The following is a 57,671-nucleotide window of genomic DNA, read 5'->3' as shown; positions in this document are numbered from 1 at the left end:
CCACCTGCTGCTGAAGCCTCAAAGTTTTGCGTCGGGTCAACGCCTTGCAAAATTGACTCTTGCAATGCAGCAATGTCAGAAGGAGCGCCCTCCGTGCTGGCACCACCTTGCGGTTGTCCCGGTTCTGCTAATTCGGAACCGGTGGGTACATTCTGCGCTGGTGTATCGTCATAGGGGGAAAGAACAAGCTTGGCATCATCCGCTATGGTCAATTTGGCACCGGGCTGGAGTATTTCCCCCTTTTGCAGGGGGCGACTGCTGCCATCAGCCAGCACAATCTCCACATTCCCTTCGATAGCTGAGACAACCACGGACTTGTCGATGATTTGGGTACGCATATCCATTGCTCCAACGTGACAGATCTTGATGTCTACACCGTAGAGGGAGATAACGTGCTTTTCCGTTGCAATAATCTATAGGTTTGACTGCCCTCAAACCGATATAGAGAATAAAATCGAAAGGTTATTTTTTCTTCATCAAAATCATAACGATACAAATGGAACCAAATAACACCCATATTAATTTGATAATAAAAAAATCAAAAAATATATTGTATTGATATAAAAAATGACCCCATTCGGGGCCATTTCTACAGTGCACATATCAATCAAGACAAGGGGAAAGCAGGATGCACAAATCCCTGATAACCATCGATATGCAACTTGGAAAGCAGTTCCACTTGATGTTGATCTTCGACGCGGGTTGCAATGGTGGTCACACCGGCATTGTGCGCAGCTCGGCACACTGCAGCCAAGAATGAGGTGTCAGCACCCGGCTCCATGACCTGACTGGTATAACCGTGATCCACCTTGACATAGGCAGGCGCTAACTCCTCCAGATAGCCCAGTGACTGGAAGTGACGGCCGTAGTGGTCAACCCCCCACTGGAAACCATGGACCTGCAATGCGCCTACCAAAGCGGCCACATGATCTTTGTGCTTCATAATGGCTGCCTCGGGTATCTCGAATAACAGCCGTTCTTTCAATTCGCCATGTTCGACCAGATAGTGCGTCAGCCAGGTCAAAAACTCATCCGAACAAAGCGAACCTGCCGTTATATTAATTGCCAGCACTAGATCCGCTTGTTTGTGCAGTAAGGGAACACATGCATCAAGTATTGCCTGATCAAAATCGCCCCCCAATTTGAACTGTTCGATGGCAGGCAAAAACTGACCGGCAAAATAGTCCGTGCCATCGCGAGAGATAGATGCAAACAACTCGGCATGCAACCTGGCCCCGTTATCAAATCGGCAAGCTGGCTGAGCCTTGAATCGCCAGAGGTGATGCGAAATAGCATCCTGAACCAAATCACGCCATGCCAAGCGCCCCATCAACCCCTGCTCGGCTCCCCCTTCCATGACAACAGCACCACGGCGTTCATTACGCGCCTTGCCGAGTGCATTATCCGCTTTAGTCAACAGGACTGAGAGATCATCATTACCATCACGGCCTGCAATACCAATGACGGAGAGAGGATTACCCTCCGCCATTGGGTTCACGACCAGATCAGCAATACGAGAATTGATAATTTCTGCCAACTCCTTAAGCTGACCCAAATCATCTGTCGGGCAGAGCAGAGCATATTCGGTCGCTGATATTCGCGCCACAGCTGCACCATCCCATCCCTTAAGCTGTTCGCGTAAGATTTGTGCTATAGATTTGACCATATTATCACGGGCAGCAAAACCTTCATCACGGTAGATATCATCGAGCATATCTACCGCAACCAACATGATGCCCCCTTGGCCAGATTCTGCAATCCAGGCATTAACCTGACCAACAAAATAGGCTCGATTACCCAAGCCAGAAACGGCATCCACATAAACTCGTTCACGCAGTTTCTCCGCCTCGTCGGCCTGCTCTTTGAATTGCACCGCCAACTTTCCGGATAAGATGTTGATCGCTTGTACAACCTGCTTCAATTCATAGGTCTTGGGCTCTGGAATGGTATGCCCAAAATGATGCAATTCAATCTCGACGGCCTGCTCACAAATCTGCTTGAGCGGTTTTAACAGGAAATTAAGTGCACGCATAAGCAAGATCGTGGTTACCAAAAATCCAATCACAAACCAGGTCGCCAGTTCGCTCATCCCTGCCCACAGTTCGTGATAGGCTTGTCCTGGGTGGCCCACCACCTTGAGCTTGCCAAGTTGCAGCCAGCCAGACGTCAGAATTGACTCATTGGATACTTCCGGAAACAAGCCAAGTTCAATAAACCAGTCAGGTACACCTTGAATACGGCTGCTGTTTTCTTCTTCAATCACATCTTTCGACGCAAGCAGGTCAAGACGAACCATACGGTAATAACCACCATCAAATATGGCCTTAATCACCGACTCAGCTCCCACCTTGTCGCCATTTTCAAGATAAGGAGTTAATGCCAGTCCCAGTGACGTAGCGGTGTTGATTACCGTTGTCTCCTGCTGTTGTGCCAGATAAGTTCGTGTCGAATTGAATTGCACCCAATACGTAGCTGCAAACAACAGTCCAAACAACAGCAACATGGTGGCCAATAACTGTCTATAAAGCGTCATAGGTTAATCATCCAAATTCACCACAGGCCTAGCCAATCGCCCCGATGTCATGCGATTGCGTAAATCATTCCATAATCCCAAGCGAGATGATTGGCCAGCCAGCTCCCCTTGGCCTCGCGCCTTCATCAACCACAAGTGACTACCGTTAAAACTATAGATAGGTACCAAATCTCGCCGTTGGGTAGCAGGTCGAATAGAGCCTATCAAATTATCCAAAATAACCGGAACAGAAGAGGGGGTCTCATAATATGCCACCACCATGTGGAACTGGTTGTAATCAAGGGCCTTGACATAAACCATCCGCATTTTTTCATCCGGGATCCCCAATTCCAGTAGTGTGGAATATTTGGCAATACTGAAATCTTCGCAATCTCCTCCGGCAGCTCCCAGAAACTCGAGCGGGGTTGCCCAGTAATCTTTCTTGCGCCACAACTTGATGTCATCAACAAAGCGCATTTGATTAAAAAAGTTGTTCACTCTTTCGAGCTTTTTCGTCTCGCTCAGTGCCTTTCCCTTCGTTTCCATCACCAGCATGCGCCAACTGGTTACACGCTTGCCAGCTCTGGCGCCATAGGTCTGCTCCGCCCGCTTGATCAAGTTGAGGTCTTCCTGTGGCAGAGGCTGGCTGGCACAGAGCAAAAGTGAGAAGGGTAACAGCAGGATCCATAAGGAGTGGCGCAGAGTACGTAGAGATCGGTATCTCCATTTATTGAGGAGATCATACCATCTGCCTCCGGTACCACGCTGGAGTGTCACGTCATATGCCTGCTGCATGATTGCTTCTGCACTCCTCAAAAACCGCGCAACCACCTGCTTTAGCCAAACATGGTGACTGCCAGCTGCAGTCACCATGTTGGCGTTCATCATCATCCCGGCGGGATCATTGGCAAACGGTTATTGCCTGGGCTGCCATTCAGCGGGTTGCTTGACGCTAAATGCGTTGAGCAGACTTCCAGTCGCATTGAGGATGCGATAGTCCGCCAGCAATGCATCATACTCAGCAGTGATATAACTGCGACGCGCTTCGAACAATTCGTTTTCGGTGTTCAATACATCCAGCAAGGTTCGCTGACCCAAGCCAAACTGCTTCTTGTATGCCTGAACGGTATCGTAGCTTGCATCCACATGCTCTTTAAGGAAGGTTTTCTGTTTGGCCAGCGACTCTTTCGCATTCCATGCCAAACGGGTTCCCTCTTCTACCTGACGAAATGCATTCAGATGAATGTCTTTCGCCTGAGAGTACAGTGCCGAAGTTGCATTGCTCTCGGCTACGTCAGAACCACCTCGGAACAGGTTGTAACGCATCCGCACCATAGCTGTCAGATCGTCATTGCGACCTTTAACGGCATCAATATCCTCATTCCAGTTTTGGTCCACTTCAAAAGTGACGTTAGGGTAGAAACCGGATTTGGCACCTTCATGCTGATACTTGGCCGCTTCAATATCTTGCAGGGATGAGAGCAGGGTCGGGTGAACTTCTGTCGCCGTTTTCAGGGCAGTATCGAGACTAGCCGGGACCAACTCGGCATTAGGTACCGGTTGAACGAGATCTTTTGGTACCTCGTTAACCACCCGAATAAACTCGCTTTCCGCATCACGGTAGTTGTTTTCAGCGGCGGCTTGGTTGGCGTAGGCCCTGGCAACACGACCATCAATCTGGGTCTGATCAGCAGTAGAACCAAGCCCTGAATCAGTCCGTTTCTGAATGTCGCTACGGATCTGTTCGTGGGTTTCCAGGTTCTGTTTGGAGAGTTCCAGGATCTCCTGCTGGCGCAGCATATTGAGGTAGACCTCAGCCACTCGCAGCGCGGTATTCTCTGCTTCGGAGATCATCGCCAGACGCTGGGCGTTGGCTTCAGCTTCAGTTCGGGAGACGTTGTTGCTGACATCAAAACCATCAAACAACATCTGCCGCAAACTGAGTCCAGCCTCTTTGCGAGTCATGGAGTCATCAATATTGCTGTTTGAACCAGCAGCCCGGGTAGAAGGGCTGTCAGTCTTTTCATAGCCTACGCCGCCACGCAGATCGATCGTAGGATAATAGCCACCCTTGGCGCCATCATGCTGATAGAGGCGTGCCTGGTAGAGATCAAACGCTTCCTTGATCTTGGGATGCGTAGCGAGTGTCTGTGCCACCGACTCTTCCAGAGTCTGGGCCTGACCCAAACTAGGGATCAGGGTGATGCCACTGACCAGCATGGCAACAATCGTTTTTTTCATGTTATCTCCAGTCATGTTTTGTTTTTAGATTGTTGGCTTATCGTTCTCTCAGTGCCGACTGCTTAGCCCGTAAAATCGGCTTAAGTAAATAGTCTAGGACACTTTTTTTACCAGTAATGATATCAGCACTGGCTAACATACCGGGGATGATGGGAAGTGCGTTAAGCTCATCGCCCAAGTAACTCTTCTCGGTACGCACCCGAACCAGATAAAAGGAGTTCCCCTCCTCATCCTGGATCGAGTCCGCACTTATCTGTTCAACCTTGCCATGCAATCCTCCATAGATTGTAAAGTCGTAGGCAGTGATCTTGACGATGGCATCCAGCCCCGGTCGCAGGAAGGCGATATCTTTCGGCGACACCTTGGCTTCAACCAACAAGGTGTCCTCCAGCGGCACTATCTCCATCAAATCCATGCCGGGCTGCACCACGCCGCCCAGGGTGTTGATCTTGAGTTTCTTGATGGTGCCCTTGAGCGGAGCAATCACGCTGGTCCGATCAACCCTATCTCGCAAGCCAACCTGCCCTTCTGACAACTGGCCAAGTCGCCCCTGCTTCTCATTCAGTTCCGTCTGGGAGTCAGCACGGAATTTCAGCGCTATGTCATTGCGCTTGGAAATAGTCTCACGCAACACCGAATTGAGTTTTGGTATCAGCAGACGGTTGCTCTCCAGCTCCCCCTGCATCTCGTTGACCTGCCGCTCCAGCTTAATTAGCTCCACTTGAGGCACCACACCCTCTTTTGCCAGTGGACGGCTAATATTGAGCTCTTGTCTGGCCAGATCCACACTGCGATTTACTGTGCGAATTTTGGCATTCAGTTCAATCAGTTCCTGCTCTTTCTGCTCGATCTGTTGACCAAGAATATAGAGCTGGTTCTTCAGGTTATTAAGGCGATCCCGTTGTACCGAGCGTTCACGGTTGGCATATTCGGGAAAGACGGTTTCATAGCCATCCGGGAACTGAATTGGCGCTTCTCCCACCACTACCTGTTCACGCCACCCCAGTGCGGGATCATTTTTAACCTCAACACTGGCCATTTCGGCCCGTAACCGTGCAATATCTCCTTTCAGAGTGACCAGCTCCTGCTCACGCTCTCGAAAATCGGAGCGGAAACGGGTGTCATCGATGCGCAGCAGCGGCTGTCCCTTCTCGACGACATCCCCCTCTTTGACGAAGATCTCTTTGACTATCCCCCCTTCCAGATTCTGGATCACCTGTAGTTGGCGGGATGGGATCACCTTGCCCTGACCCACGGTGACTTCATCCAGCTCGGCCCAGGCAGCCCAGACGATGGCACTCATGAAAAAGAGGAAACAGCACCATAACAGGATGCGGGCACCGGTTGGGGTAGTAAGCAACACAGCTGCCGCGCCGTCATCGACAAACTCCAGATGCTCGGGTGCCGGCAATACATCACCGGAAGGCGCATTTTTGCTGCGTTTTAACCAGTTCATGAGCCCCTTAACCATGGGACACCTCCTGCACGCGCACCTTGCCTTCCTTCAACTGCTGCAACACCATCTCTTTGGGACCATCTGCCACAATCTGTCCCTGCTCGATGACGATAACTCGCGAGGCCACATCCAGCATTGAGGTCTTGTGGGTGATGAGGATCAAGGTGGTTTCCGGGCCCAGTCTGGCGAGCTCCTGTTTGACCTGCATCTCGGACTGGTTGTCCATGTTGGAGGTAGGCTCATCCATCACCAGAATGGGGGGATCATTGAGCAGGGCGCGTGCCAGCAGGATCGACTGACGCTGGCCACCGGAAAGCTGACGGCCACCCTCACCTATCTGCCGATCCAATCCGTTGGGATCACGGTTGGTAAAATTGGTGACGCCCGCCCGCTTGGCAGCACGCAAGACTCTCACGTCATCCACCAGCGGATTACCCAGCATGATGTTGTCTCGCACCGAACCAAAAAAGAGAATGACATCTTGGGGAACACAACCGATATTGCGACGAATCACCGAGGGAGGCAACTGGTCTATTTCGAAACCATCGATCCGGACCGAACCGTCAGTCGGCCGATACAGCCCCATCAACAACTTCTCGAGGGTCGTTTTACCCGCCCCAATCCGGCCGATAATTGCCACCTTTTCACCCGGCTGAATACGCAAATTGATATGGTGCAGGGTGCTGGTTTCCATTCCTGGATATTTGAACGAAACATTTTCGAATTCAATTCGACCGGCAATCACCGGATGATGGATATATTGCTTGCCTTCCTCCTGCTCACCCGGGGTTTGCATGATTTTTTCCAGAATATCCAGTGCAGACTTGGCCTGGTTATAACGGGTCGACAACACTGAGAGTTGCACCATGGGCGCAATGGCACGGCTGGAGAGCATCACGGCAGCAATCATCCCCCCCATGGTGACTAAGCCTTCGGAGATCTGGTAAACACCGACAATCACCAGACCGACCGTCACCACCTGCTGGATATAACTGGCCAGTGACGACATGGAGTTGGTAATTCGCCGTGTTTGTACACCCCAGGTGGAAATATGGGAAACAGCCTGCTCCCAACGGTGCTGGAACAGACTCTCGGCGCCAAAAATTTTGACCGTTTCCAGCCCGGAAATACTTTCGATCAGGTTGGCATTTTTCTGAGAGGCCAGCCGGGAACCCTCTTCGATGGACTTTTTGAGCGGCTCTTGAATATAGAAGCTGTAGGCGATCAGGATCAGCATGGCGACGATGGGGACCACCACCATCACACCGGCAAACATCCAGATAATAAAAAGGAAGAAGACGGCAAAAGGCAGATCGATAAGAGTAGAAACCGTCGCGGAAGTGAAAAACTCCCGCACCGATTCAAATTCCTGCAGATGTTTGGCGAAAGCGCCGGTGGAAGCGGGACGAGACTCCATCCGCATGCCCATCACCTTGGCGAAAATCTTGGCGGACAGCAGCACATCAGACTTTTTGCCAGCGATATCGATAAAGTAACTGCGCAACTGCCGCATCACAAAATCGAAGGTAAAGACCACCATGGCCCCGACCGCCAGCACCCAGAGCGAATCAAATGCCAGATTGGGCACAATCTTGTCATAGACGTTCATGGTAAAGAGGGGGCTGGCGATGGCAAACAGGTTGATCAGAATGGAGGCGATCAGCACATCGCGATAGATTCCGCGAGATTCAAACAAAGTGCTCCAGAACCAGTGGCCATCACGGGTCTCCAGCACCTTGGGAGAGCGCTCGTCAAATTTGAACTGCTTCTTAACGTAAAAAAGACGCCCCAAATACTCATCACCCAGCTGGGCAGCAGTCAGCCATTGGGCGGCATCACCTGCCTGCGGGAAAATCACTTTCCCCTGGCTGCGATCTTCGTTCCACTCCAGCAAAATACAGGCGCCACCGTTACGCATCTGCAATACGCAGGGCAGCAGCAAGGGAGAGATCTGATCAAGCGGCTGGATCACTTCACGGGCAGATAGCCCGCCCCGCTCGGCAGCACGACAAAAGAGTGCTGTAGTCAGTCGTCCGGAGACCAGTGGCAACCCGGTCGTCAGGGCATCCTGGCTGTTGGGCACACCATAAAAGCGGGTCAAGAAGACCAGACACTCCAATAACTCATCGATACGACTTGTTTCTGCTTGCATAGCATCCCGTCACTGCATTAATAAGGTCGATACGAGAGGGGTATCACTCATATTTTCCTGCTATAGCGACTCTAAAAACGAGCCCCCTCCCACAGATGAGCCTGATCAGGGAATAAACCTATCCGGATACATCGTGACACTCACCACCAATTTTCCTTGCATGATGATTGGTAAAACCAGCCTGTGAGCATCATGCCGACGCCTCCCTCAGGTAAATGGAGGTGTTAATTGATAATGGCATTTATTGTGGCGCATCACTATATCAACCTGCAGGTACCAAAACTATAGTTTATGGTATGAACTTTTTATATAACCCTATGTTTTACGTGAAAATAATAATTACGAACTCAATTATAGGTCAGGAAGTATGAAGGGTCTTCCCAGTGCATGACCCTGAGGGCCACTCAAGGAGAGTGCTCGTGCAATGTCCGCCATCGCAGTCCAGCGATTCTCGCACCAGGCGGGAGCAAGCAGGGTTGGGCGGCGCGCGGAGGCCGAAATCCGGTGATACACCACCTCGGGCGGCGTGTGCTGGATCATGGCGACAGCGGCTTCCACATACTGCTCCAGCGTCAATACCTCAAGCCGCCCCGCCTGCCACGCCTTGCCGAGAGTACTGCCTTCAACCACATGAAGCGGATGCAGCTTGATCCCCTCCACGCCGGTCTCAACGATACGATGCAGGGTATCGAGGCTGTCCATCGGCACTTCGCCAGGCAGGCCGACGATCAGATGAGCACATACCTTGATGCCGCGCTGATGGGCACGTCTTACCGCATCCTCATAGGCGGCATAACCGTGGCCGCGGTTGATCCGCTGCAGGGTCTTGTCGTTGGCACTTTGCAGCCCGAGCTCCAGCCATACCTCGTAACCCCGGGCCTGATAGCCCGCCAACAGATCCAGCACCGCATCCGGCACGCAATCGGGGCGAGTGCCCACACAGAGCCCCACCATATCGCTCACCGACAGCGCCTCTTCATACATCCGCTGCAGATATTCGACCTCGGCATAGGTACTGGTATAGGCCTGAAAGTAGGCAAGATAGCGCTTGGCACGGGTGACTTCGTCCCGGCGAGCCAGCAGTTGTTGCACCACTGAGAGTTGTTGGGCCGACTCGTCGGCAAAAGAGGAAACGTTGCAGAAGGTGCAGCCACCACGGCCCAGGGTGCCGTCACGGTTCGGGCAGGTGAAGGCCCCGTGGATGGAGAGTTTGTGGATCTTCTGACCATGACGCTGCTTGAGATCCTGACCGAATGTATTGACGAGTTCGTGTAACTGCATGACACCTCCGCTAAAGGAGCGCCATTGTACGAGCTTGCGCAAAACAGGGGCTGAGCTGGATCAAGCTAGCGGAGAGGGTAAAACATATAAATACCCGACCAATTTTGAATAAATATAGAGAAAAAGCGCAAAAAAAGGATTTTTACAGTTCTTTGACGATTCAAACAGTAAACATCCATATGAAAATGAGACCTGATAACCCACTGTTGAACAATGAAAAATTCAAAGAGACCCGACAGCACACAATTGCAAGCATGGGATATTGAAAATGTGATCACTTCCGCTCTCGGTAGCATAGGGTTGGTAAAATTACTACATTCGCCCATCGTCGCCGAGCGCACCATTGAGCCCGTCAATGGCGATATATTTAACCAACAAAATAAAACAAAACAGAATAAACACTTCATAACTGCGAGCAAATCCCCCCAATCCGACATTTTGTTATGCGAATGTAACTATGAAGACAAACCTGACCTACGATTGACCTCGCCAGAAAATCCCATTAGTTTGGAGATTCGCCACGTCAGGCAGACGGAACCACAAGAGCCAATCGCAATTTATGCAGTCAGGTGATGACTGTGCGATACAAGGCCGAGCAAGGGAGAAATGCAATGTCACTATATGATCCAAAGCTGGAGAGGGATAACTGTGGCTTCGGCCTGTTGGCCCACATGGAAGGGGAAGCCAGCCACAAGCTTGTCCGTCTCGCGATGTCAGCATTGGCTCGCATGCAGCACCGCGGCGGGATCTCCGCCGATGGCAAGACCGGCGATGGTTGCGGTCTGCTGCTGCAAAAACCGGACAGCTTCTTCAGAGCTGTCGCCGAGGAGAAGGGATGGCACCTTGGCCGCAACTATGCGGTCGGCATGCTGTTTCTCAACCCTGACCCCGTATTGGCCCAGCAGACCCGCGACATCATAGACGAAGAGCTGGAAAAAGAGACCCTGAGTCTGGTCGGCTGGCGCAAGGTGCCCGTCGATACCAACGTACTGGGTACCATCGCCAAAGCCTCCCTGCCCAGCATTGAACAGGTCTTTGTCAACGCCCCGCCCGGCTGGGTCGACAAGGATCTCGAGCGCCGTCTCTATATCGTGCGTCGCCGCATCGAAAAGCGCGTCAACGACGACTACTTCTACGTGGTCAGCCTCTCCAACCTGGTCACCGTCTATAAAGGGCTGTGCATGCCGGTGGACTTGCCGCGCTTCTATCTGGATCTCGCCGACATCCGTATGCAGGCGGCCATCTGCGTCTTCCACCAGCGTTTCTCCACCAACACCAGCCCGCGCTGGCCGCTGGCCCAGCCGTTTCGCTATCTGGCCCACAACGGCGAGATCAACACCATCGCCGGCAACCGCCAGTGGGCCAAGGCGCGCAGCTACAAGTTTGCCACCCCGCTCATTCCCGATTTGCAGGAAGCGGCCCCCTTCGTCAACACCACGGGGTCGGATTCCTCCAGCCTCGACAACATGCTGGATCTCTTCCTCGCCGGTGGTATGGACCTGTTCCGTGCCATGCGCCTGTTGATCCCGCCTGCATGGCAAAAGCACCCGAACATGGATGACGACCTGCGCGCCTTCTACGACTTCAACTCCATGCACATGGAGCCGTGGGATGGCCCCGCCGGTATCGTCATGACCGACGGTCGCTACGCCACCTGCGCACTTGATCGCAACGGTCTGCGTCCGGCCCGCTACGTCATCACCAAGGACAAGTTCATCACCCTCGCCTCAGAAGTCGGTACCTGGGACTACACCCCGGACGAAGTGCTGGAGAAGGGCCGGGTGGGCCCGGGTGAGCTGTTCGTTGTGGATACCAGCAACGGCAAGGTGTGGACCAGCTTCGAGATCGATGACGATCTCAAAAACCGCCACACCTACAAGCAGTGGATGGACAAACATTGCCGCCGCTTGGTCCCCTTCGAGCAGATGGACGACAGCCAGACCGGTAGCCGCGAGTTCTCCGATGAGCAGCTGAAAACCTATCAGAAGCTGTTTGGCTACTCCTTCGAGGAGCTGGATCAGATCATCCGGGTTCTCGGTGAAAACGGTCAGGAAGCGGTGGGTTCCATGGGGGATGACACCCCGATGGCGGTGCTCTCCTCCGGCCAGCGTACCCTCTATGACTACTTCCGCCAGATGTTTGCCCAGGTGACCAACCCGCCCATCGATCCGCTGCGGGAAAACCACGTCATGTCGCTGGCCACCTGTATCGGTCGCGAGCAGAACGTCTTCAACGAGACCTTCGGCCACGCCCACCGGGTGCTGTTCCAGTCGCCGATCCTGCTCTACTCCGACTTCCACCAGCTGCTGGCACTGGAAGGTGAGTACTACCGTCATCAGGTGATCAGCCTCAACTTCAAGCCCGAAGAGGGACTGGAAGCAGCCATCGTGCGTATCTGCGAGGAGGCAAAAACTGCTGCCAAGAGTGGCACCGTGCTGCTGGTGCTGTCGGACCGCGACATCAGCGCCGACACCCTGCCGATCCCGGCCGCCATGGCGGTGGGTGCAGTGCAGCGCACCCTGGTGGACAACAACCTGCGCTGCGACGCCAACATTCTGGTGGAAACTGCAAGTTGCCGCGACCCGCACCACTTCTCGGTGCTGCTGGGCTTTGGCGCGACCGCCATCTACCCCTATCTGGCCTACGAAACCCTGGCCAAGCAGGTTGAAGAGGGGGTGCTCGCCATGCCCCTGCGCCAGGCCATGGTCAACTACCGCAACGGCATCAACAAGGGGCTCTACAAGGTGATGTCCAAGATGGGCATCAGCACCGTCGCCAGCTACCGCTGCTCCCAACTGTTTGAAGCGGTGGGTCTGGCCAAATCGGTGGTCGATACCTGCTTCCGCGGCGTATCGAGCCGTATTCAGGGTGCCGATTTTGCCGACATCCAGCAGGATCAGCACAATCTGGCCCGTCAGGCCTGGCTGGTGCGCAAGCCCCTCCCCCATGGCGGCCTGCTCAAGTTCGTTCACGGCGGCGAGTACCACACCTACAACCCGGATGTGGTGCAGACCCTGCAAACCGCGGTGCGCTCCGGCAACTATGCCGATTACAAGGAGTACGCCCGTCTGGTCAACGAACGCCCGGTCTCTACCTTGCGTGACCTGTTGGCCCTGAAGAAGGTCGACAATCCGGTCGCACTGGATCAGGTTGAGCCAGCCGACAAGCTGTTCCCCCGCTTCGACTCCGCGGCCATGTCCATCGGCGCCCTCGGCCCTGAGGCCCACGAGGCACTGGCTGTTGCCATGAACCGCCTCGGTGGTCAGAGCAACTCCGGCGAAGGTGGCGAAGATCCCAAGCGCTTCGGTACCGAGAAGAACTCCCGCATCAAGCAGGTGGCTTCCGGCCGCTTTGGCGTCACCCCCCACTACCTGATGAACGCCGATGTAGTGCAGATCAAGGTGGCTCAGGGGGCCAAGCCCGGCGAAGGGGGCCAGCTGCCCGGTGACAAGGTCACCGCCCAAATCGCCCAGCTGCGCTATTCCGTGCCCGGCGTGACCCTGATCTCACCGCCGCCGCACCACGATATCTACTCCATCGAGGATCTGGCCCAGCTCATCTTCGACATCAAGCAGATCAACCCAAGCTGTCTGGTGTCGGTGAAACTGGTCTCCGAACCCGGCGTTGGCACCATTGCCTGCGGCGTGGCCAAGGCCTATGCCGACTTCATCACCATCTCCGGTTATGACGGTGGCACTGGCGCGAGCCCCCTCACCTCGGTCAAATATGCCGGCTCCCCGTGGGAGCTGGGTCTGGCTGAAACCCAACAGGCGCTGGTCGCCAACGGTCTGCGCCACAAGGTACGACTGCAGGTGGATGGCGGTCTCAAAACCGGCCTCGACATCATCAAGGCGGCCATCCTCGGCGCCGAGAGCTTCGGTTTTGGCACCGGCCCCATGGTGGCACTCGGTTGCAAATACCTGCGTATTTGCCACCTGAACAACTGCGCCACCGGCGTTGCCACTCAGGATGAGAAGCTGCGTCGCGAGCACTTCACCGGCCTGCCGGAGATGGTGATGAACTACTTCAAGTTCATCGCCGAGGAGACCCGCGAGCTGATGGCTCAGCTCGGCGTCACCCAGCTGACCGACCTGATTGGCCGCACCGATCTGCTGGAAGCCCTGCCCGGCCTCACCGCCCGTCAGGCCAAGCTGGATCTCTCCGGCATTCTGGCCCGTCCGGTAGCACCGGCAGGCTCCAGCCTGTTCAGTCAGCAGCACAACCCCACCTTCGACAAGGGGCCGCTCAACCTCAAGATGGTGGAAGATCTGCTGGAAGCGGTGGAAACCTCAAGCGGCGGCGAGTTCCGCTACGACATTCGCAACACCGACCGCTCGGTGGGCGCGCGTCTCTCGGGCGAGATCGTCAAGCGGCACGGCAACCAGGGTATGGCGGCGGATCCGGTCAAGGTGCACTTCAACGGCACCGCAGGCCAGAGCTTCGGCGTCTGGAACGCTGGCGGCCTTGAGATGATCCTCACCGGTGACGCCAACGACTATGTGGGCAAGGGGATGACCGGCGGCAAGCTGGTGATCAAACCCCATGTCGGTGTGGCGTTCAAATCCCACGAAGCAGCCATCATCGGTAACACCTGCCTCTACGGCGCCACCGGCGGCAAACTCTACGCCGCAGGCACTGCTGGCGAGCGTTTCGCGGTGCGCAACTCAGGTGCGCTCGCGGTGGTCGAGGGGATTGGCGACAACGGCTGTGAATATATGACCGGCGGCATCGTCACCGTGCTCGGTCAGACCGGCGTCAACTTCGCGGCGGGCATGACCGGCGGCTTTGCCTACGTGCTCGACGAGTGCGGCAACTTCGCCAAGCGCACCAACCCCGAGCTGGTGGAACTGCTGGACGTGGCGGATCTCGCCATCCATCAGGAGCACCTGCGCGGCATCATCACGGCGCACCTCAATGAGACCGGCAGCTCGCGCGCCGAGGAGATCCTGGCCAACTTCGACTCCTATGTGCCCAAGTTCAGGCTGATCAAACCCAAGTCCAGCGACGTGAAATCGCTGCTGGGTCACACCAGCCGTTCCAGTGCAGAACTCAGAATCCAGGCGCAATAAGGAGGGAACCCTATGAGCCAGAACGTATTTCAGTTTATCGATGTCCAGCGGGTCGACCCGCCCAAGAAGCCGCTCAAGATCCGCAAAATCCAGTTTGTGGAGATCTACGAGTCCTTCAATCAGCCGCAGGTACAGATGCAGGCGGATCGCTGCCTCGAGTGCGGCAACCCCTACTGCGAGTGGAAGTGCCCGGTTCACAACTACATCCCCAACTGGCTGAAACTGGCCAAAGAGGGGCGCATTCTGGAGGCGGTGGAGCTCTCCCACCAGACCAACAGCCTGCCGGAAGTGTGCGGTCGGGTCTGCCCGCAGGATCGCCTCTGTGAGGGATCCTGCACCCTCAACGATCGCTTCGGCGCGGTGACCATCGGCAACATCGAAAAATACATCACCGACAAGGCGTTCGAGATGGGCTGGAAGCCCGATCTCTCGAACGTGGTCAAGACCGGCAAGCGGGTCGCCGTCATCGGCGCCGGCCCTGCTGGCCTTGCCTGTGCCGATGTGCTGGCACGCAATGGCGTCACCCCGGTGGTGTTTGACAAATATCCGGAGATCGGCGGCCTGCTCACCTTCGGCATCCCCTCCTTCAAGCTGGAAAAAGAGGTGATGCAGCGTCGCCGCGAGATCTTCCAGGGGATGGGCGTGGAGTTTCGTCTCGAGACCGAAGTTGGCAAGGATATCACCTTCGCCGATCTGCTCGGCGAGTTCGACGCGGTCTTCCTCGGGGTCGGTACCTACAAGTACATGAAGGGCGGCTTTGCCAACGAAGAGGCGCCGGGCGTCTATGACGCCCTGCCCTACCTCATCGCCAACGCCAACCGCTTGCTGGGGTTCGAGAAGGCACAAGCCGACTATATCGACTTCGCCGGCAAGCAGGTGGTAGTGCTGGGCGGTGGCGATACCGCCATGGACTGCGTGCGTACCGCCATCCGTCAGGGGGCTGACAAGGTGATCTGCGCCTATCGCCGCGACGAGGAGAACATGCCGGGCTCCAAGCGGGAGGTGAAAAACGCCCGCGAAGAGGGGGTTGAATTCATGTTCAACCTGCAGCCGGTGGCGGTCGAGCTGGATGCCAACGGTCGCACCGTCGGCATCAAGGTGGTGAGCACCGAGCTGGGTGAACCCGATGCCAATGGCCGCCGCAATCCGGTGGTTATCGAAGGCTCCGAGCAGGTGCTGGCTGCCGATGCGGTGGTGATGGCATTTGGCTTCCAACCCAACCCCCAACCCTGGATGGCGGAGTTCGGCATCGAGCTCGACAACCGGGATCGCATCAAGGCGCGCGAGCAGGCGGAATATGCCTTCCAGACCAGCAACCCCAAGGTGTTCGCCGGTGGCGACGCGGTACGCGGCTCCGATCTGGTGGTGACCGCCATCTACGAAGGGCGCAAAGCGGCCGAAGGGATCATGGACTATCTGGCGGTCTGATCTGACCGGCCACAGCCGTGATGTCCCCTAACAGTCAGCCCTGCCAATGCGGGGCTGATTTTCTATGCGCGCTCACCAACCGCTCATACGCTCCTGGCAGCCGTGAAGATAACTAGATGCAGTGCCTTGCGATGGCTCCTACACTGGGCAACTGCCACGGGAAAAACTCCAACCATTTGAGGCAGAATTTGTGACGTCTATCTGTTACACTTCGCGCCCGCCATTTTCCGGCTCACTCTCTGACTTGATGTCAGGCGCAGCCGTCGGTGGTTACAACCTCCGTCTCGCTCATGCCGAGCTAACCAAGCCAAACACAGCCCAGCTGGAACACAGGAACCCATTATGAGATTTGAATCGTTCGATTTTGCCCCCGAGATTTTGCGTGCTGTCTCAGATTGCGGTTATCAGGAGATGACCCCTGTGCAGCAACAGGCGATCCCGGCCATTCGCCGTGGCCGCGATGTGCTGGCCAGCGCCCAGACCGGTACCGGCAAGACCGCCGCCTTCGCCCTGCCCATCTTGCAACGTCTGGTAGACAATCCGGCTCCGGTCCAGCCTTCCAACGCCCGTGTGCTGATCCTGACCCCGACCCGCGAGCTGGCGGCTCAGGTGGCGAGCAACATCAATGACTTCGCCAAGTATCTCGATATCACCACCATCACCATCGTCGGCGGTGGCAAGCAGGACGTGCAGGCCAAGAAGCTCAAAGCGGGCGCTCACATCATTGTGGCCACCCCGGGCCGTCTACTGGAGCACCTCACCGCCTGCAACCTCAGCCTCTCCGGCGTCGAGTGTCTGGTGATGGATGAAGCGGATCGCATCCTCGACATGGGCTTCAGTGCCGATGTGCAAAAGATCCTGCAAGCGGTCAACAAGACCCGTCAGAACCTGCTCTTCTCCGCCACCTTCTCCGACGCGGTGAAGAAGCTGGCCAACCTGATGCTGGATCGCCCGCAGATCGTCAGCGTCAACAAGCAGAACTCCACTGCCGACACCGTCAGCCACACCGTCTATCCGGTCGAGCAGAAGCGCAAGCGCGAGCTGCTCTCAGAGCTGATTGGCAAACAGAACTGGCAGCAGGTGCTGGTGTTCGCCAGTACCCGCGAGAGCTGTGATGTGCTGGTCGAGGAGCTGAACCTCGACGGCATCAAGTCCGCCGTGGTCCATGGCGAGAAGGCCCAGGGCAACCGTCGCCGCGCCCTGCGCGAATTCATGGAAGGCAAGGTACGGGTACTGGTCGCCACCGAAGTGGCCGCCCGTGGTCTGGATATCCCGGATCTGGAGTACGTGGTCAACTATGATCTGCCGTTCCTGGCGGAAGATTACGTGCACCGTATCGGCCGTACCGGTCGTGCCGGCAAGCGCGGCATGGCCATCTCCTTCGTCAGCCGTGAAGAGGAGCGTACCCTGCTGGAGATCGAGGCCCTGATCGGCCAGAAGATCCGCCGCATCATGGTGCCGGGCTATGAGGTGAGCAGCCGTGACGAGTTGATCAAGCATTTGCAGGAGCGTCGCCGCTTCGGCAAGCGGCCGCAGCGTGAAGATAACGCCGTAGCCCAGGTGATGGCCGAAGCCAAGCTGCAGGGTCAGCGCCTCAAGCGTCTGGCCGCCGCCAAGAAGCCCCGTCAGCCGAAATAAGGCGGGCAGTTGCTCTATTGAACCGCAAAGGCGCCACTGGCGCCTTTGCCATCTCTGTCATCGGTGTTGACCCCTGGTGGTCAACTGAAGGATTGCTTATGACCTCTCCGACCTACAATCAGGCCCTGCTCGAGATGGCCACCCAGAGCCTGGCCGAACTGGCCCGCACCGCCGAACAAAAGGCGGGCAAGCGCACTCCAGCCCAAGAGAGCCACTTTCTCTGCACCTGGATGGCCGACTCCCTCAAGGAGAAGCGCTTCTCCCGTCTGGTGATGGAAGATTTGAAAGCTTGGGTGCAGCTTGGCCGCACCCTGGGCGCGGGTGCCGATCTCAAGGGATTGCTTGCGCGCATCGCCTTCCAATACCAGTGCGCCATGACCAACCCGCAACAACTGGGGGCCAAGCTGGCTGCCCTGCTGGAGGAGCTCTCAGCGGCAGGCTGGCTGGTGCTGACCGAGAGCGAGGTGGACGCCAAGCTGCGCCTGCAATCGGGCGGTCAGGCGAGTCTGGTGGTAAGCCATAGCGAATATGAAGGCCATATCGAGGACGGTGAGCTTGTCAAACCCCTCACCCTCTATGTGCGCGGTGACGAGAAGGTGCTGGCCGAGGCGGCCTTCAAGCACGGCCTGCTGCTGAGCCAGGGCAACAAGAAAGCCACCCTGGTCAAACACCACAAGGCCTACCGGCTGATGCCGGACAACGCCCAACCGGCGCTGGCACTGCTGAGCGAGGCTCGCCAGAGCGCCTGATCTCGCCTGTTTTCAGCAATAAAAACGGCAGACCCTCATTTAAAGCAGGGCCTGCCGTTTTTTATTGTTCGATCTTTGGTGATGAGGTCTGGTAGTCGTTTAGCGGATCTTGATGCCAATCTGGCCCGCATCACACCACTCGAACATCACCTCTTCGCTCTTGCCGCAGCAACTGCCACCACAGACCCGACTCTCGCGCTTGATGACCCGCCCCTTGCGCATCCAGACGCCGAGCATGGCCTCCACCGCATCTTCCGAGGTGTGGAAGTGGCGAGCCAGATCACGCCGGCTCACCTTCTGCTGCGCGGCGAGGTAATCCCCCAGCTCGCGCAGGATCATAAGGTCACCACCTTGCGGGCGACGATGTCACCGTGACGGCGACCGGCCCACCAGAGCAGTACCAGAGAGAGGCCATAGCTGACGATCCAGAACAGGCTCTGCTCCGGATGAGCGGCGAAGGTGGCCACCTGATAGAAGAGGGTCGCGCACATAAAGGCCATATAGTTGCACCAGGCCGCGGTAAAGAGGGCCCACTGGCGACCGGTTTCCCGCACCAGGGCACCCATGGCGGCGGCGCAAGGCATGTAGAGCAGCACGAACAAGAGGTAGGCAAAGGCACCAGCCGCCCCATCGAAGTGGGTCTGCATGTTGCCGTAGGTGGAGACATCCACCTCCTGCGCCTCGGCGGCAGCTTTCTGGTCGTCGAGGTTGCCAACATCAAGCCCCATAGGGTCGCTCGGGTTGATCTCCGCCAGATTGGCTGCCACGGCATCGATCGCCTCATGGAAGCTGGCCACCAGCGAGAACTCGCTCGCCTCCTCTTCATCTGCGCCACCACCGGCGTAGAGGCTGTTGAGGGTACCGACCACCGCCTCTTTGGCGAAGATACCGGTGACGATACCGACCGTAGCCTGCCAGTTGTCATCGCGCACACCGATGGGGTGCAGCACCGGGGTCACCGCCTGGCTGATCTTGCTCAGGACCGAGCTCTCCTGCTCCTGATGGCCAAAGCTGCCATCGGTACCCAGGGAGTTAAGCACGCTCAGCACGGCAACCACCAGCACGATGGTTTTACCGGCGCCAAAGACGAAGGATTTGAGCTTCTGCCAGGTCTTGATGGCAACGTTGACAGGACGCGGCCACTCGTAATCCGGCATCTCCATCACCATGGAGTCGCTCTTGCCCGGCAGCAGGGTATTGCGCAGCAGCAGGCCAGTGAGCACCGCCACCAGAATACCGATGAGGTAGAGACCGAACACCAGGTTCTGGCCTGATTCAGGGAAGAAGGCCACCGCAAACAGGGCGTAAACCGGCAGACGGGCACCGCACGACATGAAGGGGGCCATGGCCGAGGTCATCAGCCGCTCCCGCTCGGAGTTGAGGGTACGGGTCGCCATCACCGAGGGGACGGTACAGCCAAAGCCCATCAGCATCGGCACGAACGCCTTGCCCGGCAGGCCGAGGCGGCGCATCAGGGCATCTACCACGAAGGCGGCGCGGGCCAGATAGCCGGAGCTCTCCAGTACCGCGAGGAACAGATAGAGGCAACCAATCACCGGAATAAAGGTGGCCACGGTCTGCAAACCAACCCCGAAGCCGTCAGCCAGAATGGCGCCCAACCATTCGGGGGCATTGATCAGCCCCAGCAGGTGGTGCACCCCATCGACAAACAGGGCGCCGCCCATGATGTCGAAGAAGTCGATAAAGGCGCTGCCCACCTTGATGGCGAACATGAACATCAGGTACATGACAAACAGGAAGAAGGGGATGCCAATCCAGCGATTGAGCAGCACCCGATCCAGCCACTCACTCTGGGCCTCGGTGAGCTTGCCCTTCTGCTGGCGAGCCTGTTGTACCCACTGGTGGATATGTCCGTAGCGGATATCTGCCAGTTGCAGGTCGATATCCTGCCCTTGATGAGCGCGAGCTACCACATTGGCGGCGGCCGCCTGCTGACCGGGCAGCAGAGTCTCCTGCATCACCGCATCCTCTTCCAGCAGGCGCAGGGCGCGGCCACGGGTAGTGAGGTGATGCGGGGCGAGCAGGGTCTCCAGCTCCGCCAGATCGGTTTCAAGCTCTTGGCCGTAATCGAGTTGCAAGGCTGCTTGCGGCTGACCGATAAACTGCCGGATCTGCTGCTTGAAGGCGGCAACCTGCTTGCTGTTGTGGGCAGAGAGGGCCACTACAGGGCAACCGAGGGATTTGCCGAGCTTGCTATCGTCGATGACGATGCGGCGCTTTTGCAGGATATCCAGCTTGTTGAGCACCACCACCATGGGCAGGCCCAGTTCGCGCAGTTGCAGCGTGAGGTATAGGGAGCGCTCCAGATTGGCGGCGTCGATGACGTTGAGCAGCAGGTCGGGTTGTTGGCCCTGGGCAAAGCGGCTGGCGATCTGCTCGTCCAGACTGCCATCCTGACCCGCCAGGCTATAGATGCCGGGCAGATCCATCAGCTTGAAGTGATGCTCACCCGCGCTGAACTCACCCATCTTCTTGTCGACGGTGACGCCACTCCAGTTGCCTACCTGCTGGCGGGCGCCGGTCAGGGCGTTGAACAGGGAGGTCTTACCGCTATTGGGGTTACCTACCGTTACCAGGGAATAATTCATACCAGCTCTACCTCTATTTTCTTCTGAACCCGCCGCGTGCGAGTGGCAAGCTGCTTTGCAGGTTCGACTTCTTGTCTCTGAACCGCTCCCGGTGACTTTCTTGACCGAAGCGGTAGCCGAACAGGGGGTTATACCGGCTCGACTTCTATTTGCTGGGCCAGACTCTTTTGCATGGAGAGACAGATCCCCTGGCACTGGATCTGGAGCGGGTCCCCCAGGGGGGCGGAGCGCAGATAAATGACTTCAGTCTGGGGCAACAGGCCCATCACCATCAGTTTGCGGCGCAGCGGCCGGGCGAGCTGATTCATATTCTTGATGCGAGCACTCTGTCCCGGTGACAACTGCGTGAGTACCATGACTGACTCCTGAAGTTAAACAATAATAATTCTCTTTTACTTGGGGCATTATAAGCTGTGTCTTCAACTTTTATTTGAGTAAAATCAAACTCCGCTTAGCTAACCCATAAAGTAATGCCATGAATCACGACAACAACAGCCGCCTCGTTTACAGCACAGATGGCGGCATGATCAAGGAGCAGAGCGCTCCCCAATCCGCCTCCCCCTTCCCCACTGACGGCACCGTGCGCATTCGCCGCGAGACCAAAGGGCGCAAGGGCGCCGGGGTGATCACCATTCATGGCGTACCCGCCGATCAGCAAAAATCCCTGGCCACCCTGCTCAAGAAAAAGTGCGGCACCGGAGGCGGTATCAAGGAGGGAGTGATCGAGATCCAGGGGGATAAACGGGACCTGATCAAAACCGAGCTGGAGAAAGCCGGTTTCAGCGTCAAGCTGGTGGGTGGCTGATCCCCTTGTCACTCATGCGGTTTTTCCCTAGAATGCCCGCTCCCATCGAGGGGGAGTAGTCTCGCACGCCGGTGCCATCCATTTCATGAATACCGGTTTGCGACCCTGATCAACATACTTGGTGCCAAATCACCATGGTCAGGGTGATCCATGCCAGCCATGGATTTGACAAGACCTTTGACGGGCCAGTGCCAATACCGGGGACGGATGGCGCAGGCTTGTCTTTGGTTTATAACAATTCCGTCCCCCGGTCATTTTTATGGAAGCCTTGTTAACCTCAACCCTCAGCGTCGCTATTGCCGAGATCGGCGATAAAACCCAGCTGTTGGCGTTGCTGCTCATCTGCCGTTTTCGCAAGCCCTGGCCCATCATCGCCGGCATGCTGGCGGCTACCTTGCTCAACCATGCGGGCGCTGCCTGGATTGGTGAGTTCATCAGCCGCTGGCTCGATCCCAAGATAATGACCTGGCTGGTCGCCATCGCCTTTATCGCCATGGCTATCTGGATTTTGGTGCCGGACAAGGTGGATGACGAGGAGAGCTCGCTGGATAAATACGGCCCCTTTATGGCCACCTTCGTGCTCTTCTTCATCGCCGAGATTGGCGACAAGACCCAGATCGCCACCGTGCTGCTGGCCGCCAAATATGATTCGCTGGTACAGGTCATTACCGGCACCACCCTCGGCATGATGCTGGCCAACGTGCCGGTGGTGCTGATCGGCAAGCTGGGGGCAGACAAGCTGCCGCTCAAGGGGATCCGCATCGCCTGCGCCATCCTCTTCGTCGGCCTCGGGGTGAGCACTCTGATCTTTGCCTGATCGCCTTTTCCGCTGCTCAAGCCCTCCCCTGTGGAGGGCTTTTTTGTTTGCTGCTGTGTCTATTGCGTAATCCGCTGTCGCACCACCAGCCGTAGAGCTAAGGGGCAGTGCACGGTTGCGGGTGCCTCATGCCATAATGGGGCAAACCTCGTGGAGTCCCCCCATGCACAACATATCAAGAGAGACGCTTCTCGAATGGGTCAAACAGGGACGGCTGGCGCCAGAGAAGCTGGCGGACGCCCTGACCCTCGCCGATCTTCCCCCCCATCCGGCGCGCTGGCAGTGGCTGTTTGACCGGCTGCTGCTCTGGCTCGGCGCCCTCTGTATCGGGGCAGGCCTTATTTTCTTCGTCGCCTTCAACTGGCAAGAGCTGGGCCGGGTCTCCCGCCTCGCCCTGCTGGAGGCGCCGCTGCTCGCCATGCTGCTTCTGCTGTGGCGCAAACCGCTGGGGGATACCCCCCGTCAGGCGCTGCTGCTCGCCATCGCCCTCAATATCGGCGCCCTGCTGGCGCTGGTGGGTCAGACCTACCAGACCGGTGCCGATCCCTGGCAGCTGTTCGCCACCTGGGCGCTGATGCTGGTGCCACTGCCGGCATTTGGCCAAAGCCCGCTGCTCTGGACCTTGAGCTGGCTGCTCGGCCAGCTGGCGCTGGTGCTCTACTGGCGGCTCGGCCTGTTCACGTTCTTCTTTACCTTCGATGAAGAGGGATTGGGCTGGTGCCTGACCCTGCTCAACGCCGCCCTCTGGGGTCTGCTTCTGCTGGCACCTGCCAGCTGGCGCCTGATGCCAAGCTGGCTGGCGGGTCTGGCCGCAGGTCTGGGGGCTACCCTGCTCACCCTGCTGGCGCTGTTTGATGCCGCCTCCCCGCTGGTGTGGCCGCTCTGGCTTGGCTGGCTCGCTGCGGCCTATGCCCTTTGGCATCACAGATTTATCGCCGGACTCGCCATGGGGTGCCTCAGTCTGATTGCCGTCATCCTCGCGGCGCTGGGCAAGTGGATGGAGCCCGACATCAACGGCTTCTTGCTGCTGAGCCTGATTGCCATCGGCCTTTCTGTCACCGCCGCCCGCTGGCTGCAACAACAACGGAGGTCTCATGAGTGATCTGACCCTTTGGCAAGCACTGCAACAGGCCAATCTGGTAGAAGGGGAGATGCCCCGCAACAACCAGCCACACTGGTCGAGCCGCTTTCTGCTCGGGCTGGTGGGCTGGATTGCCGCCCTGTTCCTGCTCTTTTTCCTGTTTCTCACCTTCGAGCAGCTGACCCGCGAGGCCAACAGCGCCCTGCTGCTGGGGGCCGTGCTGCTGGCGGGGGCCTACGCCCTCAATCGCAGCCAACGCGGCGATCTCTGGGATCAGTTCGTGCTGGCCCTCACCCTGGCGGCCGATGCCTGGCTGCTCTATGGCCTGCTCGATCAGCTTGATCTTCATCACGCCCTGCTCTGGTTTGGGTTGTGCCTGCTCTCCCTTGCCATCGCCATGCTGTTCGATCACTGGCTGGTGCGGCTGTTTCACAGCGTGGCGGCGGCCCTGCTGCTCACCCTTGGCCTCGCCTGCCTCGGGCTGCAACTGCTGGCGCTGCCGCTGGTGATGGCGGCCATCACCTTCTGCTGGCTGCGGGCAGATAGGGATCCAGAGCGCCACCAGCTCTACCACTCCATCACGCTGGGGCTGGCCCTCTCCCTGCTGGTGCTGGGCCGTCTGCACCATCCGCTGTGGGATGGCGGCAGCAGCGTGCTGGACGAACTGGGGCTGTCCCGCCTGCCGCTCTGGCTCAATCCCCTGCTCTGCGCCGCCCTGCTGCTGGCGGTGATGGTGAAGCTCAAGCTCCCTCTGCTGTTTGGCCTGCCGCTGGTGCTGATCAGCGCCGTTATCCCCGGCATGGGGGCGGGCGCACTGGTGCTGATCCTCGGGTTTTATGCCGGCAGTCTGGGGCTGATGACCCTCTCGGCCCTGCTGCTGCTCGGCTATGGCTCGCTCTATTACTACGATCTTGGGCTCACCCTGATGACCAAATCCTGGCTGCTGCTGGGCTCCGGCATCCTGCTGCTGGTGGCCCGCCAGCTGCTCACCACCTTCGCGGCAAGGAGCGACTCATGAAACCCGTCACCCGACAACTCTCCCTGTTGCTGAGCGGCCTCGCCATTCTGGCAGGCATCAATGCCACCGTCTGGCGCTATGAGCACGCCATGAGCAGCGGCGAAGTGGTGCTGCTGCGGCTCGCCCCGGTCGATCCCCGCTCTCTGATGCAGGGGGATTACATGCGGCTGAACTACGAGATTGCCCGCGAGCTGACCAGCCGCGACGCCCGTACTACTCAAAACAAGGGCAGCAATACCCTGGTGATCCGCCTCGATGCCCATCAGGTGGCCAGTCTGGTGGCCGATGGCAAACCGGATCGACTCGCCAGCGATGAGCGGCTATTGCAGGTGCACCAGAGCGAGCGGCAGTGGCAGATCGGCCCCGATGCCTACTTCTTTGAAGAGGGAACGGGGGGGCAGTACGAAGCGGCCCGCTACGGCGAGTTCCGGCTGCAAGCGGATGGCAAGACCCTGCTGGTGGGGCTGCGGGATGAGGCCTACCAGCCCATCGGGCAGATCCGCGCCCGCTGGTAACGGCAGTGAGTGGCTATTTACTCTGTTCATGGTCACACTCAAGGGAAGGTTGATCGCTAAGGATGTTCCCTATGAGGATATGGCTGATCTGTCATCTGTTGCTGCTCTGCTGGGCCTCGACGGCCCGGGCTGATCTGGGCAAGCTCGAGTACCTCACCGAAGAGTACCCCCCCTACAACTTCAGCGATCCGCAAGGCCAGCCCACCGGCCTTGCGGTCGATCTGCTGCAGATGATCTGGCAACACAGCGGCGTGACGCCCCAGCCGGTGCGCATCCTGCCCTGGGCGCGAGGTTATTACTTGCTAACTCAGAAGCCCAACGTGGTGCTCTTCTCCACCGCCCGCACCCAGGCGCGGGAGGATCTCTTCAAGTGGGTCTGCCCCATCGGCTACTCGGAGTACATACTGCTGGGCCGCAAAGCGCAGAACATCACCCTGACCGCCTTCGAACAGATGAGCCAGTACAAGATCAGCGCGGTGCGCTCGGACGCCGCCGAGCAGCTGCTGCTCAACAACGGCATGGATGACAACAACATCATCCCGGCCAACCGCCTGTCGCAGGGGTTGAAGATGCTGCTCTCCGGCCGCGCCGACCTGCTCGCCACCAGCAAGCTGGCGGGATATGACGCCATCCGCGAATTGAAGCTCAATAGCGACGACTTCAACGTGGCCATGGTGCTGAGCGCCGAGCAGCTCTGCTACGCCTTCAGCCGTCAGGTGCCCGACAGCGAGATCACCCTCTTTCAGCAGGGCCTGACCCGCGCCCTCGCTTCGGAGGAGTTTCGCAAATTGCAGGCCAAATACCTGCCGGTGCGCTGACTCTCGGCTGCAGCTGGAATGGCCCCCTCAGTCGCACTATGGTTGCCCGTCAAGGAGCTGGCTATTGCGAACTCGAGCCGTCACACTGTTTGGCATCGTCGATATAGTGAAGGATCTCTTCCATGCGGACATGGCATCTCTCCCACATCCTACTCCTTCTGTGGGCCAGCTTTGCCCGTGCAGATCTGGACAAGCTCGAATACTGCACCGAAATCTCCCCGCCTTTTAACTTCAGTGACGCAGAGGGTCAGCCCACCGGCCTTGCCGTCGAACTGCTGCAGATGATCTGGCAATATAGTGACCTTTCCCCCCAACCAATACGCATTCTGCCGTGGGCCCGCGGCTACAAAGAACTAAGCAGCAAGCACAATGTGGTGCTGTTTGCCACCGCACGGACACCCGAACGGGAAGCGCTTTTCAAGTGGGCCTGCCCCATCGACAACTCGGACTTTGTGCTGCTTGGCCGCGCAGCTGACAAGCTGACCCTTGTCTCTGCCGAACAAATGAAACAATACAAGATTGCGGTGGTGCGCTCGACCGTATCGAGTCAGCTGTTGCAGGAGCGGGGTCTGGATGAAAGCAACCTTGTCGAGGCAAACCGTCTCAGCCAGGCGGCCAAAATGCTCGCCTCGGGCCGTACCCATCTCTTTGCTACCAACAAGCTGGTCGGCTATCAAACCCTCAAGGACCTCAACATGGATCTGAATGACTTCAATGTGGCCTTTGTGCTCGACAGCAAGCCACTCTGCTATGCCTTTAGCCGTCAGGTGCCAGACAGGGATATAAGCCGCTTTCAACAAGCTCTGGATCGTGCCCGGGCCTCCCCTCAATTTTCGCAACTGCAAGCCAAATACCTGCCACTGCGCCAGTCTCTCTGACCCTCGCAACACAGCACAACATGCCGGCGGCCTCCTGCACTTTTTGCCAAACTGCAAACCCGCCTTGGCGAAATCATCCGGCTTGGTCACAATTGAGCATAGGTATTCCCTTGAGCAGGATAGAGAAATGAAACCATGGATCGGGTTGGCCACACTGCTTGTTACCTCCTTTGCCAACGCCAGCCCCGAGCTGGCCAAGCTTCACTACATTACCGAAGAGTACAAACCCTACAACTACGCCGATGCAAGTGGCGCCCCCACCGGCCTCGCGGTCGAACTGCTGCAACTGGTATGGAAAAAGACCAATACCCCAGCGCAGCCCATCACCATCATGCCTTGGGCGCGCGGTTACTACCTGCTGACCCAAAAGCCCAATGCGGTACTCTTCTCCACCGCCCGCACCCAGGCGCGGGATCCTCTGTTCAAATGGGCCTGTCCCATCGGTTACGCCGAAATCGTGCTGGTAGGGTTGGCCGAGCGCAATATCACCATCACCAAGCTCGATGATGCCAAAGCATTCAATATCGGGGCGGTACGGGCTGATGTGGGAGAACAGTTGCTACTCAACAACGGCTTTGACGAGACCAAGCTGATGGCAGCCAATCGGCTGGCACAAGCGCTGAAGATGCTCACCTCAGGTCGGATCGATCTGGTCTCCACCAATAAAACCACCATGGAACAGCTGATCGTGGAGCAAAAACTCGACCCCGCCCGCTTCAAGGAGCAGTGGGTACTTAGCTCGGAGCAGTTCTGCTTCGCCTTCAGCCATCCGGTAAGCGACGAACTGGTCAAAGAGTTCCAGACCGGCTTGACCCAGGTGCTGGCGAGTAGTGAATACCCGCTGCTGCACAGCAAATACTTCCCTGCCCCCGCCGCCAAATAGCGGCGCAGCGAAAAGCGCCAACAACAAGGGGCCCACTGCGGGCCCCTTCGCTTTTTACCATTTGCTCTCACCTGGCCACGTACCAGCACAGCAGCAGCCACCTTGTGAAGGGCGATAAGCTGTTCGATATCGAGCCCCACGACGGCGCCATTCACACCCGCCACTTGTCGCCCACCATCACCCGATCGGCCCGTTCGGCGCCACACAAGATCAGCGGCCTAACGTCGCAGTGCCGCCATGCAACCCAGCTGCTGGGAAGATCTGAAATATAGAAAATCAATTAGATAGCAACATGCCTCGCGGCATCCAGGCATCAATTGCTATCCGCATTCGGGTGTCTGTGCCGGGCATGAAAAAGGGGAGCCAGGCTCCCCTTGTGGCACTTGCGGCGTTAGAACTTGTAGAGCCAGGAGATAGCGGTGAAGTAACCGTTATAGTTCTGGTTAACATGACCCATGCTGTACTCCTCACCGGTGTAGAGGTAGTCCACATCGTGGTAGAACTCGTAGCGCATATCCCAGCGCAGTGACTGCTTCTCGTCGAGCTGATAGAGGGCATAGCCTTCCAGACGGTGTTGCTTGCTGGTCAGGTCGGGGTAGTCATAACCCTTGCTGGCATCTGTCTGGCCACGGCCATAGGAGAAGCTGTAATCCACCCCCAGTTCCAGCGCCAAATCAAACGCCTTCTTCTGGCTTAGACCCACTCCCAGAGTAGTGATTTGGTCACGAACCCGGGTCGAATAGGGATCCCAGTCCGGGGCACCGGTGTAAGCATGGTTCTGGCTTGAGGTGATCCACTGTACATTGCTGAAGAGATGGCCACTGAGATTCTCATCAAACTGCTGGTTAAGGGTCAGATCGATACCATAGTCCTCCCCTTCACTGAGTCCGATGTCAGGCTCCGGATAGTTTGCCCGTGCCCACCACCCTTCCAGCGAGGAGCTTAACTGCTCGCTGAAGGCATACTGCAGATCGCCACGTAGCTCGAACCTGTCACGATTGGCCAGATAGAACTGACGCAAGGTCGGGCTGACATTGGTATTGTTATTCTTCCACTCAGAGCCATCCCGGGTGCTCCAGGAGAGTTTCCCCCCCAGTTGCAGATCACCCACCGGGCGATAGCGACTCTTGAGGAACAATGTCTGCTCATCCGTCTTGCGACGATCCGCGTACTCCCGTTCATCGGCACGATACTGGTAACCCCCGGTTACCTTGACCGATCGACTAAGGCGGTAATCCGCTTCCAGATTGGCTTTACTGTGAGAACGATCCCCCGGCTGCCGTTGTTTGCCAATAACAACCTGCTTGTCCGAGTTGTCCTGCCGATCCCGGTATTCGCCCCCGGCACGCAGAGTCAAATCCCGGCCAAAACGCCCCACCCATTTGGCATTGGTCTGGATGGTATCGATCTCGCCATGGAAATCGCTCTGGGTGATCGGCACCTGCCGGAAGGCGGCTAGATTGCCATCCGACGTTGCTCGACTGCTGAGAATGCGACCGCTCAGACTCTGCCGGTTCCAGTTGTACTGGCCGGATAAACTGACCTGATGGAAGCTGTTGTCGGGTTCGTAAGCCCGCTCATTGGCATAGGGGTCGCTGGCCGAACCGAAATAGAATGCGGTCTCCTCGTTGCGATAGAGTGAGCCGTTGTAGGCCAGATCAACCAGCCAGCCTTCACCCAGGTAGCTGATGCCACTCTTGACCAGGGTGGTACTGCTGCCATCGACCAGCTTGGGTACAAAGCCCGGCATGCTGCCTATCCCCGGGATGCTGGACTGATAAGTGGCCAGCGTTGCCTCTTTTTTCTCATAAGAGAAATCGGCATAAGGGCGCCATGGGCTCTTGGGGGTATAGGCAAGCCCCATAGTCAGCTTCTTGCGGACCACCTCCTTGTCAAATTCGGCCAGCGCACCAGCCGCCATAGGCGCATCGTCAGAGCGATAGACACTCTTGCCATGGCTGTTCCAGTAAAAGGGGGTTTCGGAGTAGCCAATTTTGGCGCGCGCGCCATCATAGAACCCTTGCTCCAGTGACATGCTGAAACGGCGCATTCCAAGATCCCTGGCCTCGAGTGCGCCATAACGGGATCCCTCTCCCCGATACTGCAGGTCAGCGTTAAAGATCCCCAGCATGCCGGTATCGTTGGCGGCGGGCACCCAGTTGCGAAAACGGGTCGCGCCATCATCGTTGATGTAGCCTGTCCCCAGCCCCACCTCACCAAACCAGCCACTCTCGCTTTCACAGGATGCGCAGCGCCAGCGCGCGGTTTTGGCCTCCCTGGCCGATTGCAGGGAGTAATCCTCGACAGCCAGCGGCTCCTCGGTGGCATGGGCCGAGAAGATGGTCAGCAAGGAGAGCCAAAGTGTTGAATGTTTCATGACTTCTCTCCTCAACGTCGCAGGGACTGCCCATTCGGATGGTTGGTCCCGTGGATCTGGTTATGACAGTTCAGGCAACTGCCGCCGCGCACCTTGAGATCCCCCTCGGGGATGGACACGTTGGCATGGGGGGCGCTGTGACACTCCTGACACAACTGGGGCACGCGCTTGTTGAGCAGCGCCTGATTGATGGAACCGTGGGGGCTGTGGCATAGAGAGCAATCCTCGGTCACCGGTTCGTGCTCCCACAGGAAGGGGCCCCGCTTCTCGGCATGGCACTCGTAACAGCTCTCGTTGACGGTTGGCTGTTTCAGGCTGGCCTCATTTTGTGACTGATGCGGGTTGTGGCAGCTGGAGCAGGGCATTTCGCCATTCAGGATGGGATGACTGGTGCGCTTGTGCAGATCCGATTTCTCTGCGGCATGGCAGCTGGTGCAGGTCTCGACCTGTTTCTTGCTGTCCATCACCGGATCCTTGGCCTGGTGCAATGTGTGGCAGCTGGTACAGGAGAGATCCTCGACCGCATGAACACTGGCATGCCAGCCCATCCGGTTGGTATCGGTATGACAGGAGAGACAGACACTGTTCTGCTTCTCGACCGGCACAGGTGAATCGGGACCAAAGGTGATCATCGGCTCCCGTTTCTCTCCTTTGCGAGGATTGCGCGTGTGGTTGCCTGCCGGACCATGACAAGCTTCACACTGCCGGTCGGCCATGGGGCCATTCTGGTTGCCCAGATTGCCGTGCACACTGTGGAATATGCCGGTCGCGGGTTTGCGTGAATCTGAATCGTGGCACTTGAGGCAGGTATCAGCTCCCTTCGGGGAGTATTTTCCCTGGTCAAATTTCTTGTCCAGAGCCGATTCAATCTGGAGTCGCGGATCTGCATCGCCAGCGGGTTGCGCGGCATCGCTCTTGGCCCAGGCTGACAGGCAGCTCAGGGCCAGCATGCCAGCCAATAACCACTGCGTGATGGTCTTTTTCATCTTGTTTCCTTCAACGGCGAAGGGCCAGGGGTTACCCCCTGACCGCAGGATTTCATCAACGGAAGTCGTAGACCTTGTGAACCTTGTCGACACCCTGCTCCTGCCCGACGGCATGGCAAGAGGCACACTGTTCAACACCGGTTGCGGCTTCGATCGTCTCTGCACCAAAGACGGCGCCGTTATTCTTCATGTGGGTAGCCCACTCATCCCCTGCCACCGGGCTATCCGGCTTGACCAACCCCAGCGGTGATTTGAGGTGGCAGCTGGAGCAGACCACCAGCACCGGGCTGAAGTATTTGGGCTGTTTGTTGTCAGCCGTGGTGGCGACCAGAGAGGGGCGCGCGTTCTGCTGGTTGGGCAGGTTGTATTGCCCCTGGGTATGACAGGACTCGCAGTTGCTGATATCGCCCGGGAAGGTAGCACTTCCCCCATGTTTGGCGCCCAGCGCGTGGAAGGAGTGGACGTGATATTTCAGGTCCCCCGGCACCCCCGCATAGAACGAGGTACGGGTCGCGTTGTGGCAACTGGTGCACTGGCTCATATCCTTGGCCGCATGATTGCTCATGTGGACTGCCAGCTCCTTGTGGCAACTGTTGCAGGAAGCGAGATCGGCTCCGGCCTTGAGCAGATAGCTACTGTCGATGCCCCCTTCGGCACGGAAGTAGGCGTTGACCGGATTGATGGCGATCAGGGAGAGTGCGCTGGCAGTGCTGCTGCAAGGCAGCAGATCCCCTGCGGCAAACGCCCCGTTGCGATCGGCTTTACGCGCCACACAGACTCTCAGATCGGCGATGGTCGCGGCCAGGGTGCCATTGACCTCGTTGCCTGTCTCTTTGCTGCACAGGAAGCGACCTGTGCCCTGGCTGACACACTTGCTGAACTCGATCTTGTTGCCAGTGGCGAAAGTCTGCGGGTTGGTGGTGGCCAGCTCGAATCCCTGGCCCTGATCCCAATTGACCAGAATGGCCGGATTGCCATCTTTGACATATTTCAGCACGTCATTAACGCTCTCGGCCGGCGTACCGTCGACGGTGACGGTCAGTTCGATCTCGATATTGGGAGCGGCATAGCGAACGTCATCGAACGTGAACTGCAGCTTGTCGCGTCCAATCGCCTCGTTGGCCATGTAACCCAGGTGGACCATGTAGGGGGACTTGCTGCTGGCCGGATCAGCGCCATGGCACTGGGTGCAGACTGCGCCACTGTTTATCTTGCCAGTGATGTGAGCATCAAAACCTGTGGAGCTGGTTGAATCGGCATGACAGGCACCACACGCTTTTTCCTGGGCATGTTGCCAGTTACCGGCATTGAGGGTGGCTGGCGTGGCGTCCTTGTGACAGGTATCGCAGTTGCGCGAGTCTTGCGGGAAGTGGCTGACCGTCTTGGTATCCGTACTATCCAGATTGCCATGGTACTTGTGCACTATGGTCGTCAGAGAGCGGCGGGTAGCAATGGCCGGATTGCTCTCGTTGTGACAGGTGACACAGAGTTTGGGGTCAGCGCGATCCGCGTGTTTGATCGCTTGCTTCATGTGACAACTGTTACAACTGCTCTGATCCACGATATCCCGGGTCAAAGCGGCGCGCGTCCCAGCCGGCACCCAGTCCAGCACATAGTTGGTGACGGGGACATTGTTACTGCCACCAAAAAAGATACCCACACGATGAGTCGCCGTTTCATCCCAACTAATCACGCCATTGTTGCTCTGTGAATCAGCAGGATAGGGATCCGGCACTGTGGTGGGGTTAATAGCAAAGGTGTAGCGATATTGCCCATTGCCCAGTGACTCCAGCTTGCCGCTGTTTTCACTGGTGGCTTTGCCGGAACGGTAGATAAAACTCTTCCAGATGGCCGGGTCTTCACGTGTGGCATCGCGGCCGGGGATCACCTTGTTGAGGGTGAATGAGGGGATCGTAGCGCCTAGGTCGTAACCCGAGCCCTGTTTGTCCGTCACGTTGAACTGTACCGAGAGCTGACCATCCGGGGTGAGAACCGGTGTCGACGCCGAGATAATCAGAGATCCAGGGGTTCCTGGAGGAGGGGTGGGTGGCTCACTCTTGTCACTGCCATCCCCCCCGCCACCACAGGCCGAGAGGGTGAGCACCATTGCAGCTGCCACCAGCGCTTTCCAGTATTTCATCTTGTTTATCCTTTTTTATCGGATTTTTTATTTCATGTATGAGCTGTCTCAGAAAAGTCCCAAAAACATGCAACATTGAAGCCTTTTGAGCCCCACCTTGGTCAAAAACCATTTCCACTCGAATTATAAGGTTTATGTGGCTCTCGACGTTGACAGAAGTCTCAAAAGCGGGACTAAGCCCACTTTTTCGAATAAAAAAACGGTATAAGCTGTCTTTTGCGATTTTTATGTCAAAAGGAGTGCAAAATGAAGCGAAGCATGAAATGGAAAGTGGTGGGGTTATCTCTGTTGATTGGTTCAATTGGGCCAGCCTTTGCCGGGGTCGACGAGATGGCCAAAACATGTAACGCATGTCACGGTAATCAGGGGATCAGCTCACATACAAATATTCCGACAATCGCCGGAATTGCAGAATCTAATCTTGCGGAGCAGATGCGAAGTTACCTGGATGGCCGCCCTGCTAAGACCGTTAATCATGTCACCGGTGACACCAGCAAACAGGGAAACATGACCGACATTGTTAAGGGTCTTAGCGACGATCAGATCGACGAATTGGCAGCTTACTATGCCGAACTGCCCTACCAGCCGATGAAGCAGCCGTTCGATGCCGCACTGGCCAAAGCCGGGCAAAAACTGCATGAGGAGTCAGGTTGCAAGAAGTGTCACTCCGAAGGTGGATCCGTTGCCGACGATGAAGCCTCCATCCTCTCCGGTCAGCCAAAAGGTTACATACTGATGGCCCTGCAAGAGTTCAAGGCGGGCAAACGCAGCAATGACGAGAAGATGAACAACGCCATCATTGCCATGAGTGATGCCGATCTCCAGGCGTTGGCCGAGTACTACGCCAGCCAGCAATAACCAAAGCGGTCAGGTTTATCCATTGCTCAAGCCCCCACTCTGTCGTGGGTGGGGGCCTCTTGCCCGTTTCTGGCATTTTGGGAGGTATTTGTCGCTCTTTTTCTTGTCAGGGGGTGGATAACGCCGCTGAACCTCTTTGATCCGGAGTCCAGTATGAAAAAAATAATGCCATGGGCCTTGCTTGCCGCGCTCTGTCTGGGTGCAAGCCAGTTTGCCCTCGCAGCGACCGCCGTCGAACCAGCGTCTGCAGCCGTCAGCACTGTGGCCGATAGCAGTGCCGCCGATGCACTGGCCGCACGCCAGGCCAAAGCCGCGAAGAAAGCCGCAGCCGAGAAAACAGCGGCCGCCCGTTTCGCCAAGTGTGACAAGTGCCACGATGGAAACGAGGGGATGCATGGCAAGCATGCCAGCGTCACCAACCCCAATACCAATGAAGCGGTGACCTGTACCAACTGTCACGGCAACCCGTCAGCCCAGCACCGCAAACAGCGTGGCGGCATTGTCGACGTGATGCGCTTTGGCGACGATGCCTTCCCGCTCAGCCAGCAAAACGGCGTCTGCATGAGCTGCCATGAGCCCGATGATCTGCGCAAGGCGCTGTGGGCTCACGACGTGCATGCGACTCGCGTGACCTGCACCAGCTGCCATCAGTTGCACCCGGCCAAAGAGCCCATGGTCGGCATCCCCGAGAAGGCCCGCATCAAGCTGTGCGTCGACTGCCACAGCAAGCAGCATGAGGCCAGGCAGCAAGCCGCGGCCAAGGAGGGCGCATGAGCACGACCCGTCGCGAGTTTATGGTGGGGATGAGTGCCAGCGCCTTGATCCTGATGACGGGGTCGCCCCGCGCCCTGGCCAACAGCATGACCATCGGGGGGGTGCGCTACGGCATGATCCACGATGAGACAGCCTGCATCGGTTGTACCGCCTGCATGGATGCCTGCCGGGAAGTCAATCAGGTGCCACAAGGGGTAGCCCGCCTGCAGATCCTGCGCTCCGGTCCTGTGGGTGAATATCCGGATCAGGAGTACCGGTTTTTCCGCAAGTCCTGCCAGCACTGTGATAACGCCCCCTGTGTGCATGTCTGCCCGACGGGTGCATCCCATATCCGGGCCGAGGATGGCATCGTCGACATCAACCCCGATCTCTGTGTCGGTTGCCGTTACTGTCTGGCAGCCTGTCCTTATCAGGTCCGCTTTATCAACCCGGTCACCCGCACTGCCGACAAGTGCGACTTTTGCCGCAAAACCAATCTGGCCAACGGCAAGCAACCCGCCTGTGTCGAAGCCTGCCCTACCAAGGCGCTGGTGTTCGGCAATCTGGATGATCCTCACAGCCCGATCGCCAAGCGGCTGGTGCACGAGACCACCTATCGCTACAAACAGTTCCTCGGCACCTCACCCAAGATGTATCGGGTACCAAAAGGGGAGATAAAATCATGAGTCCACATAACCCGCATCATGGCGGTATCCCTCTGCAGATGGTGAGTAGCGAAACGGGAGGTGTGTACCATGTGGCATAACGCATTTCACTTCGACTCACTGGTCTGGGATGGTCCCATCGCCATCTACCTCTTTCTGCTGGGGATCTCCGCCGGTTCAGTCACCCTCTCGGTGCTGTTGCGCCAGCGCGGGGCCGGCAGCGAGAACGGCATCATCAGGGCGACCGTCATTCTGGCCCCGCTCAGCGTGATACTGGGGCTGCTGATCCTCATCTTCCACCTGGCTCGTCCCTGGACCTTCTGGAAGCTGATGTTCCACTATCAGTTCGATTCCGTGATGTCGATGGGGGTCATGCTGTTTCAGGTCTATATGACTGTGTTGTTTGCCTGGCTGGCGGTGCTCTTCAGAGCCGAGATCGAGGGGCTGCGGCGGCACCTGCTGGCGGACAGGTTCGCCTTCATCGATACCCTGATAGGCAAGGTGGCACAGCTTGAGCGACTGCTTACTCCCCTGTTGTTGTTGCTGGCCGTACTGCTGGGGGCCTATACCGGCTTCCTGCTCTCGGCGCTCAAGACCTACCCCATGCTCAACAACCCGATCCTGCCGGCGCTGTTTCTGGTATCCGGTATCAGCTCGGGGGTAGCCTCCACCATCTTGCTGGCGGTGACTCTGTTCAAGGAGAGCAGCCATAGCAAGGGGGTGAGCTTTGTACACCGCTTCGAGCGCCCCATGGTGGCTATCGAGATCTTCTTGCTGGTCTGCTTCTTCACCGGCCTCTACTTCGGTGGCGGCCAGCGGGAGGCAGCGATGTGGGCGGCCATAGGCGGCGGCTTCTGGTCGCAGGTCTTCTGGTTTGGCGTGATTGGCATCGGCATCCTGCTTCCCCAACTGTTGGGGCTGTTCAGCTCGCCAGCTCGCCAGCTCCAGCGCTCCCACCTGGTGCTGGTCTGCAGCCTGAGCCTGGTGGGGATCTTGCTGCTGCGCTACTTCATCCTCTATGCCGGTCAGATGACGGTGCTGTAACATGGCTGCGTGGATGGGCCAGAGATGTGTCTAGTCCTTACACAGGCTTACACATTTTCGGCTCGTTCTTCTCCACGCAGACTCCCCAACCTTCTCGGCATCCACCATGGGGCCAAAGGCTGGATAAACAACAAGCGCCCTGCCGGGCGCTTGTTGTGGTTATCGTGATGACCGGATTCAGGGTGTTGGGCAGGCGCTTGGCGAGCCGCTGTTGCGGGGCCAGAGGGTGGATCCGTCGCTTTCGGAGAGCGGCAGGAATGTGACACCTTCGCTCATGTTGGCTGGGGGCAGGTCATCCTCCAGCACATACATCCCCATCGGCAGGCTGCCATAACGCTGGTTGGCCTGCACCTGAGCGACCGCGAGGCTTGAGTAACGCAGGCCGAGCAGATCGAAATGATTGCGCCAGTCCCAACCGGTGAGCCGACTGAGTGCAACCAGCATAAAGTCATTGCCCGGTATGTCGCGTACCCGTTTGCCGCCATAGACCGCATGCCCCGAGTAGGGGAACAGGCTAAAGCCGAGCCTATCCTTGTTGGCATTCCACTGCGCTTCACTGTCGGCTGCCGCGCCGAAGATCCGTGAATGCTGATAGAGCAGGGTGAAGAGAGTGAAGCCATCGTTCAGCCGGGTGCCATCAGTCAGGAGCATACGGTGGGCGCGTAATGCCATCTGGATATAAAACGCCATGCGATAGCCGTTGTGGACGGCGTAGGCATTGCTCTTCCAGGGGGCTTCGTAGCGACTCTCGCCGGTATCGAGCACCTTGCAGTTGGCCCCGAGCACGAGGCGGTTGCCACTCCTGTCCCTTACCTGCGCCGCATCAGACATGAACACATAGAAGAGATCCTTGTGATTCATGTGTCCATCCTTGATGGGCGCCGTGTTGCCATCTCTCAGATAATGGGCGCGCCACTTCACCACATAAGGGAAGATGTTGTTGGAGTTTTCCCCCGCCCGGCTGCCGTAGCCACTCCAGTTGTCGGCATCGTCTGCCGCAGCGTACTGCACGTTCAACCGGTTGGTCTGCAGGTTGTGGCCCAGCTCGTGATTGTCGAGCCAGCCGGTCGGGCTGATGCTGCCGGAAGAGTCCCACGGGTTGCCGCTGCAACCGCTGCCGCAATGGGCATTCTGGTCATAGTTGGCATGCTGGATGATGGTGCGGGTATGGAGCGATTCATCGAGACACCCCTCCCCCAACAGTGCCACGCAGGCGTTTTTAACATCCGCAGGCAGCGACTCATCGAGCCCCTTGCCCTGAATTTTCAGGCCCGCCAGGGTGTAGACACCATTGATGTGATCCCGGGCGATGCTGTCGAGCAGGGCATTGGTGTCGGGGATGACGCCACCCACCGCCTTGGTGAAGCGATCCCGGCGCAGATGCTGTTCGGCGCCATCGGCCCGCAGATCGATATGGGGCAGCTCGGTTTGTTCCAGCCGCTCGTTGAACTCGCGGATCTGCTGCTCATCACTGAAATCCATGATGGCCGGATGACGGGTGACGCCCGTGGCGCTCACCTGGACGGCCAGCGATGCAGCCGCCCCTTCCAGATAGAGATAGATAGGGCCGCCATAAGGAGAGGTGAAGGTGACGCTGCCCCCCTTGGCCAAGATCAGTCGTCCGGTGGTCAGCTCCAGCGGGGCTCGATAGATCTTCTGCTCATAGGCGCGATTGGTGTTGGGCCTGTGGTAGTTGAGTCGGACGGTAGCGGACACATCGGCGTTATCGGTGCGTCTCAGGGTGATGGTTTGTCCCGGCAGGGCATACCAGCCGGTGGTGGTCCACTGCCCGCTGTAGGGAACCGCAATGCGCCGACTGTCGGTGAGCGTTGCGGGATAGGCGTAGTGAGCTGCTTGTCCCTTCACCACCTTGTTGCGATCGGTGACGTACTCCCCCAGATCGGGCTGGGCCGGGGTACGGGTGCGGGCATAGCTCACCAGCCAGTCGGCAAACATCGCCTGCTGCCAGGATTGATGTTCATCCCAGGCAATGGGGTAGTCGATGGCGGCACGGTATTTGTCGGCTAGCAGCAGGGTGGCGGGCAACAGTGTCACGCCGTCACGGGCAAAGGGACTGATCCCGGCCTTGTCGAGGGTGATGGCCCCATTTCTCAGCCAGTCGGCACCCAGCTTGAACTGCTGGTTGAAGCTCTCCGAGCCACCGCAATTGATAAAGTTGCCGCCGCAGCTATCGAGCCACTGGGGCGTGAAGTTGCGATCCAGAAGGTTGCCAAGCAGGGTATCGACCGCCATCAGCTGGGCGTCGGGTGCCATGATGGTGTTCACTGCCAGATCGCTGGCTCTGAGTTTTGACCAGTAGTTGCCCCAGGTGACCAGCCCCATATCGAGATAGAGGGGGCTTAGCAGCGGGCTGGCATCGCGCCGATAGTTGGAGAGCAGCAGCGGGATCCCGGCCGCTTTGGCCTTGGCGATCCCCTCTGCGATCCCCTGATACCCCAGCCCTTGGCGGTCGATATCGCTGATCACGATAAGCTCCGGCGCCATGGTGTCTATACAGTCGCTCAGCGCCTGATAATCGCAGGTATTGGCCGGGTTGATGCTGTGCTTGTCGGGATAGATCGCCTTGAGCCAGTCACGCATGCCTTCGTTATGGGGAAAATAGACGCTATCGGCGCGGCTTGGCATCTGGGCGGTGAGGATGCGCAGGCCATCGCTATCCTTGCCCCGGGTCAGCCAGCCAATCAGCCCCTTGAGCAGCGCCTCGCTCTGCGCTGTGCGGTCAACGGAAAACAGGTTCGCCCCCATGGCGGCCTGACGGTAATCGGCTTGCTCGGAGACCATCACCAGCCCCCGGATCTCGCTCTCCCCCTTGCCATTAATGTTGGAGGGGAGCAGGGTCACCGTGCTCTCCGGCTGGAAGCTGGAAAAGGTGATGGAGTCGTGGCTCGGGTTCCAGCTGATCTGTGCCATTCCCTGATAGAGGCTGCGAACCAGCTCGGTGCGGTGAGCCTCACTGTCGGCAATCGCCGCACGGGCATGGGCGATCAGGGATTGCTCGCTGGCAAGGGTATGATCTTCCCGGGCAATCGCATTGGCGGCATCGCTGATAAAGCGGGCCGAGACCTGACAATCGGCGCGCATGGGTGCTGTGGTGTAGATGTTACCCGTCAGGGTGCCCTCACACCCAGTGACCTGCGCCAGCACGAAGCCACTCTCGGGCTGTACGGTGAAACGGCCTTGTTCACCGGCGTTCAGACGCAGGGCGTCGGGGCTGAGTGAGCCCCCCAGAGAAGCTTGAGTGGTGGCGTTGAAATAGACGGCTGCACTCTCCTGCGTGAAGCTGGCCGAGATCTGGCAATCGCTGCGCATGGGGCCAGTGGTATAGGTGAGGCCGTCCAGGGTGCCATCACAGCCGCTTATCCCGGTCAGGAGGTAACCGCTGTCAGCCTGTACCGAGAAGCGCCCCTGTTCACCCGCCGCCAACCGCAGGCTGGTGGGGTTCAACTGTCCGCCCGCGCTGCTCTGGCTGGATGCCTCGAAATAGTTGGGGGTGACAGGGGGGCGGATAGGGGTCTCTTCCTGTTCGCCATCACCGCCGCCACAGCCTGTGATCAACAGCGCCAGTAAGGGGGTGAGAACCGTCTTTTTCATTGTTTGATACGTTCCTTGTGTTACGACGGGTAGGGGAGTCGGTAGTCTAATGAGCTGCCTTGCTTATTTCAACGCTGATTGAATGGTCATTTTGCTTTATTTTCAGCATCTTGGATGTTTTTTTGGCCGGCTTTTGTCGTATTTGGTGTTGCTGGCGCAGCAGAACCGATAGGGATGGGGCGAGCACCCCATCGGCACAGGCCATACCAGCCTGAGCTCACCGTAATGAGTCGGTTCACCGGGTTAACAGGGGATGCTGGGCCGCAGGTTTTGCCTGCAACCCGCACAGGGGGGATGTCAGCCGGATGGCTGAGCGGCGGGGTCGATCGTTGCCAGCGCCCGCATTTCCAGCTGCTGCTCGCCGGGGCGGCAGACCAGCACCGAGCCTTGCTCGAACCAGTCCCCCAGCACGATACGCCGCGCGGGGTGGCCATCGAGGATGAAGTCGTGGATGGCGGGTCTGTGGGTGTGGCCGTGGATCATCATCCGGCAGTCGTGGGCGCGCAGGGTGTCGTCCACCGCCGCGGGCGTTACATCCATGATGATCTGGCTCTTGTGGGCATTTTCCATCTGGCTTTGGCCGCGCATCTTGCTGGCGATGGCCTGACGGCGGGCAAGCGGCAGTCGCAAAAAGAGCCAGCGCAGCCATTTGAGCTGGGTGATACGACGAAACTTCTGATACCCCAGATCCAGGGTGCAGAGCAGATCGCCGTGGCTCAGCACCACCCGCTCCCCATAGAGGTCGATCACGCAGGGGTCCCCCAGCAGGGTCATCCCCGCGCGCTTGGCAAACTGCTGGCCCAGCAGAAAGTCACGGTTGCCGTGGATAAAGTAGATGGGCACGTTCTGCTGGCTCAGGGCCAAAAAGGCATCGGCCATCTGTTGATGGAGCGGATTGGGGTCATCATCGCCAATCCAGAATTCGAAGAGATCCCCCAGCACATAGAGGGCATCGGCGCCGGGGGCGTCGTGCTCGAGAAAGCGCACCAGTGCCGCGGTCATATCGGGCCGCTGGGCAGAGAGGTGAATGTCACTGATAAAGAGGGTGCTCATGATGTGGGGATCGGGCTCTCGGTCGAAACAGGGCAAACAGGGGTGGCAGAGATAGTAGACACAACAGGGGACGGATCGTGTGCTGCGGGCGCCATCGCGCTAGTTGAGGTATGGATATCGTCACGGGATGGCGGCTGCCATGACAGCTCGGCCAGATTGCATCCCTCCAGCGTCAGCAGCGCTTCATAAGGAGCGCCCTCCAGCCCCAGCAACCGGCACATGGCCGCCTCCCCTTTTAGCCCCTCTTCAAGGCGCAGACGTAGCACGTCACGGTAGAAGGCATCACCAAAACGCTCTAGCAGGGCCGCCATCAAGGTGAGGTGGCGCCAGCCGTTCTGCATCTCGATGGGAGCTGGGGTGACATAGAGCTCCAGTAGCCAGCAGGCATCGCTCTTGTAGCAATCGCTATCGATACTCTTCTGCTCGAGGCAGGAAAAGGTGCGCTCCAGCAGCCAGACATTGTCGCCTTTGTCGCTCGCCTGCCAGCCTTGCTCTGCAAAAGTAGCGGCAAACTCTGCGGGATCTGGATGCTGGCAGAGGATATCGAGATCGCTGCCGGGCCGATCGAGGCCGATGGCGAGCGTGCTCACCAGTGCCATATCGGCGCACTGCGCGGCCAGCTCATCCCACACACCGGCGGTGAGCAGGGCATGGGCCGAGCGCTGGCGCGGGTTGCCGTGGGCCAGATAGTCGAGGCGGCGCCAGTTTGGGCTGGCAGTGGAGGAGGCAGATGGAAAAACTGCGGCCGGGGCCGCAGTTTTGTCAGTGCCGAGTCGGCAGAGATCAGTCAGCAAGGGTCACCTTGGTGATCACCACGTCTTCTACCGGCACGTCCTGGTGGATGCGGCCGTAGTTACCGGTCTTGACGCCCTTGATCTTGTTGACCACGTCCATACCGGCAGTCACTTCACCGAATACGCAGTAGCCGAAACCCTGGGTGGTAGCGGATTTGAAGTCGAGGAAGTCGTTGTTGTTCACGTTGATGAAGAACTGGGCGCTGGCAGAGTGCGGCTCCATGGTGCGGGCCATGGCGATGGTGCCGATCTTGTTGGAGAGACCGTTGGCCGCTTCGTTCTTGATGGGAGCGCGAGTGTCTTTCTCTTCAAAGCCCGGGGCATAGCCGCCGCCCTGGATCATGAAGCCGTCGATGACGCGGTGGAAAATGGTGTTGTCGTAGTGACCGTCACGGCAGTATTGCAGGAAGTTGGCCACGGTTTCCGGGGCTTTTTCAGCGTTCAGGGTGAGGGTGATGTCGCCGTGATTGGTGTGCAGAGTGACCATGATATGTCCTTTCATTTGATGCGGACGACGAAGTGCCCGCAGGTGTATGGCATAAAGTGGTGGCAATTCTAGCCCATCAGGGGCTGGCGGCATAGTCTCTCTGGCGCCGTAACCGTGCTGGCAGGCGGGATTGGCCACGTTTTCTGCCTCGTTTTCTGCCCCTGAACGGGGTATTATGACCAACCATTTTACTCACAGGCAGTGGTTAGAAGATGCTGAAGATATACAACACACTCACTCGTCAAAAAGAAGAATTCAAACCTATCCACCCGGGCAAGGTGGGCATGTATGTGTGTGGTGTCACCATCTACGATCACTGTCATATCGGCCACGGCCGCACCTTCGTCGCCTTTGATGTGGTCGCTCGCTACCTGCGTTACGCCGGTTATGACCTCACCTACGTGCGCAACATCACCGACGTGGATGACAAGATCATCAAGCGTGCCGCTGAAACCCGCGTCACCTGCGACGAGCTGACCGAGCGTCTGATTGGCGACATGCACGCCGACTTCGACGCCCTCGGCATGGTGCGCCCGGATATCGAACCGCGTGCCACCCAGCACATCGAAGAGATCATCGAGCTGGTGCAATCCCTGCTGGATAAAGAGCACGCCTATGTGGCCGATAACGGCGACGTGATGTTTATCGTCGAATCCTACGCCGACTACGGCAAGCTCTCCGGTCAGGATCTGGAGCAACTGCAAGCCGGTGCCCGCGTTGACGTGGTCGATGCCAAGCGCAACCCGCTCGACTTCGTGCTGTGGAAGATGTCCAAACCGGGCGAGCCGACCTGGGAAAGCCCCTGGGGTCCGGGCCGTCCTGGCTGGCACATCGAGTGCTCCGCCATGAACTCCAAGCACCTTGGCAACCACTTCGACATCCACGGCGGCGGCTCCGATCTGCAGTTCCCGCACCACGAGAACGAGATCGCCCAGTCCTGCTGCGCCCACGGTGGCGACTACGTCAACACCTGGATGCACAGCGGCATGGTGATGGTGGATAAAGAGAAGATGTCCAAATCCCTTGGCAACTTCTTCACCATCCGCGATGTGCTGGCCCACTACGACGCCGAAACCGTCCGTTACTTCCTGATGTCTGGCCACTACCGCAGCCAGCTCAACTACTCGGAAGATAACCTCAAGCAAGCCCGCGCCGCGCTGGAGCGCATGTACACCGCCCTGCGGGATCTGCCGGTAGCCGCTGCTGCCGGTGGTGACGAGCAGGTGGCTCGCTTCGTTGATGCGATGGACGACGACTTCAACACCCCGGAAGCCTACTCCGCCCTGTTCGATCTGGTGCGCGAGATCAACCGCCAGAAGGGCGAGGACATGGCCGTTGCCGCCGCGCTGGGCGCCCGTCTGCGCGAGCTGGGCGCCGTGCTCGGCATCCTGCAGCAAGACCCTGAGGCTTTCTTGAAGGGTGATGAAGCGGACGAAGAGGTTGCCGAGATCGAGCGCCTGATCGCCGAGCGCAATCAGGCCCGTGCCGACAAGAACTGGGCTGCGGCGGATGCCGCCCGCAACCGTCTCACCGAGATGGGCATAGTGCTGGAAGACAGCGCCGGCAAGACCAGCTGGCGCCGTGCCTAAGGGCCGCCGGTTGACGACCTGACGCAGAGCGCAGCCCTTGGGCTGCGCTCTTTTTTTCAGGGCCCTGCGCGTTGTTCAAGGCTCGGCCCATGCAATCGAACATAAGGAAGATGGCACCATGAAGATATCCAGCTGGCCCGTGCTGGCACTGGCCCTCTCTGCGGCGGCCCTGATCGCCCCGGCCCATGCGGGCACCACCACCAGCGGCAAACTCGATCCAGCCGCCAGTGCCCGCGCCAAGGCCAAGGTGGCCCAGTTTCTCGACTGGGAGCGCGCAGTCAAACCGAGTGGCCTCTATCAGAGCGAGCTTGGCGGCGCGCTGCCCACTATCGTCTCCCCCGAGCTGCTCTGCCTGCTCAATGCCGCCTCCAGGGCGCGCGAAATCGCCACCCGCGAGGCCCCCGACGAGAAGCCCCCCTTTGTCGAGGGCAACCCCTTCCTGCCCAACGCCTGGGATAACCTGCTGGGCTCGGAGATCCTCTCGTCGCGCGCCATCGCCGGCAGCCGGGATCGCAGCGAGGTCAAGGTGCGCTTCACCTTTGGCGAGCCGGGCACCCCGCTCGACGTCCCCAGCGGCACCTACCGTTTTGTCAGCACCTATCTGGTACTGGACGGGCCGCAGGGCGCCCGCATCACCGATATCGACGCCGGCGGCAGCTGCGACTTCTGCCAATCCGGCAGCCTGCGCGCCGCCCTCTATGAGACGCTCACCGCTTATCCCGCCGCAGGGGGAGAGCAGTGCAAGGGGTTGGGGAAATAGTTTTTTAGTTGGGATAGAAGTGTGTTTGGGGAATAGAAATAAAAACCGCAGCTCAAGGCTGCGGCTTTTTCTAGATTGTAATTATTATTTAGTCTTTGAAACAGTTAGTTATGGAAAGAGTGCGAGTAGACCAATCATTTCTACGATAGATTGATTCAGTTCAGATTGTGTATATATATTCCCCCGCATCGTGGTATTTTCTGGATGATGTATGTGATTTCTTATAAAAGTTTGCAACGTAGTTTGTTCGGGTTGCAGAGGAACGCCTTGTCGTTCCTGAGTCCATTGTTTATTTCGTTGGATGCCATTCTGAGAAAGCCATTGCTCAAATGAGCGAATTGTATTTGAAGAGCTTAACTCTTGTAAATGGCCATAAAGTTCATTATGCAGTTCGACAGTTGGTAGATTATATGCTCTATAGCTTATTTCTCCCCATGATGGGCTCCATGGAAACATTGGAGATGTGTCTGCTCGTGAGACTGAACTTATATTGTTTGTCTTTTTGAAAATAAAGAGCCCAGCATTTCTTAATTTTGGTGAAGAGAGCATGAATGGAGAATGAGTAGTAATAAAAACTTGTCGCTCTTTAGATATCACCATCAGTGCTTCTAATAATTTTGTTTGACCTGATGGATGTAAGCAGATCTCTGGCTCATCAATAAATAAAAAGAATGGTTTTGAAATAGGAGTATTAGATGCAGTAGCGGTTATATGAGCATAGACTTGGAGCAGAGCTAATGCGACAGCCCGTTGCATACCATGTCCTTTTTCTCCCATAGGTACAGATACCCCATCATCAATAAGTATCCCTGCGGTTTTAAAAAAGCTATCGATCTGAGGTTCATCAAAAGTAAATGAGATGTTTGCATGACCAAATTGGGAAGAGAAAACATCTTGTACACTGTTTTCAATTTGAGCCAGTCGTGTTCTTAGTTGTGATGCTGGGTTATTAAATATGTTGTTGTAAACTTCGGTGAACTCTTGGTACTCTGCTGTGGATATATGTCCAGAGGCTATTTCCTTCAATAAAGCACCACAAATTGTAGATGCTCCAAACTTAGATTCGTCACTCGGGTTTGTATCTGCCCAGATGAAGTTGTTATCATATAGTTTTTTAAATGGTGCATCTATTCCAGCTGTGTTGCTATGAGTGCCATTAGTTTCATTCCAAAATAAGATCCTTTTTAAATCCCCCTCATTATTAATGTCTGCACTTCGTTTTACTTTAAACTTTTCTTGATCATTTTCATCATATACACTGGATAAAAAAGTCCCTACCTTATTGCCTTGAATATGATTATTGATAACGTTTCTGATATTCCCTGTATAGGTTACTTCTACGGATAGCACTGAAGCTGTATTAGTAGGTATAGATTTGTTTAGTAAGTCAGTTATGTCTTTTTTTGTACCATCTTTTATAAAATCAAAAATTTCAAAGACGGTTGACTTACCAGAGTTATTTTCACCTACAAAGATATTCAACCCACTTCCTTCTGTAACTCCATCAGGGATTTTTAGTTGAAGAATATTATTGTCACCATGGAACCCCTTGAAATTCTCAATTTTAACTGACTCAATAAACATTTATGTATCCTCGAGATTATTTATCCGATTGAGATTTATTAAAGGTGGTTAAGGTTTAGCTAGAAAGTTGTTTTATATTTGGCATCCACTTTGTACCAATCACATTCAGCCGCTTGGCTTGAAGAGCATTTGAATTTTTTACCTTTGCAAAAAATAGGATTGCTTCCATCGTAATCCCAATTTTCACCTTTATAGCTACACAGGAAGCAATTTCTTATTTTCACCCCGCGGCTAGCAGCTAATCTAACTTGTTCAATAAATAGTGTGCCATTGTTTTCGCTAGAGTTGAATAATTCGTCACTTGTTGTTCTAAGTTGCGACTTGATATTTAAAGTACGGTCATAAATGATATTTGAATAAATTAAAGAGTCATGGTGCTGATTCATGTAGTAATAATGCGCGGATAATGTTCTGTATAGCAAAATAGATTTTCCTGATGAAAATACAAAAAATCCATAGAAATTTTTTTTGAGCATGAACATTCATTTTCCGCAATTGCTGTTGTTGATTGATTGAATCCAATAAACATAGCATCTGTTGGGGTTAAATGTGCTTTTGAGATTTTAGAAACATCAGCTTCAAATTCTAATGGTATTTCAATGATTTTGTTTCCTGAAAACTCTTTTTCATCACTCATGAAATGAGTGACTGCTATTTCTATATAAATCTTATCTGATGGATTTTTTATACTAACCAGCATTAAATCTGGAATGAAATTGCCATCTTTTTTCTCCAACACAACTTTATGAAAGTAGTCTGTGAGATCGAAGGTTTTCTTTGTCTCACCCAAGTCACAGCCGGTCAATATCAATGGTCGAAACTTTCGGCATACTTTGGCAGAGGTCAACGTTATATTAAATGGTTCATTGCTTTCAAGGCAATGTAAATAAGTTTGATAAAATGTTTGCTTACCTAAATTATGTAGATAGCTTTCCCCACTGCATTCAATTTGTACTTTATGTGCGAAGTGAGGTTTTTTCAATTGGCCGTTTACTTTTGCTGTCAATTCATTACCACAGCCAAGACAATGGTAAGTATCATCTACAGGTTTGTTTGCAATATCATCTGCAGAGATAACTTCATGTTTTGAATTAAATGCGAATTTATACTTTGACATAAAATATCACTTCAAACTTTTTATATGAAAACCGTAGGTTCGATTAGCGAAGCGTAATCGGACATTCGAGAAATAAGGTGTCATCACGGTGAAATACTCACTATCGGACCTTCGATATACAACCGTTTCCCGATAGGGATATCTGCCGCTTGCAGCTGTACGCGCCATGATTTTTTCACCTATGCAACCATGTCGATGATTCTTGTTGCATAGGTGCGACAATCTGATCTCGCCATGGGGTGGGCGATGGGCTGGCAGCGAGACAACAACCCGCCCGATCTTTACCCCGAATAGGCTGAGGAGTTACCGCGGTGCAATGCGCTGCGCTTATTGGACCTACGCCTGTTAACTTGCCTCGGGGCGGCGGGTTGGGGGTTGCCCCCTGTTGTTCGCCGAGGTGAGCCCGTTTGTCCCATACCGTAGGGTGCAATGAACGAAGTGAATTGCACCTCTATTCGACGCGGGTTTGCTTGCGGCAACAGGCTTGGCGGATTGCGCCATGGGCTTCACCTGTAAGGGGAGCGGTTACCGCGGACGATTACGCTTCGCTAATCGACCCTACCGACCCTGCTGGCGAAGTCATGCCAACGGGGTTGGCGACCCCTCACCCTAACCCTCTCCCGCAGGGGGAGAGGGGACGGTTGCCTTGGCGCAGGGGCGGGAGACCGGCTGGTCTCCGTGAAAGACGCTACCGCCCCTGACTGTCGCTGCCACATTGCGCCGTTGACCTTGGTTTGGGAAAAGGGGCCAACAGGCGCCGCCAAATATCTTACGGATTCATTGAGCGCTTAACTATGGCGGCCATCACGCAACTATCAGAAACCAGAGGTTTTTTTGCGCTGGCACAAGCTTTTGTTAATTACTGATTGATTAATTGCAGGATGAACCTTGTGCGGTTGGTCGCCTTGGGTAATCCGTCGCTATCACCTTGATTCAAAACGGCGATCACAGACTTTTTGCGCCGTATGTCTAGACTGGGTTGGCCGCGGTCGCTGACCGCCGCCTCTGGATCAGCAGACAGGGTATAACTGAGCTGGCTCACCCCTATGTGTCACTGATGGAGGAGTCGGCCATGTCCGCTACCCGTATCTGGATTAAAAACCCCCTTGCCACCTTTACCCCCGAAACGGTCGATGGCCGCGGCGGGCTGGTGATTGAAAACGGTCTGATAAGCGAGGTGCTGGCGGCAGGCCAACAGCCTGCCCGACCGTGCGAACAGCTGTTCGATGCTCGCGACCATGTGGTGCTGCCGGGCCTTATCAATACCCACCACCACTTCTACCAGACCCTGACCCGCGCCTGGGGGCCGGTGGTCAATCAGCCGCTCTTCCCTTGGCTCAAGACTCTCTATCCGGTCTGGGCCAGATTGACGCCGGATGCGCTGGCGCTGGCGAGCAAGGTGGCGATGGCGGAGCTGCTGCTCTCGGGTTGCACCACGGCGGCCGATCACCACTACCTCTTCCCGCGCGGGATGGAGGAGTCCATCGATATTCAGGTGGCGGCGGTGCGTGAGCTGGGGATGCGCGCCATGCTGACCCGTGGCTCCATGAGCCTTGGCGAAGATGAGGGGGGCTTGCCGCCGCGCCACACGGTGCAGGGGCAGCAGCAGATCCTCGATGACAGTCTGCGGCTGGTGCGCCAGTATCACGAGCGCGGCGCCGGGGCGCAGATCCAGATTGCGCTGGCCCCTTGCTCCCCCTTCTCGGTGACCGAGGAGATCATGGTGGAAAGCGCCAGACTCGCGGCCGAGCTCGATGTGCGGCTGCACACCCATCTGGCGGAGACGCTGGATGAGGAGGCGTTCTGCCTTGCACGCTTTGGCCTGCGCACCGTCGATTATCTCGAAAAGGTGGGCTGGCTTGGCGATCGCACCTGGCTGGCCCACGGCATCCACTTCAATCCGGACGAGATTGCGCGGCTGGGGGCGGCGGGCACCGGGGTGTGCCACTGTCCGGTCTCCAATATGCGGCTCGCCTCCGGCATCTGCCCGACCCTGGATCTGGAGGCGGCTGGTGCGCCGGTGGGGCTCGGGGTGGATGGCTCGGCCTCCAACGATGCCTCGAACCTGATGCAGGAGGCCCGTCAGGCGCTCTATCTGCAGCGGCTGCGCTACGGCACCGAGCGCATCACTCCGCGCAAGGTGCTGGAGTGGGCGACCGTAGGCTCGGCCCGGCTGCTCGGGCGCGGCGATCTCGGTGAGCTGCTGCCCGGCATGCAGGCAGATCTGGCGCTGTTCAAGCTCGACGACCAGCGCTTTAGCGGCAGTCACGACCCCATCGCGGCCCTGATCTTGTGCGGCGCCGAGCGGGCCGATCGGGTGATGGTGGGTGGCAAGTGGCGGGTGGTGGACGGTGCCATCGAGGGGCTGGATATCGAGCAGCTTATTGCCCGTCACAAGGTGGCCGCCGCCGCGCTGGTGCATGGCTAGCCGACTCTGGTGCCACTCTGCCAATAGCCGCAAAGCTGTTCTCACTGGTGAGCCGCGGACCACCTTGCTCTGCTTTCGGGCAAGACTTGGGCCGATAGCATCGGCCCGCAGCCTGCGGCTTCCTCTCTCTTGGCCCTTGCCTCTTTCAAGGAAACCTCTGGATAGACAACTGGTACCAGCCCCTCTCCTTTCTACCGGGGCAGAACCTGAGGCGCCTGTACTTCCCCCGATAGGGAGGGCCTATTTCATCAGGCAGCCTCTGCTGCTGACCAGCGCCCCTTACTTGTGACCCCATGGAGTCGGATAGCGAAATGGAGGGATCTCCCGTTTCAATTGGGAGTAGATGACAAGTGCAGGGAGGATAATCCACCACCTCACAGCCAGGCATAGCAAGCATATGAGGGGCTTTTTTCCCCCTGCCGGAACATGCTTCCCCTAATCTCGGAGGAATATCACAAGGCCTGATTAGTCGACGAGAGACAACAAAAAACCCGCAAAGCCTTTGGCTATGCGGGTTTTGATATTTTTTAAGACTGTAATATGGTGCCCGAGGCCGGAATCGAACCGGCACGACGCGAACGTCGAGGGATTTTAAATCCCTTGTGTCTACCGATTTCACCACTCGGGCACCGCAATCGGTATCAAGCTCGCGTGGCGGGCTTGTCAATATGGAGGCACGTTCCGGAGTCGAACCGGACTAAACGGATTTGCAATCCGCTGCATAACCGCTTTGCTAACGCGCCATGCAAAAGAGAGTTGGCTCTCTATTGTCTGAATTTGGAGCGGGAAACGAGACTCGAACTCGCGACCCCGACCTTGGCAAGGTCGTGCTCTACCAACTGAGCTATTCCCGCATTGGTCTGGCTGACTGCCTGACTACGAGGACGCATTCTAGCGATGTTCCTCGCCCAGTCAACCAGAAATATTTAATTACCTGATCGTTCGGGCATTTTTTGCCCTTTTTGAACAGTTTTAGCGCCTTTGGCCGTTTCCTGCCTCAAATCAGCGGAAACCTCACCTTGCGGCGCCAGTGACTCACAGGTTGGCGTGGTGGGTCAAATCGCCCCAGGCCGCCTTCATGTACTGGAACATCGACCAGAAGGTGAGCACTGTAGCGACATAGAGCATCACATAGGCGAGCCATACCATCCAGACGTTATATTGCCAAATCAGACCGGTGAGTGACACCATCTGGATCATGGTCTTCCACTTGCCAATCCAGCTGACCGCAACCGAGGAGCGTTTGCCGAGCTCGGCCATCCATTCGCGCAGGGCGGAGATGATGATCTCGCGGCCAATCATGGTCATGGCGGGGATGGTCACCCAAATGGTGTTGTAGTGTTCGACGATGACCACCAGTGCGGCAGCGACCATGATCTTGTCGGCAACCGGGTCAAGGAAGGCGCCAAAGGCGGTGGACTGATTGAGCTTACGAGCCAGATAGCCATCAAACCAGTCGGTAGCAGCAGCCAGAATAAAGATGATGGCGGCAGCCAGATAGGACCATTGATAAGGCAGATAGAACAGGATGACGAAGACGGGAATGAGCAAAATCCGGAAAAACGTCAACAGGTTAGGTATGTTTGTCATTATTTTCAGCCACTTCTTGTACGTCGCTACATAGTGCGCCAAAGCCGATTTGCGATGCAACCGCACTGGCGCCCGTCTTGGTCTTTTTAATCCATCAATCTTCTCAAAATGCGAGGGCCATTATGGCATTTACGGCCCCCCCGCGTCACGGCTCTTGTGCATCAAGGAGTTAGCGATTGTGCCATGCTGCTAACCCTGCTCAGGCGCTGTGCAAGCCATCGTGGATGGTCTGGGCCAGCTCCTGACTGATGCCGGGTACCTTGGCCAGTTCATCCACGCTCGCCTTTTTGACCTCCTGCAGACCGCCCAGATATTTGAGCAGCGCCTGCCGTCGCTTTGGCCCCACCCCCGGAATATCCTCCAGACTGCTGCTGGTGCGGGCCTTGGCCCGTCTGGCCCGGTGGCCGGTAATGGCAAAACGGTGGGATTCATCGCGAATATGCTGAATAAGGTGCAAAGCGGGCATATCTGCCGGTAAATGCAGCTCTTCGTGGCTCTCCCCCATAATGAGAGTTTCCAACCCCGCCTTGCGGGTGACCCCCTTGGCAATCCCCACCAGCAGCGGATATTTGCCGCCGAGAAACTCCAGCTGACGGGCCAGGATCTCTTCGGCGCGGCGCAGCTGGCCGAGGCCGCCGTCGATAAACAGCACATCAGGCACCTTGTCCGGCTCCTGCTGCTTGCCAAAGCGGCGCTCCAGCGCCTGCTCCATGGCCGCGTAGTCATCACCACCGGTGATGCCGTCGATATTGAAACGACGATATTCCGATGAGAGCGGCCCCTCCCGGTTGAACACCACGCAAGAGGCCACCGTGCGCTCCCCCATGGTGTGGGAGATATCGAAACACTCCATGCGGGCGATAGGGCGCTCCAGCTCCAGCAGCTCTTCCAGCTGGTCGTAGCGGGCGGTGATGGTGCTCTTGTGAGCCAGCCGCGAGCGCAGCGCCGTCTCGGCGTTGATGGAGGCGAGCTTGATAAAGCGGGCCCGTTCGGCGCGGGTACGGCTCACCACCCGCACCTTGTAGCCTGCTGTCTGGCTCAGGGTCTCGGCGATGACGCTCTCGTCCTCCAGCGCCACATCGAGCAACACCTCGCTCGGGATCTGCCGCCCCCCCTGCCCCGACAGATAGAACTGCAGCAGGAAGGATTGCACCACCTCGTCGAGCTGGGTATCGGCCGGCACTTTCGGGAAGTAGCTGCGCGAACCGAGCACCTTGCCCTGACGGATAAATAGCACGTGAATACAGGCAGCACCTTGCTGGAAGGCCACCCCCACCACATCCAGCTCGTCCAGCACGTTGCCGCTCACCGACTGCTGCTCGGTGACCCGGCGTAGCGCCAGGATCTGGTCCCGGTAGCGGGCCGCCTCTTCAAAGCGCAGATCGCCGCTGGCGGACTCCATCTTGCCCACCAATTCGCCAATCACCTGCTGGTTCTTGCCCGCCAGAAACAGCTTGGCCAGCTCAACCTGCTGGGCATATTCGGCCTCGCTCACCAGTCCGGGCACGCAAGGGCCGGCGCAGCGCTTGAGCTGATAGAGCAGGCAGGGACGGGTGCGGTTGGCATAGACCGCATCCTCGCACTGACGCACCGGAAAAATTTTCTGCATCAGGTGCAGGCTCTCACGCACCGCGCCGCCAGAGGGGTACGGGCCGAAGTACTCCCCCTTCACCTTGCGGGCGCCGCGATGGACGCCGATACGCGGATGCTGGTGCGCGGTGATGATGATCCAGGGGTAGGATTTGTCGTCCCGCAGCAGCACGTTATAACGGGGCTGGTACTGCTTGATGAGATTGTGCTCGAGGATCAGCGCCTCGGTCTCGGTGTGGGTGACGGTGACCTGGATATCGGCGATCTGACGCACCAGGGTGCGGGTCTTGATGCTGTCGACGTTGGTGCGAAAGTAGGAGGCGAGCCGCTTTTTCAGATCCTTGGCCTTGCCCACATAGATCACGGTGCCACCGCTGTCATACATGCGGTAGACGCCACTTTGATGGGTGACGGCGCTCAGAAACGCCTTGCTGTCGAAGAGAGGTTCGGGAGAGAGGGTCATCAGCTGCTCGGCTCACACAAAGGCAAAAATTGACGGGCAGAGCATACTGCCCCCGCCGCCTGAAAAGCAAAAGGGCAGAAAAGCAAAAAGGCGGCACTCGCCGCCTTTGTGACCACACGCCACCCGATTAGAGGGTATCGGCATCCAGCATGCCATAGCGAATGGCCAGATGGGTCAGTTCCACGTCACCGTTGATCCCCAGCTTGCTGAACAGCCGATAGCGGTAGCTGTTGACCGTCTTCGGGCTCAGGTTGAGCTGCTCGGAGATATCGGTCACCTTCTGCCCCTTGGTGATCATCATCATGATCTGCAGTTCGCGCTCGGAGAGGGACTTGAAGGGATTCTCGTCAGCGGAGGCAAATTGGCTGAGGGCCATCTGCTGGGCAATCTCCGGGGAGATGTAACGCTGACCGGAGTGCACCAACCGGATCGCCTGGATCATCTCGTCAGGGGCAGCCCCCTTGGTCAGGTAACCGGCGGCGCCGGCCTGCATCACCTTGGTGGGGAACGGATTTTCTGAATGAATGGTCAGCACTATGATGCGTACATCGGGGCGGATCCGCAGAATTTTGCGGGTCGCTTCCAGACCACCAATACCCGGCATGTTCATGTCCATCAGGATCACGTCCGGATGGTGTTGGCGACAGAACGTAACTGCGGTCTCGCCGCTCTGTGCCTCACCCACCACCTTGATCCCGCGCACATCTTCAAGAATGCGTCTTATCCCTGTACGCACCAGCTCATGATCATCGACCAGGAATACATTTATCACCCAAACACCCCGTTTTATCTCGTTTTAGCCGCCCGGTTAGGGTTAACAGGGCGTCTTGCATCATAACCAAACTCGTCGCTTTGGCAAACCATGCACGCCAAAAGTTTGAGAAAACCCATGTTTAGCGTTTAAAATCAAATAATTATATAAATTTTCAAAACAAAAAACGGTGCCTTGCGACACCGTCTTTCATGACTTTAGTGCTGTGGCCATCACTTGGCCAAAAAGGCCCGCACCTTCTCAAGATCGGCCTGGGTATCCACCCCGACCGGCGGCGCTTCAAGGGCCTGGGCGACGTGGATCTTCTCCCCGTACCAGAGCACCCGCAGTTGCTCCAGTGCCTCGACCTGCTCCAGCACGCTCGGTGCCCAGTCTACGTAACGCTGGATAAAGCCGGCGCGATAGGCGTAGATGCCGATATGGCGCTGGTAGTGGTCACCAATCTGCTCATGGCTCTTGGCAAAGCGATCCCGATCCCAGGGAATGCTGGCGCGACTGAAGTAGAGGGCGTAGCCATCCTTGTCAGTCACCACTTTCACTGCGTTCGGGTTGAACGCCTCTTCGGCATCCTTGATCGGCACCGACAAGGTCGCCATCGGCGCCGTGGCAGCGGCCAGATTATCCGCCACCTGACGAATGATGGCGGGCGGAATGAGCGGCTCATCCCCCTGCACATTGACGATGATGGTATCGGCGGCAAAGCCGTAGTGACGGCACACCTCGGCCAGACGCTCGGTGCCGGACTGGTGATCCGGTGAGGTCATGCACACCTCGACGCCGGTGCTCAGCAGTGCCTGCTGCACCCGCTCGTCATCGGTGGCGACGATCACCCGATCGGCACCGGATTGCAGGGCTTTCTCCACCACGTGCTGCACCATGGGCTTGCCATGGATATCAGCCAGCGGCTTGCCCGGCAGACGGGTTGACGCATAGCGGGCCGGAATGACGACGACGAAACTCATGACGGCAGCTCATCGCTATTGAGCGGACGGGCACGGTTCTCCAGCAGCACCGGGATCCCCTCCTCCAGCGGATAGGCCAGCTTGTCAAAACGGCAGACCAGCTCATGGACTGCTTTGTTGTAGTGCAGCTTACCCTTGCAGACCGGGCAGGCGATGATGTCGAGCAACTTGATGTCCAAAGCCAAAACGATACTCCTTCAACGATGTCGCGCTGGCGGCTTCATCACGCCAGCGATGGATGTCGAGCAACCAGATATTCCATGCGGGGCATATTCCCCCCCTGCTCCCCCGCCGAGGCGAGAGAGATTAATCTTGCGCCCTGGTCGCGCCCTTTGCCTTCGCCCCCAGCTTGTGCAGCAGGGCATCGAGCAGGGAGGCGGGCAACTCGGCGCTGACCGGCAGATACCACCAGTTATCGAGGGCAAACGCGCGGCACTTGACCGCATCCTTCTCGGTCATCAGCAGCGGCTTGCAGGCAAAGCGCCCCACCAGCTCATCCCGATCGAAGGGGTGATGATCGCCGTAGGCGGCCTGCTGATCCAGCTGATAGCCGAGCCCTTCCAGGGTGGCAAAGAAGCGGGGTGGATGACCGATCCCCGCCAGCGCATCGACCGGCCCCGACAAGGGGGCGGCAAGCGGTGCATCGTCGCGCACCCGGCGCGGGGTGTCGGCGACCAGTTGCATGGGGTACTCCCCCTTGCCCGGCTCGCCGCCGTTGCAGATGATGGCGTCCACCCGTTTGAGACGAGTGATCGGCTCGCGCAGCGGCCCCATCGGCAGCAGGCAGGCGTTGCCGAAACGGCGGGCACCATCCACCACCACCAGCTCGATGTCGCGGGCCAGCGCATAGTGCTGCAGACCGTCGTCGGTGATGATGATATCCACCTCACCGCTCTTCTCCAGCAGTCGTACCGCGTCGGCCCGTTTCGGGGCAACCACCACCGGACAGCCGCAGCGCCGGGCAATCAGCACCGGCTCATCTCCGGCCTGCGCAGTGGTGCTAGTCTTATCCAGCCGATAGGGGTAATGGGGCGCCTTGCCACCATAACCACGGCTCACCACCCCGGGACGATAGCCACGGGCTTGCAACTGCTCCACCAGCCAGACCACCACCGGCGTCTTGCCGTTGCCCCCCACCGAAATATTGCCCACCACGATCACCGGCAAGGAGGCGCGATACCCTCTGCGCCAGCCGTGACGATAGGCGTAGCGGCGGGCGCCGCTGATGATGGCAAACAGCAGGGCAAAGGGGGCCAGCAACCAGCGCCAGCCACTTTTGCGATACCAGAGCCGTTCCAGCATCAGGCCTTGCTTCCCGCGTTGCCAAACTGAATGGCGCGCAGCTGGGCATAGGTGCCACGCTGCTCCATCAATGCTTCGTGGTTACCGCGCTCGACGATATGACCTTCGTCGATCACCAGGATCTCGTCCGCCTTCTCGATGGTGGAGAGACGGTGGGCGATCACCAGCGAGGTACGCGCCTTGCAAAGCTCGTCGATGGCCGCCTGAATGTGGCGCTCGGACTCGGTATCGAGGGCCGAGGTGGCCTCATCCAGCAGCAGAACCGGCGCATCGCGCAGCAGAGCGCGGGCGATGGCCACACGCTGGCGCTGACCACCGGAGAGGGATGCACCGTTCTCGCCAACCACAGTGTCATATCCGTTGCTCATCTTGCTGACGAACTCGTCGGCATGGGCAATACGAGCAGCCTGCACGATCTGGTCGCGGCTGTATTTGTCTTCTGCCGCGTAGGCGATGTTGTTGGCCACCGAGTCATTGAACAGGTGAACATGCTGGGAGACCAGCGCGTACTGCTTGCGCAGCTCGCTCAACTTGTATTCGCGGATGTTGATGCCGTCCAGCAGGATCTCGCCCTGATCGATGTCGTAGAAGCGGGTCAGCAGGCTGGCAATGGTACTCTTGCCAGAGCCGGAACGGCCCACCAGCGCCACCGACTTACCCGCCTCCACCTTGAAGCTGACGTTGTGCAGCGCCGGGGTGTCCTTGGTCGGGTAGGTGAAGGTGACGTTGCGAAACTCGATCTCGCCGCGAGCACGCTCCAGAGTGCGGGTGCCGGTATCCTGCTCCGGCTCGGTG

General features: G+C 57.4%; 46 protein-coding genes and 3 tRNA genes (2 of these 49 running past the window's edge). 19 read left to right on the top strand and 30 right to left on the bottom strand.

Annotation, left to right across the window (positions count from 1 at the left end):
* The 7 genes from G5179_RS13120 to G5179_RS13090 all read right to left on the bottom strand — a co-directional run.
* Positions 1-338: part of a retention module-containing protein coding region (locus G5179_RS13120; protein WP_421258518.1), annotated on the bottom strand (this coding region is incomplete at its 3' end). The annotated region extends 708 nt beyond the left edge of the window; the window shows 338 of its 1,046 annotated nt.
* A 269-nt stretch (positions 339-607) separates the two neighbouring features.
* A complete protein-coding gene (locus G5179_RS13115) occupies positions 608-2,533 on the bottom strand; it encodes an EAL domain-containing protein (RefSeq protein WP_216953336.1) in 1,926 nt (641 codons plus the stop codon).
* Positions 2,534-2,536: 3 nt separating this feature from the next.
* Positions 2,537-3,289 (bottom strand): transglutaminase-like cysteine peptidase, encoded by a 753-nt coding sequence (locus G5179_RS13110; protein ID WP_254204305.1) that lies wholly within the window; start codon positions 3,287-3,289, stop codon positions 2,537-2,539.
* Positions 3,290-3,427: 138 nt separating this feature from the next.
* Positions 3,428-4,753, bottom strand: a complete 1,326-nt coding sequence (locus G5179_RS13105) for a TolC family outer membrane protein (protein WP_216953335.1) — start codon at positions 4,751-4,753, stop codon at positions 3,428-3,430.
* Positions 4,754-4,790: 37 nt separating this feature from the next.
* Entirely contained in the window at positions 4,791-6,224 is a 1,434-nt protein-coding gene (locus G5179_RS13100) for an HlyD family type I secretion periplasmic adaptor subunit (RefSeq protein WP_421258517.1), read from the bottom strand.
* Entirely contained in the window at positions 6,217-8,361 is a 2,145-nt protein-coding gene (locus G5179_RS13095) for a type I secretion system permease/ATPase (protein ID WP_421258516.1), read from the bottom strand. Before G5179_RS13095 ends, G5179_RS13100 begins: the two co-directional genes overlap by 8 nt.
* Before the next feature lie 351 nt (positions 8,362-8,712).
* On the bottom strand, positions 8,713-9,642 hold the full coding sequence (locus tag G5179_RS13090) for a TIGR01212 family radical SAM protein (RefSeq protein WP_266135585.1): 930 nt from the start codon (positions 9,640-9,642) through the stop codon (positions 8,713-8,715).
* 611 nt (positions 9,643-10,253) lie between these two features.
* Here G5179_RS13090 and gltB point away from each other — a divergent pair.
* The 4 genes from gltB to G5179_RS13070 all read left to right on the top strand — a co-directional run bounded on the left by gltB (position 10,254) and on the right by G5179_RS13070 (position 18,526).
* Positions 10,254-14,711 (top strand): glutamate synthase large subunit, encoded by a 4,458-nt coding sequence (gene gltB / locus G5179_RS13085; RefSeq protein ID WP_421258515.1) that lies wholly within the window; start codon positions 10,254-10,256, stop codon positions 14,709-14,711.
* Between the two features lie 12 nt (positions 14,712-14,723).
* A complete protein-coding gene (locus G5179_RS13080) occupies positions 14,724-16,139 on the top strand; it encodes an FAD-dependent oxidoreductase (RefSeq protein ID WP_042056188.1) in 1,416 nt (471 codons plus the stop codon).
* 342 nt (positions 16,140-16,481) lie between these two features.
* Positions 16,482-17,777 (top strand): DEAD/DEAH box helicase, encoded by a 1,296-nt coding sequence (locus tag G5179_RS13075; protein ID WP_202005518.1) that lies wholly within the window; start codon positions 16,482-16,484, stop codon positions 17,775-17,777.
* 98 nt (positions 17,778-17,875) lie between these two features.
* Positions 17,876-18,526, top strand: coding sequence for a DUF2913 family protein (locus G5179_RS13070; protein ID WP_202005516.1), 651 nt, complete (start codon positions 17,876-17,878; stop codon positions 18,524-18,526).
* A 99-nt stretch (positions 18,527-18,625) separates the two neighbouring features.
* Here the strand turns inward: G5179_RS13070 and G5179_RS13065 are convergent, their stop codons facing one another.
* The 3 genes from G5179_RS13065 to G5179_RS13055 form a co-directional block, all read right to left on the bottom strand.
* Positions 18,626-18,865: a FeoC-like transcriptional regulator gene (locus G5179_RS13065; protein ID WP_005350974.1), complete on the bottom strand. Its 240-nt coding sequence runs from the start codon at positions 18,863-18,865 to the stop codon at positions 18,626-18,628.
* Positions 18,862-21,135 (bottom strand): Fe(2+) transporter permease subunit FeoB, encoded by a 2,274-nt coding sequence (feoB, locus tag G5179_RS13060; RefSeq protein WP_266135580.1) that lies wholly within the window; start codon positions 21,133-21,135, stop codon positions 18,862-18,864. Before feoB ends, G5179_RS13065 begins: the two co-directional genes overlap by 4 nt.
* 128 nt (positions 21,136-21,263) lie before the next feature.
* Complete coding sequence (locus tag G5179_RS13055; protein WP_005337384.1) at positions 21,264-21,491, bottom strand: FeoA family protein; 228 nt, start codon at positions 21,489-21,491, stop codon at positions 21,264-21,266.
* A 119-nt stretch (positions 21,492-21,610) separates the two neighbouring features.
* On the opposite strand from G5179_RS13055, the gene G5179_RS13050 reads away from it, so the two are divergent.
* The 8 genes from G5179_RS13050 to G5179_RS13015 all read left to right on the top strand — a co-directional run bounded on the left by G5179_RS13050 (position 21,611) and on the right by G5179_RS13015 (position 27,950).
* Positions 21,611-21,940, top strand: coding sequence for a translation initiation factor (locus G5179_RS13050; protein ID WP_139428489.1), 330 nt, complete (start codon positions 21,611-21,613; stop codon positions 21,938-21,940).
* Between the two features lie 259 nt (positions 21,941-22,199).
* Positions 22,200-22,757 carry a TMEM165/GDT1 family protein gene (locus G5179_RS13045; RefSeq protein ID WP_421258514.1) on the top strand — a complete coding sequence of 186 codons (558 nt, stop codon included), beginning with the start codon at positions 22,200-22,202 and terminating at the stop codon, positions 22,755-22,757.
* A 163-nt stretch (positions 22,758-22,920) separates the two neighbouring features.
* Positions 22,921-23,859: a DUF2157 domain-containing protein gene (locus G5179_RS13040; protein WP_421258513.1), complete on the top strand. Its 939-nt coding sequence runs from the start codon at positions 22,921-22,923 to the stop codon at positions 23,857-23,859.
* Positions 23,852-24,856 carry a DUF4401 domain-containing protein gene (locus G5179_RS13035; RefSeq protein ID WP_421258512.1) on the top strand — a complete coding sequence of 335 codons (1,005 nt, stop codon included), beginning with the start codon at positions 23,852-23,854 and terminating at the stop codon, positions 24,854-24,856. Before G5179_RS13040 ends, G5179_RS13035 begins: the two co-directional genes overlap by 8 nt.
* Positions 24,853-25,371: a GDYXXLXY domain-containing protein gene (locus G5179_RS13030; protein ID WP_421258511.1), complete on the top strand. Its 519-nt coding sequence runs from the start codon at positions 24,853-24,855 to the stop codon at positions 25,369-25,371. The genes G5179_RS13035 and G5179_RS13030 overlap by 4 nt, the downstream gene beginning before the upstream one ends.
* A gap of 71 nt (positions 25,372-25,442) precedes the next feature.
* Complete coding sequence (locus G5179_RS13025; RefSeq protein ID WP_219264705.1) at positions 25,443-26,189, top strand: substrate-binding periplasmic protein; 747 nt, start codon at positions 25,443-25,445, stop codon at positions 26,187-26,189.
* Between the two features lie 122 nt (positions 26,190-26,311).
* Positions 26,312-27,067: a substrate-binding periplasmic protein gene (locus G5179_RS13020; protein WP_421252354.1), complete on the top strand. Its 756-nt coding sequence runs from the start codon at positions 26,312-26,314 to the stop codon at positions 27,065-27,067.
* A 127-nt stretch (positions 27,068-27,194) separates the two neighbouring features.
* A complete protein-coding gene (locus G5179_RS13015; RefSeq protein ID WP_216953321.1) occupies positions 27,195-27,950 on the top strand; it encodes a substrate-binding periplasmic protein in 756 nt (251 codons plus the stop codon).
* A 391-nt stretch (positions 27,951-28,341) separates the two neighbouring features.
* On the opposite strand, the gene G5179_RS13010 is transcribed toward G5179_RS13015, so the two are convergent.
* From G5179_RS13010 to G5179_RS13000, 3 genes are read right to left on the bottom strand one after another with little or no spacing between them, the layout of a single operon-like run.
* Positions 28,342-30,327, bottom strand: coding sequence for an MtrB/PioB family decaheme-associated outer membrane protein (locus tag G5179_RS13010; RefSeq protein WP_421258510.1), 1,986 nt, complete (start codon positions 30,325-30,327; stop codon positions 28,342-28,344).
* Between the two features lie 11 nt (positions 30,328-30,338).
* Positions 30,339-31,313, bottom strand: coding sequence for a DmsE family decaheme c-type cytochrome (locus tag G5179_RS13005; RefSeq protein ID WP_227342431.1), 975 nt, complete (start codon positions 31,311-31,313; stop codon positions 30,339-30,341).
* A 55-nt stretch (positions 31,314-31,368) separates the two neighbouring features.
* Positions 31,369-33,453 (bottom strand): OmcA/MtrC family decaheme c-type cytochrome, encoded by a 2,085-nt coding sequence (locus G5179_RS13000; protein ID WP_421258509.1) that lies wholly within the window; start codon positions 33,451-33,453, stop codon positions 31,369-31,371.
* Positions 33,454-33,699: 246 nt separating this feature from the next.
* Here G5179_RS13000 and pdsA point away from each other — a divergent pair, with 246 nt between their 5' ends.
* The 4 genes from pdsA (at position 33,700) to nrfD (ending at position 36,773) form a co-directional block, all read left to right on the top strand.
* Positions 33,700-34,311 carry a periplasmic diheme shuttle PdsA gene (gene pdsA, locus G5179_RS12995; RefSeq protein WP_421206411.1) on the top strand — a complete coding sequence of 204 codons (612 nt, stop codon included), beginning with the start codon at positions 33,700-33,702 and terminating at the stop codon, positions 34,309-34,311.
* A gap of 153 nt (positions 34,312-34,464) precedes the next feature.
* Positions 34,465-35,085 carry a cytochrome c nitrite reductase pentaheme subunit gene (nrfB, locus tag G5179_RS12990; RefSeq protein WP_421258508.1) on the top strand — a complete coding sequence of 207 codons (621 nt, stop codon included), beginning with the start codon at positions 34,465-34,467 and terminating at the stop codon, positions 35,083-35,085.
* Positions 35,082-35,750 (top strand): Nrf-like electron transfer protein NetC, encoded by a 669-nt coding sequence (netC, locus tag G5179_RS12985; RefSeq protein WP_421258507.1) that lies wholly within the window; start codon positions 35,082-35,084, stop codon positions 35,748-35,750. The genes nrfB and netC overlap by 4 nt, the downstream gene beginning before the upstream one ends.
* A 69-nt stretch (positions 35,751-35,819) precedes the next feature.
* Complete coding sequence (gene nrfD / locus G5179_RS12980; RefSeq protein ID WP_421258506.1) at positions 35,820-36,773, top strand: cytochrome c nitrite reductase subunit NrfD; 954 nt, start codon at positions 35,820-35,822, stop codon at positions 36,771-36,773.
* A gap of 177 nt (positions 36,774-36,950) precedes the next feature.
* On the opposite strand, the gene G5179_RS12975 is transcribed toward nrfD, so the two are convergent.
* From G5179_RS12975 to G5179_RS12960, 4 genes are all read right to left on the bottom strand, one after another.
* A complete protein-coding gene (locus G5179_RS12975; protein WP_421258505.1) occupies positions 36,951-40,385 on the bottom strand; it encodes an ImpA family metalloprotease in 3,435 nt (1,144 codons plus the stop codon).
* Between the two features lie 297 nt (positions 40,386-40,682).
* Positions 40,683-41,438, bottom strand: coding sequence for a UDP-2,3-diacylglucosamine diphosphatase (gene lpxH / locus G5179_RS12970; RefSeq protein WP_421258504.1), 756 nt, complete (start codon positions 41,436-41,438; stop codon positions 40,683-40,685).
* Positions 41,435-42,232: a DUF4269 domain-containing protein gene (locus tag G5179_RS12965; protein WP_421258503.1), complete on the bottom strand. Its 798-nt coding sequence runs from the start codon at positions 42,230-42,232 to the stop codon at positions 41,435-41,437. The genes lpxH and G5179_RS12965 overlap by 4 nt, the downstream gene beginning before the upstream one ends.
* Positions 42,222-42,719: a peptidylprolyl isomerase gene (locus tag G5179_RS12960; protein ID WP_005337417.1), complete on the bottom strand. Its 498-nt coding sequence runs from the start codon at positions 42,717-42,719 to the stop codon at positions 42,222-42,224. Before G5179_RS12960 ends, G5179_RS12965 begins: the two co-directional genes overlap by 11 nt.
* Positions 42,720-42,931: 212 nt before the next feature.
* Here G5179_RS12960 and cysS point away from each other — a divergent pair, with 212 nt between their 5' ends.
* Entirely contained in the window at positions 42,932-44,308 is a 1,377-nt protein-coding gene (cysS, locus tag G5179_RS12955; protein WP_216953310.1) for a cysteine--tRNA ligase, read from the top strand.
* A gap of 118 nt (positions 44,309-44,426) precedes the next feature.
* The gene (locus G5179_RS12950) at positions 44,427-45,068 is read left to right on the top strand and encodes a hypothetical protein (protein ID WP_421258502.1); all 642 of its coding nucleotides are present in this window, start codon (positions 44,427-44,429) and stop codon (positions 45,066-45,068) included.
* 108 nt (positions 45,069-45,176) lie between these two features.
* On the opposite strand, the gene G5179_RS12945 is transcribed toward G5179_RS12950, so the two are convergent.
* Genes G5179_RS12945 through G5179_RS12935 form a run of 3 tightly spaced genes read right to left on the bottom strand, consistent with a single transcriptional unit; the run spans position 45,177 to position 47,769 of the window.
* Positions 45,177-46,652, bottom strand: a complete 1,476-nt coding sequence (locus G5179_RS12945; RefSeq protein ID WP_421258501.1) for an ATP-dependent nuclease — start codon at positions 46,650-46,652, stop codon at positions 45,177-45,179.
* A 59-nt stretch (positions 46,653-46,711) separates the two neighbouring features.
* Positions 46,712-47,038: a hypothetical protein gene (locus tag G5179_RS12940; RefSeq protein ID WP_421258500.1), complete on the bottom strand. Its 327-nt coding sequence runs from the start codon at positions 47,036-47,038 to the stop codon at positions 46,712-46,714.
* Positions 47,035-47,769, bottom strand: coding sequence for a competence protein CoiA family protein (locus G5179_RS12935; protein ID WP_421258499.1), 735 nt, complete (start codon positions 47,767-47,769; stop codon positions 47,035-47,037). The genes G5179_RS12940 and G5179_RS12935 overlap by 4 nt, the downstream gene beginning before the upstream one ends.
* A gap of 1,072 nt (positions 47,770-48,841) precedes the next feature.
* Between G5179_RS12935 and G5179_RS12930 the strand changes: the two genes are divergently transcribed.
* Positions 48,842-50,197, top strand: coding sequence for an 8-oxoguanine deaminase (locus G5179_RS12930; RefSeq protein WP_421258498.1), 1,356 nt, complete (start codon positions 48,842-48,844; stop codon positions 50,195-50,197).
* 541 nt (positions 50,198-50,738) lie between these two features.
* Here G5179_RS12930 and G5179_RS12925 read toward each other — a convergent pair.
* The 10 genes from G5179_RS12925 to msbA form a co-directional block, all read right to left on the bottom strand.
* Positions 50,739-50,825, bottom strand: a tRNA-Leu gene (locus tag G5179_RS12925).
* Between the two features lie 41 nt (positions 50,826-50,866).
* Positions 50,867-50,940 (bottom strand) — tRNA-Cys (locus G5179_RS12920).
* A 35-nt stretch (positions 50,941-50,975) separates the two neighbouring features.
* Positions 50,976-51,051 (bottom strand) — tRNA-Gly (locus tag G5179_RS12915).
* A 181-nt stretch (positions 51,052-51,232) separates the two neighbouring features.
* On the bottom strand, positions 51,233-51,787 hold the full coding sequence (gene pgsA, locus G5179_RS12910) for a CDP-diacylglycerol--glycerol-3-phosphate 3-phosphatidyltransferase (RefSeq protein ID WP_031227442.1): 555 nt from the start codon (positions 51,785-51,787) through the stop codon (positions 51,233-51,235).
* Positions 51,788-51,986: 199 nt separating this feature from the next.
* On the bottom strand, positions 51,987-53,840 hold the full coding sequence (gene uvrC / locus G5179_RS12905; RefSeq protein WP_005359709.1) for an excinuclease ABC subunit UvrC: 1,854 nt from the start codon (positions 53,838-53,840) through the stop codon (positions 51,987-51,989).
* Between the two features lie 127 nt (positions 53,841-53,967).
* Complete coding sequence (gene uvrY, locus G5179_RS12900; protein WP_005337448.1) at positions 53,968-54,612, bottom strand: UvrY/SirA/GacA family response regulator transcription factor; 645 nt, start codon at positions 54,610-54,612, stop codon at positions 53,968-53,970.
* Between the two features lie 212 nt (positions 54,613-54,824).
* Positions 54,825-55,574: a 3-deoxy-manno-octulosonate cytidylyltransferase gene (gene kdsB, locus G5179_RS12895; RefSeq protein WP_201906360.1), complete on the bottom strand. Its 750-nt coding sequence runs from the start codon at positions 55,572-55,574 to the stop codon at positions 54,825-54,827.
* Positions 55,571-55,759 (bottom strand): Trm112 family protein, encoded by a 189-nt coding sequence (locus tag G5179_RS12890; RefSeq protein ID WP_005347033.1) that lies wholly within the window; start codon positions 55,757-55,759, stop codon positions 55,571-55,573. Before G5179_RS12890 ends, kdsB begins: the two co-directional genes overlap by 4 nt.
* Before the next feature lie 121 nt (positions 55,760-55,880).
* The gene (gene lpxK, locus G5179_RS12885; protein WP_421258497.1) at positions 55,881-56,876 is read right to left on the bottom strand and encodes a tetraacyldisaccharide 4'-kinase; all 996 of its coding nucleotides are present in this window, start codon (positions 56,874-56,876) and stop codon (positions 55,881-55,883) included.
* Positions 56,876-57,671, bottom strand: partial view of a lipid A ABC transporter ATP-binding protein/permease MsbA gene (gene msbA / locus G5179_RS12880; protein WP_075115539.1) — the end only. It continues 968 nt past the right edge of the window; only the last 796 of its 1,764 coding nucleotides appear in the window; its start codon lies off the right edge, out of view; its stop codon occupies positions 56,876-56,878. The genes lpxK and msbA overlap by 1 nt, the downstream gene beginning before the upstream one ends.

Origin of the sequence: Aeromonas sp. 600886 (genome assembly GCF_049174935.1) — a bacterium.
Classification (GTDB): domain Bacteria; phylum Pseudomonadota; class Gammaproteobacteria; order Enterobacterales; family Aeromonadaceae; genus Aeromonas; species Aeromonas veronii_A.
This window is presented reverse-complemented; position numbering and strand designations above follow the sequence as displayed.

What these genes read in the sequence shown, in the direction of transcription:
- G5179_RS13115 (WP_216953336.1), bottom strand. Translation starts at nt 2,533, where the DNA reads ATGACGCTTTATAGACAGTTATTGGCCACCATGTTGCTGTTGTTTGGA.
- G5179_RS13105 (WP_216953335.1), bottom strand. Translation starts at nt 4,753, where the DNA reads ATGAAAAAAACGATTGTTGCCATGCTGGTCAGTGGCATCACCCTGATC.
- G5179_RS13100 (WP_421258517.1), bottom strand. Translation starts at nt 6,224, where the DNA reads ATGGTTAAGGGGCTCATGAACTGGTTAAAACGCAGCAAAAATGCGCCT.
- G5179_RS13095 (WP_421258516.1), bottom strand. Translation starts at nt 8,361, where the DNA reads ATGCAAGCAGAAACAAGTCGTATCGATGAGTTATTGGAGTGTCTGGTC.
- G5179_RS13090 (WP_266135585.1), bottom strand. Translation starts at nt 9,642, where the DNA reads ATGCAGTTACACGAACTCGTCAATACATTCGGTCAGGATCTCAAGCAG.
- gltB (WP_421258515.1), top strand. Translation starts at nt 10,254, where the DNA reads ATGTCACTATATGATCCAAAGCTGGAGAGGGATAACTGTGGCTTCGGC.
- G5179_RS13080 (WP_042056188.1), top strand. Translation starts at nt 14,724, where the DNA reads ATGAGCCAGAACGTATTTCAGTTTATCGATGTCCAGCGGGTCGACCCG.
- G5179_RS13075 (WP_202005518.1), top strand. Translation starts at nt 16,482, where the DNA reads ATGAGATTTGAATCGTTCGATTTTGCCCCCGAGATTTTGCGTGCTGTC.
- G5179_RS13070 (WP_202005516.1), top strand. Translation starts at nt 17,876, where the DNA reads ATGACCTCTCCGACCTACAATCAGGCCCTGCTCGAGATGGCCACCCAG.
- G5179_RS13065 (WP_005350974.1), bottom strand. Translation starts at nt 18,865, where the DNA reads ATGATCCTGCGCGAGCTGGGGGATTACCTCGCCGCGCAGCAGAAGGTG.
- feoB (WP_266135580.1), bottom strand. Translation starts at nt 21,135, where the DNA reads ATGAATTATTCCCTGGTAACGGTAGGTAACCCCAATAGCGGTAAGACC.
- G5179_RS13055 (WP_005337384.1), bottom strand. Translation starts at nt 21,491, where the DNA reads ATGGTACTCACGCAGTTGTCACCGGGACAGAGTGCTCGCATCAAGAAT.
- G5179_RS13050 (WP_139428489.1), top strand. Translation starts at nt 21,611, where the DNA reads ATGAATCACGACAACAACAGCCGCCTCGTTTACAGCACAGATGGCGGC.
- G5179_RS13045 (WP_421258514.1), top strand. Translation starts at nt 22,200, where the DNA reads ATGGAAGCCTTGTTAACCTCAACCCTCAGCGTCGCTATTGCCGAGATC.
- G5179_RS13040 (WP_421258513.1), top strand. Translation starts at nt 22,921, where the DNA reads ATGCACAACATATCAAGAGAGACGCTTCTCGAATGGGTCAAACAGGGA.
- G5179_RS13035 (WP_421258512.1), top strand. Translation starts at nt 23,852, where the DNA reads ATGAGTGATCTGACCCTTTGGCAAGCACTGCAACAGGCCAATCTGGTA.
- G5179_RS13030 (WP_421258511.1), top strand. Translation starts at nt 24,853, where the DNA reads ATGAAACCCGTCACCCGACAACTCTCCCTGTTGCTGAGCGGCCTCGCC.
- G5179_RS13025 (WP_219264705.1), top strand. Translation starts at nt 25,443, where the DNA reads ATGAGGATATGGCTGATCTGTCATCTGTTGCTGCTCTGCTGGGCCTCG.
- G5179_RS13020 (WP_421252354.1), top strand. Translation starts at nt 26,312, where the DNA reads ATGCGGACATGGCATCTCTCCCACATCCTACTCCTTCTGTGGGCCAGC.
- G5179_RS13015 (WP_216953321.1), top strand. Translation starts at nt 27,195, where the DNA reads ATGAAACCATGGATCGGGTTGGCCACACTGCTTGTTACCTCCTTTGCC.
- G5179_RS13010 (WP_421258510.1), bottom strand. Translation starts at nt 30,327, where the DNA reads ATGAAACATTCAACACTTTGGCTCTCCTTGCTGACCATCTTCTCGGCC.
- G5179_RS13005 (WP_227342431.1), bottom strand. Translation starts at nt 31,313, where the DNA reads ATGAAAAAGACCATCACGCAGTGGTTATTGGCTGGCATGCTGGCCCTG.
- G5179_RS13000 (WP_421258509.1), bottom strand. Translation starts at nt 33,453, where the DNA reads ATGAAATACTGGAAAGCGCTGGTGGCAGCTGCAATGGTGCTCACCCTC.
- pdsA (WP_421206411.1), top strand. Translation starts at nt 33,700, where the DNA reads ATGAAGCGAAGCATGAAATGGAAAGTGGTGGGGTTATCTCTGTTGATT.
- nrfB (WP_421258508.1), top strand. Translation starts at nt 34,465, where the DNA reads ATGAAAAAAATAATGCCATGGGCCTTGCTTGCCGCGCTCTGTCTGGGT.
- netC (WP_421258507.1), top strand. Translation starts at nt 35,082, where the DNA reads ATGAGCACGACCCGTCGCGAGTTTATGGTGGGGATGAGTGCCAGCGCC.
- nrfD (WP_421258506.1), top strand. Translation starts at nt 35,820, where the DNA reads ATGTGGCATAACGCATTTCACTTCGACTCACTGGTCTGGGATGGTCCC.
- G5179_RS12975 (WP_421258505.1), bottom strand. Translation starts at nt 40,385, where the DNA reads ATGAAAAAGACGGTTCTCACCCCCTTACTGGCGCTGTTGATCACAGGC.
- lpxH (WP_421258504.1), bottom strand. Translation starts at nt 41,438, where the DNA reads ATGAGCACCCTCTTTATCAGTGACATTCACCTCTCTGCCCAGCGGCCC.
- G5179_RS12960 (WP_005337417.1), bottom strand. Translation starts at nt 42,719, where the DNA reads ATGGTCACTCTGCACACCAATCACGGCGACATCACCCTCACCCTGAAC.
- cysS (WP_216953310.1), top strand. Translation starts at nt 42,932, where the DNA reads ATGCTGAAGATATACAACACACTCACTCGTCAAAAAGAAGAATTCAAA.
- G5179_RS12950 (WP_421258502.1), top strand. Translation starts at nt 44,427, where the DNA reads ATGAAGATATCCAGCTGGCCCGTGCTGGCACTGGCCCTCTCTGCGGCG.
- G5179_RS12945 (WP_421258501.1), bottom strand. Translation starts at nt 46,652, where the DNA reads ATGTTTATTGAGTCAGTTAAAATTGAGAATTTCAAGGGGTTCCATGGT.
- G5179_RS12940 (WP_421258500.1), bottom strand. Translation starts at nt 47,038, where the DNA reads ATGAATCAGCACCATGACTCTTTAATTTATTCAAATATCATTTATGAC.
- G5179_RS12935 (WP_421258499.1), bottom strand. Translation starts at nt 47,769, where the DNA reads ATGTCAAAGTATAAATTCGCATTTAATTCAAAACATGAAGTTATCTCT.
- G5179_RS12930 (WP_421258498.1), top strand. Translation starts at nt 48,842, where the DNA reads ATGTCCGCTACCCGTATCTGGATTAAAAACCCCCTTGCCACCTTTACC.
- pgsA (WP_031227442.1), bottom strand. Translation starts at nt 51,787, where the DNA reads ATGACAAACATACCTAACCTGTTGACGTTTTTCCGGATTTTGCTCATT.
- uvrC (WP_005359709.1), bottom strand. Translation starts at nt 53,840, where the DNA reads ATGACCCTCTCTCCCGAACCTCTCTTCGACAGCAAGGCGTTTCTGAGC.
- kdsB (WP_201906360.1), bottom strand. Translation starts at nt 55,574, where the DNA reads ATGAGTTTCGTCGTCGTCATTCCGGCCCGCTATGCGTCAACCCGTCTG.
- lpxK (WP_421258497.1), bottom strand. Translation starts at nt 56,876, where the DNA reads ATGCTGGAACGGCTCTGGTATCGCAAAAGTGGCTGGCGCTGGTTGCTG.